The 57,671-nt window shown below is 31.1% G+C and carries 48 protein-coding genes and 1 pseudogene (1 of these 49 running past the window's edge); 41 read left to right on the forward strand and 8 right to left on the reverse strand.

What is annotated here, in order from left to right; translation table 11 throughout:
* From CIW83_RS22250 to CIW83_RS10685, 3 genes are all read left to right on the forward strand, one after another.
* The coding region (locus CIW83_RS22250; RefSeq protein WP_201259799.1) for a hypothetical protein at nucleotides 1-582 on the forward strand (582 nt) is incomplete at its 5' end.
* A 202-nt stretch (nucleotides 583-784) separates the two neighbouring features.
* Nucleotides 785-1,789 carry a stalk domain-containing protein gene (locus CIW83_RS10680; protein WP_094901019.1) on the forward strand — a complete coding sequence of 335 codons (1,005 nt, stop codon included), beginning with the start codon at nucleotides 785-787 and terminating at the stop codon, nucleotides 1,787-1,789.
* 103 nt (nucleotides 1,790-1,892) lie between these two features.
* Entirely contained in the window at nucleotides 1,893-4,301 is a 2,409-nt protein-coding gene (locus CIW83_RS10685) for an S-layer homology domain-containing protein (RefSeq protein WP_158220088.1), read from the forward strand.
* A gap of 12 nt (nucleotides 4,302-4,313) precedes the next feature.
* Here CIW83_RS10685 and CIW83_RS10690 read toward each other — a convergent pair whose 3' ends face one another.
* From CIW83_RS10690 to CIW83_RS10705, 4 genes are all read right to left on the reverse strand, one after another.
* Complete coding sequence (locus tag CIW83_RS10690; protein ID WP_094901023.1) at nucleotides 4,314-5,360, reverse strand: hypothetical protein; 1,047 nt, start codon at nucleotides 5,358-5,360, stop codon at nucleotides 4,314-4,316.
* Nucleotides 5,329-6,651, reverse strand: a complete 1,323-nt coding sequence (locus CIW83_RS10695) for an MBOAT family protein (protein WP_201259800.1) — start codon at nucleotides 6,649-6,651, stop codon at nucleotides 5,329-5,331. The genes CIW83_RS10690 and CIW83_RS10695 overlap by 32 nt, the downstream gene beginning before the upstream one ends.
* Nucleotides 6,652-7,353: 702 nt before the next feature.
* Nucleotides 7,354-8,151, reverse strand: a complete 798-nt coding sequence (locus CIW83_RS10700) for a DUF92 domain-containing protein (protein ID WP_094901025.1) — start codon at nucleotides 8,149-8,151, stop codon at nucleotides 7,354-7,356.
* Nucleotides 8,152-8,162: 11 nt separating this feature from the next.
* Entirely contained in the window at nucleotides 8,163-8,831 is a 669-nt protein-coding gene (locus CIW83_RS10705; RefSeq protein WP_094901027.1) for a diacylglycerol/polyprenol kinase family protein, read from the reverse strand.
* A gap of 403 nt (nucleotides 8,832-9,234) precedes the next feature.
* Between CIW83_RS10705 and CIW83_RS10710 the strand changes: the two genes are divergently transcribed.
* The 8 genes from CIW83_RS10710 (at nucleotide 9,235) to CIW83_RS10735 (ending at nucleotide 16,946) form a co-directional block, all read left to right on the forward strand.
* Nucleotides 9,235-10,872 carry a PucR family transcriptional regulator gene (locus CIW83_RS10710; protein WP_094901029.1) on the forward strand — a complete coding sequence of 546 codons (1,638 nt, stop codon included), beginning with the start codon at nucleotides 9,235-9,237 and terminating at the stop codon, nucleotides 10,870-10,872.
* Nucleotides 10,873-11,013: 141 nt separating this feature from the next.
* Nucleotides 11,014-11,427: a cytosine permease gene (locus CIW83_RS24335; RefSeq protein WP_201259801.1), complete on the forward strand. Its 414-nt coding sequence runs from the start codon at nucleotides 11,014-11,016 to the stop codon at nucleotides 11,425-11,427.
* An 11-nt stretch (nucleotides 11,428-11,438) separates the two neighbouring features.
* Nucleotides 11,439-12,311, forward strand: coding sequence for a cytosine permease (locus tag CIW83_RS10715; RefSeq protein WP_255374373.1), 873 nt, complete (start codon nucleotides 11,439-11,441; stop codon nucleotides 12,309-12,311).
* A gap of 43 nt (nucleotides 12,312-12,354) precedes the next feature.
* Entirely contained in the window at nucleotides 12,355-13,179 is an 825-nt protein-coding gene (locus CIW83_RS10720) for a hypothetical protein (protein ID WP_201259803.1), read from the forward strand.
* A 92-nt stretch (nucleotides 13,180-13,271) separates the two neighbouring features.
* A complete protein-coding gene (locus CIW83_RS24340) occupies nucleotides 13,272-13,400 on the forward strand; it encodes a hypothetical protein (protein WP_255374374.1) in 129 nt (42 codons plus the stop codon).
* A 62-nt stretch (nucleotides 13,401-13,462) separates the two neighbouring features.
* Nucleotides 13,463-14,032: an ABC transporter substrate-binding protein gene (locus CIW83_RS10725; RefSeq protein ID WP_094901031.1), complete on the forward strand. Its 570-nt coding sequence runs from the start codon at nucleotides 13,463-13,465 to the stop codon at nucleotides 14,030-14,032.
* Nucleotides 14,033-14,398: 366 nt separating this feature from the next.
* A complete protein-coding gene (locus CIW83_RS10730; RefSeq protein ID WP_094901033.1) occupies nucleotides 14,399-15,235 on the forward strand; it encodes a polysaccharide deacetylase family protein in 837 nt (278 codons plus the stop codon).
* Between the two features lie 271 nt (nucleotides 15,236-15,506).
* On the forward strand, nucleotides 15,507-16,946 hold the full coding sequence (locus CIW83_RS10735; RefSeq protein ID WP_094901035.1) for a Na+/H+ antiporter NhaC family protein: 1,440 nt from the start codon (nucleotides 15,507-15,509) through the stop codon (nucleotides 16,944-16,946).
* Nucleotides 16,947-17,046: 100 nt separating this feature from the next.
* Here the strand turns inward: CIW83_RS10735 and CIW83_RS10740 are convergent, their stop codons facing one another.
* From CIW83_RS10740 to CIW83_RS10750, 3 genes are all read right to left on the reverse strand, one after another.
* A complete protein-coding gene (locus CIW83_RS10740; protein WP_094901037.1) occupies nucleotides 17,047-18,411 on the reverse strand; it encodes a sigma-54 dependent transcriptional regulator in 1,365 nt (454 codons plus the stop codon).
* Nucleotides 18,395-19,084, reverse strand: a complete 690-nt coding sequence (locus tag CIW83_RS10745) for a sensor histidine kinase (protein WP_158220089.1) — start codon at nucleotides 19,082-19,084, stop codon at nucleotides 18,395-18,397. Before CIW83_RS10745 ends, CIW83_RS10740 begins: the two co-directional genes overlap by 17 nt.
* Nucleotides 19,085-19,253: 169 nt before the next feature.
* Complete coding sequence (locus CIW83_RS10750) at nucleotides 19,254-20,399, reverse strand: ABC transporter substrate-binding protein (protein WP_158220090.1); 1,146 nt, start codon at nucleotides 20,397-20,399, stop codon at nucleotides 19,254-19,256.
* 166 nt (nucleotides 20,400-20,565) lie between these two features.
* Here CIW83_RS10750 and CIW83_RS10755 point away from each other — a divergent pair, with 166 nt between their 5' ends.
* The 12 genes and pseudogenes from CIW83_RS10755 to CIW83_RS10810 all read left to right on the forward strand — a co-directional run bounded on the left by CIW83_RS10755 (nucleotide 20,566) and on the right by CIW83_RS10810 (nucleotide 38,101).
* Nucleotides 20,566-21,057: a metallophosphoesterase gene (locus CIW83_RS10755; RefSeq protein WP_094901043.1), complete on the forward strand. Its 492-nt coding sequence runs from the start codon at nucleotides 20,566-20,568 to the stop codon at nucleotides 21,055-21,057.
* A gap of 199 nt (nucleotides 21,058-21,256) precedes the next feature.
* Nucleotides 21,257-22,147, forward strand: a complete 891-nt coding sequence (locus CIW83_RS10760) for an HD-GYP domain-containing protein (protein WP_094901045.1) — start codon at nucleotides 21,257-21,259, stop codon at nucleotides 22,145-22,147.
* Nucleotides 22,148-22,364: 217 nt separating this feature from the next.
* Complete coding sequence (locus CIW83_RS10765) at nucleotides 22,365-25,643, forward strand: S-layer homology domain-containing protein (protein WP_094901047.1); 3,279 nt, start codon at nucleotides 22,365-22,367, stop codon at nucleotides 25,641-25,643.
* Between the two features lie 10 nt (nucleotides 25,644-25,653).
* Nucleotides 25,654-25,899: a hypothetical protein gene (locus tag CIW83_RS10770; RefSeq protein ID WP_143598551.1), complete on the forward strand. Its 246-nt coding sequence runs from the start codon at nucleotides 25,654-25,656 to the stop codon at nucleotides 25,897-25,899.
* Nucleotides 25,900-25,977: 78 nt separating this feature from the next.
* Nucleotides 25,978-28,542: a leucine-rich repeat domain-containing protein gene (locus CIW83_RS10775; protein WP_094901051.1), complete on the forward strand. Its 2,565-nt coding sequence runs from the start codon at nucleotides 25,978-25,980 to the stop codon at nucleotides 28,540-28,542.
* A gap of 26 nt (nucleotides 28,543-28,568) precedes the next feature.
* Nucleotides 28,569-30,731, forward strand: coding sequence for a S8 family serine peptidase (locus tag CIW83_RS10780; RefSeq protein ID WP_094901053.1), 2,163 nt, complete (start codon nucleotides 28,569-28,571; stop codon nucleotides 30,729-30,731).
* Entirely contained in the window at nucleotides 30,703-32,322 is a 1,620-nt protein-coding gene (locus CIW83_RS10785) for an Fn3-like domain-containing protein (protein WP_094901055.1), read from the forward strand. Before CIW83_RS10780 ends, CIW83_RS10785 begins: the two co-directional genes overlap by 29 nt.
* 258 nt (nucleotides 32,323-32,580) lie before the next feature.
* Nucleotides 32,581-33,545 (forward strand): annotated as a pseudogene (locus CIW83_RS10790) (ABC transporter permease).
* Nucleotides 33,546-33,559: 14 nt separating this feature from the next.
* Nucleotides 33,560-34,399 (forward strand): ABC transporter permease, encoded by an 840-nt coding sequence (locus CIW83_RS10795; protein ID WP_094901057.1) that lies wholly within the window; start codon nucleotides 33,560-33,562, stop codon nucleotides 34,397-34,399.
* Nucleotides 34,400-34,409: 10 nt separating this feature from the next.
* Nucleotides 34,410-35,381, forward strand: coding sequence for an ABC transporter ATP-binding protein (locus CIW83_RS10800; RefSeq protein ID WP_094901059.1), 972 nt, complete (start codon nucleotides 34,410-34,412; stop codon nucleotides 35,379-35,381).
* On the forward strand, nucleotides 35,374-36,333 hold the full coding sequence (locus tag CIW83_RS10805; protein ID WP_162288516.1) for an ABC transporter ATP-binding protein: 960 nt from the start codon (nucleotides 35,374-35,376) through the stop codon (nucleotides 36,331-36,333). Before CIW83_RS10800 ends, CIW83_RS10805 begins: the two co-directional genes overlap by 8 nt.
* A gap of 157 nt (nucleotides 36,334-36,490) precedes the next feature.
* Nucleotides 36,491-38,101, forward strand: a complete 1,611-nt coding sequence (locus CIW83_RS10810) for an ABC transporter substrate-binding protein (protein WP_094901063.1) — start codon at nucleotides 36,491-36,493, stop codon at nucleotides 38,099-38,101.
* A gap of 28 nt (nucleotides 38,102-38,129) precedes the next feature.
* Here CIW83_RS10810 and CIW83_RS10815 read toward each other — a convergent pair whose 3' ends face one another.
* Nucleotides 38,130-38,687, reverse strand: coding sequence for an RNA polymerase sigma factor (locus CIW83_RS10815; protein ID WP_094901065.1), 558 nt, complete (start codon nucleotides 38,685-38,687; stop codon nucleotides 38,130-38,132).
* 307 nt (nucleotides 38,688-38,994) lie between these two features.
* On the opposite strand from CIW83_RS10815, the gene CIW83_RS10820 reads away from it, so the two are divergent.
* The 18 genes from CIW83_RS10820 to CIW83_RS10890 form a co-directional block, all read left to right on the forward strand.
* Complete coding sequence (locus CIW83_RS10820; protein ID WP_158220091.1) at nucleotides 38,995-39,510, forward strand: competence protein ComK; 516 nt, start codon at nucleotides 38,995-38,997, stop codon at nucleotides 39,508-39,510.
* Between the two features lie 99 nt (nucleotides 39,511-39,609).
* On the forward strand, nucleotides 39,610-40,248 hold the full coding sequence (locus CIW83_RS10825; protein ID WP_094901069.1) for a YiiX/YebB-like N1pC/P60 family cysteine hydrolase: 639 nt from the start codon (nucleotides 39,610-39,612) through the stop codon (nucleotides 40,246-40,248).
* A gap of 76 nt (nucleotides 40,249-40,324) precedes the next feature.
* Nucleotides 40,325-41,389 carry a hypothetical protein gene (locus CIW83_RS10830; RefSeq protein WP_094901071.1) on the forward strand — a complete coding sequence of 355 codons (1,065 nt, stop codon included), beginning with the start codon at nucleotides 40,325-40,327 and terminating at the stop codon, nucleotides 41,387-41,389.
* A gap of 148 nt (nucleotides 41,390-41,537) precedes the next feature.
* Nucleotides 41,538-42,122, forward strand: a complete 585-nt coding sequence (locus CIW83_RS10835; protein WP_094901073.1) for a metal-dependent hydrolase — start codon at nucleotides 41,538-41,540, stop codon at nucleotides 42,120-42,122.
* A 207-nt stretch (nucleotides 42,123-42,329) separates the two neighbouring features.
* A complete protein-coding gene (locus tag CIW83_RS24345; protein ID WP_255374375.1) occupies nucleotides 42,330-42,989 on the forward strand; it encodes an iron-containing alcohol dehydrogenase in 660 nt (219 codons plus the stop codon).
* Nucleotides 42,980-43,435 carry an iron-containing alcohol dehydrogenase gene (locus CIW83_RS24350; protein ID WP_255374376.1) on the forward strand — a complete coding sequence of 152 codons (456 nt, stop codon included), beginning with the start codon at nucleotides 42,980-42,982 and terminating at the stop codon, nucleotides 43,433-43,435. Before CIW83_RS24345 ends, CIW83_RS24350 begins: the two co-directional genes overlap by 10 nt.
* Nucleotides 43,436-43,616: 181 nt before the next feature.
* A complete protein-coding gene (locus tag CIW83_RS10845; protein WP_158220092.1) occupies nucleotides 43,617-45,680 on the forward strand; it encodes a 5'-nucleotidase C-terminal domain-containing protein in 2,064 nt (687 codons plus the stop codon).
* Between the two features lie 132 nt (nucleotides 45,681-45,812).
* Nucleotides 45,813-46,070 (forward strand): hypothetical protein, encoded by a 258-nt coding sequence (locus tag CIW83_RS10850; protein WP_094901077.1) that lies wholly within the window; start codon nucleotides 45,813-45,815, stop codon nucleotides 46,068-46,070.
* Nucleotides 46,061-47,815, forward strand: a complete 1,755-nt coding sequence (locus CIW83_RS10855) for a molybdopterin-dependent oxidoreductase (RefSeq protein WP_158220093.1) — start codon at nucleotides 46,061-46,063, stop codon at nucleotides 47,813-47,815. Before CIW83_RS10850 ends, CIW83_RS10855 begins: the two co-directional genes overlap by 10 nt.
* A 236-nt stretch (nucleotides 47,816-48,051) precedes the next feature.
* Entirely contained in the window at nucleotides 48,052-49,914 is a 1,863-nt protein-coding gene (locus CIW83_RS10860) for a sigma-54-dependent Fis family transcriptional regulator (protein WP_094901081.1), read from the forward strand.
* Between the two features lie 349 nt (nucleotides 49,915-50,263).
* Nucleotides 50,264-50,425 (forward strand): hypothetical protein, encoded by a 162-nt coding sequence (locus CIW83_RS23700; RefSeq protein WP_235601298.1) that lies wholly within the window; start codon nucleotides 50,264-50,266, stop codon nucleotides 50,423-50,425.
* An 18-nt stretch (nucleotides 50,426-50,443) separates the two neighbouring features.
* The gene (locus tag CIW83_RS10870) at nucleotides 50,444-51,853 is read left to right on the forward strand and encodes an ABC transporter permease (protein ID WP_201259806.1); all 1,410 of its coding nucleotides are present in this window, start codon (nucleotides 50,444-50,446) and stop codon (nucleotides 51,851-51,853) included.
* Between the two features lie 15 nt (nucleotides 51,854-51,868).
* Nucleotides 51,869-52,144 (forward strand): hypothetical protein, encoded by a 276-nt coding sequence (locus tag CIW83_RS22915; RefSeq protein ID WP_201259807.1) that lies wholly within the window; start codon nucleotides 51,869-51,871, stop codon nucleotides 52,142-52,144.
* Between the two features lie 41 nt (nucleotides 52,145-52,185).
* The gene (locus CIW83_RS10875) at nucleotides 52,186-53,376 is read left to right on the forward strand and encodes an ABC transporter permease (RefSeq protein ID WP_201259808.1); all 1,191 of its coding nucleotides are present in this window, start codon (nucleotides 52,186-52,188) and stop codon (nucleotides 53,374-53,376) included.
* Nucleotides 53,377-53,392: 16 nt separating this feature from the next.
* Nucleotides 53,393-54,373, forward strand: coding sequence for an ABC transporter ATP-binding protein (locus tag CIW83_RS22255; RefSeq protein ID WP_201259809.1), 981 nt, complete (start codon nucleotides 53,393-53,395; stop codon nucleotides 54,371-54,373).
* A 1-nt stretch (nucleotide 54,374) separates the two neighbouring features.
* On the forward strand, nucleotides 54,375-55,358 hold the full coding sequence (locus CIW83_RS22260; RefSeq protein ID WP_201259810.1) for an ABC transporter ATP-binding protein: 984 nt from the start codon (nucleotides 54,375-54,377) through the stop codon (nucleotides 55,356-55,358).
* A 94-nt stretch (nucleotides 55,359-55,452) separates the two neighbouring features.
* Entirely contained in the window at nucleotides 55,453-57,285 is a 1,833-nt protein-coding gene (locus CIW83_RS10885) for an ABC transporter substrate-binding protein (protein WP_094901083.1), read from the forward strand.
* A gap of 88 nt (nucleotides 57,286-57,373) precedes the next feature.
* Nucleotides 57,374-57,671, forward strand: the 5' end (the start) of a protein-coding gene (locus CIW83_RS10890) for a serine dehydratase subunit alpha family protein (RefSeq protein ID WP_158220096.1). Its footprint extends 1,001 nt past the window's final position; only the first 298 of its 1,299 coding nucleotides appear in the window; it begins with the start codon at nucleotides 57,374-57,376; its stop codon lies off the right edge, out of view.

Consider the following 57,671-nt stretch of genomic DNA (forward strand, 5'->3'; position numbering starts at 1 on the left):
GCAGCTTACGATAAATTAACAACAGCTCAAAAAGCATTAGTAAAACCAGTTAATGTAACTGCATTAACAAATGCAGAAAATGCATTAGCAGGAACATTAGTACAAGAGTTAATAGATGCATTACCAGCAAAAGCTAATGTAAAATTAGCAGATAAAGCGCAAGTAGAAGCAGCAAGAGCAGCATACAATAAATTAACTCCAGCACAAGCAACAGGCTTAGTTTTAACTAAATTAACTGAAGCTGAAGCGATGATAACTGCTTGGGAAAATGTAGCAGAAGCTAAAGCTGATTTAAAATTAACTGTTACTAAAGTATCAGATACTAATTATACTATAGCTGAACCAAGCAATCATACAAATGGTGCTAAACATGTTCTAGCTGTAGGAACATTACCAACATTTGAAGATACGGGTGCAGTTACAGGAACTAGTCCAGTAGATATAACAAAAGATTCAAAAGCATTCACATTTGAACTTACTGTAACTATAACTGATGGAACAGAAGCTTCAGCTACAGAGAATGTAGTATTTGTAGTAACAGTTCCAAACACATTAGAAGCAGTAACAATTGCTGCAAAATAATCAACGAACTAAATTGAGATAATACATCTCAACTAAAGAAGAACCCCAGAGGAGTAAATCCAAAGGGGTTCTTCTTATTCAATATAAAGAATTGTAATATAAATGTAATACTATTGTAACCTTAGTGTCTTTGACAAAAGCACTATTTTATAATATCATTATAGTGTGAGATAAAGCAGGAGGAAAAAGGGAGGTTAATATTATGAAGAATATGAAGAAGAAAGCAGTAGCTGTTCTAGGTGCTGCTACAATACTTGGTACATCTGTATTTACGGGGGTTATGGCAGCTGGCACAGATGTTGTTGGAAAAATTGCAAACATGACTATTTTCAACAATGGTGCAGCAATGAGCTTACCAGCAGATCAAAAACCAATTATAGTAAATAATAGAACTTATTTACCAGTTAGAGCTTTAGGAGAAGCCCTTGACAAAAATATAGACTGGACTGCATCTAATCCAAATAGTGTTTATATTACTGATAAGTCAGGGCAAAATCAACAAGACATTAATTATCTTTTACAACAGATAACAAAGGCACAAGCCGATGTAAAAGAAAAAGATGCAAAGATAGTTACACTTGAAGACAAAGTTAAAGAATTAGAAGCTAAACTTAAGGAACAAGATGATAAAATAGGAAATCTTTCTGATTTAGAGAAAAAATTAAACAGAGACTATGGAGATTACAAAAAAGTAAGATTAGATATAGTTCTTAAAGGGGATAAAGATGAAGTAAAAGTAGATGTTGTAGTATCTAAATCCGATAGAGGTACATGGGATAATTTATATGATAAGGAAAGAAAAGATTTAGTAGAAGATATAGTATATACTATTCAGAAAGAGTATAAAAATGCTTCTGTAAAAGGATATGTAAACAGTGGACTTAACAGTACTTCTCTAGATTTCTATACTGATAAAAGAGGAGATGTCCAATACTATGGAACAGGTTCTAGTTCAGGAAGTTATTTAACAGCAACAGAAATGAAAACTTATCTAGAAAATAGATATAGAAATGATGTAGATAGAGTATCCGTATCTGTAAGTGGATATAATGTAGATGTTGAAGTAGATTTATACAAAGATTTATATGATTCTGAAATAAGAAATTTAGTAGATGAGATGAAATCTGATATAGTATATCAAATGAAAGACGTATATAAGCAAGATATACTTATAAAAGTATACTATAAGAATCAAAAAGTTTATTAATATTCAAATAAAAAAGAGTCTTAAGACTCTTTTTTTATTAAATCTGTTTTACATGATACATCATGGGAATATATAATATATAAATATGAAGGGGGAAAATGACATGAATAGAAAAATAATATCTACTTTTCTTGTATTTATAATTTTACTTAGTTTAGGTACAATCACTTTTGCTAAGACTGGAAATGAGAAAATAGATTGGTTAGTTGAGAAGAAGTTTGTTGAGGGAGATGGAAGTGGAGATTTAAATCTTAATGGAAATCTAACTCGTGAAGAGGCTGCAACTATTATAGTCAAGGCTTTAGGTAAGGAATCCTTAGTGGCTTCATATCAAAATGTTGAAAATATATTTAAAGATATGAATTCCAAAGTATGGTCAAATGGTATGGTCAATGTTGCAGCACAGGAGAAAATTGTAAGTGGTTTTCCAGATAAGACCTTTGGACCTAAGAAGAACATTACTTACCAAGAGATAACCACTATGTTAGTCCAAGTAAAAGGTGGACTTACAGCAGAAGAACAAAAAGCTGGAGTATGGCCAACACCATATATCCTTAAAGCTAATGAATTAGGTATATTAGATTCATCTATGAAATCCTTAGATTACAAAAAAGATGCCACTAGATTAGTAGCCTTTGAAATGTTATATAATACTGTAAAACCTAATGAAGATAAAGGTTTAAATGCCTACAAAGCTATAGTCCGTGAAGTAGAAAGAGTTTACTCCATAGATAAGGACGAATTAGGACTTACTATATTTAAAGATAGCAACAATGCTAGTAAGTATAAATCCAATGAATATACTAGGATAAAACATACTAATAAAGATTCTCTAGAAGACTTATTAGGAAAGGTAGTTAGAGTTAAATTAGATGATAATAATAACTTAAAGTCCTATGAAATAGATAATTCCTATGATTATCTAATGGGTAAGGCAGAATTTAGAAGAGATGAAGTAACTTTGAATGGCAAAACATATGATATCTTATTTAAAGATTCATCTGATAATGTAAACAACAAACTACAATTTGTATATCATAATGATGAAGAAATTGATTATAATGATTTCTACAACAAAGTAGAATCAGACTTTGCTAGAATTACTGTTGATGGAAACAAGGTACTAGCGATTGAATCCTTTAGTTTTTCCAAGGTAGAACCTATTCTTAAAGTCGATGGAAACAAAGTGACTTTTACTGATGAAAGGTCTATGGTTATAGATAGAGCTATTTTAATCAAAGACAATGTATTAAAAACTGTAGATTTAGCTGATATCCAAGATTTTAATATTGGGCATGTATATGGAGATAGACAAATCTTAGTTACCGAAGAAGTAGAATTAGATGGTATACTAGACAATGTCCTATACAAAGATAGAGAAGGTGTAGTCGTTAGAATAGATAACAAGGACTACAAGGTATCAGATAAATTCCATATGGTCTATTCTACTAATGGAGATAAATTCATAGTCTTAGACTCTGATAAGGCATATGATGATTTATATTTAATTAGAGGGCAAGAAGTTAAATTTGGACTAGATGCAGCAGGAAATATTAAATATGTAGTATCATCTAAAACAAGTGATGAAGACTTCTATGTGGTTAGTAGGATTACATCAAATCATATTAGATTAGTAGATAAAAATGGGAATAAAGTAGAATTTGAAATTAGTCTAAAAACTTCTATTAAAGATGTGAATAAAAAGGATATCAAACTTAATTCTCTAAAAGAAGGAGATTTAGTATATATCATTAAAGATGGAAAAGATATTAAGAATCTATATCTAGTAAAAGGTTTTGAAAGTATGAAAATAGCTTCAGTAGCTATAAACAAGAGTTCTGATGGAAAATTTGCTTTAGATAAAAAATATATTGTAGACAAAGATACAAATTCTTTCCTATTCCATGAAGATAGTAAGGGAATAACAGATATTGAATCTATGGAAGTGAATAAAGTATTTGAAAATACAAAATCGGATGCAAAACTAAAGGCATATATAATATCAGACTATGACTTTGATAGACTAAAAGTAGGGGATAAGGTCATTACATCAGGAGATAAAAATGAAATAAATACAATTTTATTTACAGGATTTAAGCAAAGTTTAAAGAATAGTAAAGAAGAGATAATTAGGCTAAAATATAAATTTAGAGTTGGCTATGATGATGAAATAGAAGGTTTTGTTGGTGACAAGTCTGTAGTATATAAAATTGAAAAGAATGCTAAACTAATAGATATAAACCCAGATGAGTATGTCAAACTATTTATAAATGAAAGTAATGAAGTGATTGGATCAGAATTAATCTTCAATAACTCTGATAAATATCTAGAAGTAACTAAACTAGAATCTTCTTCTGGAAAAGTAGTTGAAATCACAGTAAAAGAAAACAATAAGGAAAAGTCCTATTGGGTAACTAGTGACTATATAGAAATAGGATTTGTTAAAGAAGACTCTCTAGTTAAATTACATTTCAATCAAGATGGAGAAGTAGATATAATCTTAGTAAAATAATAATAAGCAAGGTCAATATTGACCTTGCTTATACCATTTTATAAAGTCTTCCATGAATATTTGAACACCGCTATAGTTAAGATGTGCATCATCTCTAAAGTTTTCGTTGACAAATAAATTCTTTTCTTTATTTACTATATTGTAATCTCTATATGGAACATTCAGCTCATCAGCAAAATCTGCAATCTTTTTATGAAGTATATCATAGTTTTTAATATATTCCATTGAAACATTGGCAATAGGTGCTGTCACAAATATAGGTGTAATTCCTTCATCTTCGCAGAGTTTAACTATTTTTTCAATATAGGATTTTTGTGTTTCATTAAAATCCCATGTAGCACCATCAAATCCAATAAATTGATTGGTTTCATGGAACTCTGATTCAGGTATAACTATATTTGAATATATAAACCCTCTCGATCTATGATAGCTCACTCCAGGAACATTTTTTTGCTCCTCCTCTATAGGCTTGAGTTGCTTTTCTATATCTTCTTTTAGTTCATCATTCCAATAGCTAAATACATCCTGCTGAAATCTAACGGGTTTAAAAATATATTTTACCAGTTCGTTTAAGGGAAAAGCATTTCTTAAAAATTCTCTTTCAAATTCCTTGTTATTTATTGCTGAAATAACTGTATCTGCCTGTTTTAACTCAAACTCATTACTAAGCATATCCCAATATAATTCAAATACCATTATTTTAGGCTTATGATATTTTAGGACTTCCTTTAAAACATAGTAAGTAGAATCAGCATGTTGTAGTGGAGAACCGAAGTTAAAACTGCTAGTTCCAAGTTCAGCATCAATGATTTCAGGATCAAAGGTACAGTATGCATGGGATGAGCCTATGAATATTAAATCTAAAGTATTAGGCTCTAAAGTATAGAACTCAGTCCATGCCTTTTTGTATGCAGATGTAATTTGATTTTCATTGCTTATATCCTCATAATAATTTCCGATATAATGTAATAAAATTGATAAGATGATTATAAATATAATCAATTTTATCCATATGAATCTTTTCCTATTAGAACTGGAAGTATATGAATTGGTTTGCATTGAAGTATACCCCCATCGTTAATATTATCAATAATAGTATGATATAAAAGGAACCCTCTATTATGAAGTTAGAGTTATTGAGAGTTAAATATAAAGGTTTTTTCCTAGCAATAAGCTCTCCAATAAATAACAATATAATAGAAGCAATCCCCAATAAAAGCTCAAAGAAACTAAGTCCCATATTATTCGCTACAGCATATAGATAATCTATATTTCTCCAATTATCCATATCTGAAAATAAGTTTTTAATAATATAGATTGCATCAGAAATGGAATTTGCTCTAAAGAATATCCAAGTAAAGCACACTAAAGTAAAAGTAAATATTACCTGAAATAATTTTAGAACAAAGCTATTATTAAGCCTTAAGGTTGACTTAACCTTAGAGCGAACTCTTTTAGTCATATGGGCTATAATTTGATATATACCATGTAGCCCTCCCCAAATTACAAAGGTCCAATTTGCACCATGCCAAAGACCACTGAGTAAAAAGGTAATTAATACATTAAGATAATATCTTGGCTTACTCACTCTATTTCCACCTAAGGGTATATATAGATAGTCTCTAAACCAAGTGGATAGAGAAATATGCCATCTTCTCCAAAACTCTTGTATACTTTTAGAAAGATATGGTCTATCAAAGTTTCTCATCAAATCAATATCCAATACCTTTGCAGCTCCTAAGGCTATTTCTGAGTATGCAGAGAAATCACAATATATCTGAAAAGCAAATAATATGGTAGCTATAATATAGTATATACCTGAGAAATCCTGTGGAGAGTTATATACTGCATTGACTGCTACAGCTAATCTATCAGCTATTACTATTTTCTTGAAAAATCCTATTAGCATGATCTTTATACCATCTAAGACCCTATAGATGTCAAAATAAGCCTTCTCACGTAATTGAGGTAATAATTTATCTGAACGTTCAATTGGTCCTGCCACAAGCTGAGGAAAGAAGGTTACATATAAGGACAGCATAAAGAAATTCTTCTCGGGTTTAATATCTCCTCTATATACATCTATAGTATAACTCAATGTTTGAAAAGTATAAAATGATATTCCCATGGGAAGAAGTATATCAAAATGTCCAATTGGATAATTAAAATTGAAATATGCAAATACATTCCCTAAAGAATCATTAATAAAGGAAAGATATTTATATATAAATAATACTCCAAAGCTAATACTTAAACTTAGAACTAACCAAAACTTTCTAATTCCTTGATCTTTATGTTTACTTATTATTAAAGCTGCAATATAGTTTATTATGGTACATAATAGTATCAATAGTATATAGCGGGTTTCCAAGCCATATAGAAATAATAGGAGCTAACTAAAAGTAGAACCCACCTAAATCTATGGGGAAGAATATAATAAACTAAGGTTACAACAATAAAAAATATAATAAACTGTACTGAATTAAATAACATATTAGCACCTCATAGATTAGTTTTACACTAGTATTATAAAGCATTTATCATATATTATCAAGTTGCAAAAAAGGGACAGAGGGACAGGATTAGTGTCCCATAGTAGAGGTGAAGTGAAAATCTTCAAGGGGTTAGTATCTCACGATTAATAATATAGATAAGGTTGAAAAAAGGATTAAGGGTTAAGATATGAAGAGCATTTAAAGAAGTATTTAGTCAAAAGAGAATAGTAAAGGACTTTATAGAAAATAATATGCCAAAAGAAGTATTAGATATAAATAGATATAGAAAATTTAGAGCTGCAAAATGATACATTTATAGATGAAGATGCAATTAAGGAGCAAATAAGAAAGTTAGAAGGGGAGGGGGCTGTTACTATGAGTATATTACAAAGAAGAGAAGAAATTGGAATATAAAAAGGAATCAGAGAAATAGCTAAGAATCTATTAAAAGAAGGAGTAGAGATAGCCTTAGTAGAAAAGGCTACAGGTCTTTCCAAAATTGAAGTAGAGAAATTGAAAAAAGAGATAGAGAATTAGTAGATATAATTATTCAAGGTCTAATATAACAAAAACACCATCAAAGTAGCCAGTAAATTACTAACAAAATTTACAACATCGTTATTTATAATGGAAAAACCTTTAACAAGCCTGTTAGACTTGTTTTTATATACCTTTTTTTCAGTAAATGACTTTATTTCTTCACAATAATACTGAGCCTGTATAGAAGCTCCTAGTATACTATCTATAATTGAGCCTATGAATCCCAGAATTAGACATACTAAAGAATAAGTAAGTCCTTGTCGTATATCATTATATATTACAATATAAGCAATTAAAAACATTGAAGATATAAAGGCTGAGCCTAGAAAAGCAAAGGTAGTTCCCAATGTACTTATACCGCCGGACATTCCTTTTTCTATAGGTTTAAGGGTTAATATAGATAAGGGCTTATCCTTGCTTAATACACCTACTTCAGAGGCCCAAGTATCTGAAGTTGCAACTCCAAAGGACACAGCATAAGCTAATAAGAAGATAGGATTATTATAAATGTAATATAAAAAGGCTAGAACAAGGCCTATTCCTCCATTAACAAAAACCTGAATATAGTCACGTCTTCCATCCTTTTCATTTAATCTATCAAGATTCTTCTTGTTTATACCCTTAAACTTAGTTAAAAGACTGGAGGACACAAAAAAGGCTATCATTATATTGAAAAACCATAAACCTCCAAAAAAATAAATTGCAGTACCTAATGCTACAGCAGCTAAAAATCCAGTTATATTTAAGGATGATTTTTTATAAGCTGCAAAGGAAATTAAAGAAGAATAAACTAATCCTATTGTAAAATTTAACATTTAACCACTTCCTAAATTTGTAATAATAGAATGATATAAAAAAACATTGCAGATCCTAATGGTACAGTGAGATTGTCTAATCCAAGGGGAGAAAATAACTCTAAGGCTGTGCTAAGTAATGCTAACATAAAGCTAAATAATAATATATTAACAGGGTTGAATATGTATAATATTATTATAGAGACTATAAAAGAGAAAACAAACATAGCCAAGCTGCCTTCTATACTTTTATCATTTCCCAATATTTTAAACTTGTGATTTCCAAAGTTTACTCCTACTATTGCAGCGAAGCCATCACCATACCCCATTATTAAAATGCCCAAAGCACCTATATAAGACAGCTCTTTATTCTTAAAAGTAATTAAAGATAAAATCAGTAAAGATAAGGCATAGTATACAGTTCCTAAATCCTTCTTTGAGCCATCCCTTTCCATAGCATTAAAAATTTGTTTTTTATATGATATATAATTGATGATAACAAAGAGTCCTGGTACAATTGCTGCACTTATATTATTATCAAAAAAAATCATTGCTATAATCCACCAATTAGAAACACCTATATGAATAAATTTTCTACTACCTTCATTAGATAACATATCTAATTTTTTCATTACAGAAGCTATTCCTATTATTAAAAACACAAAAATTATAGATATCAATATTCCAATTATATTATTCAAATCAAATTCTCCTATCTCTTTGGTTACAAAATACATATAATACATAATACCATTAATTTGCAGAAATTAAAAGAAAGTTACCGTATCGTCTACAAATCGCACATTTGAGAGTTAGCCTTTTGAGCTAGTTTTTTTGTTAGTAGATAAAATTTATGAATAAAACAGGAACATAAATAAGGGTTATAGATAAAAAAGGAAATATAAGGATGAAGCAATTTATCTATTAAACAAATAGCTATTTTCTTCTGAGATGAAGAATTTTCTTAAAATTGCAAATAATAATACATTCTGTTAGTATAAAATTAAAGGCAAATTTAGTTACATAGATTATAGTTATAAAGCTGGAAAATATTAAAATAGTTTAACTTTTATCTTCACTTAGCAAGAAAGAAGGGATGATTAAATGAATCTTACAGTAAGAGACATACTTAGTTTAGGTGGTTTAAGAGATGCTAGTATAGTAGCTGGTAATGGTGGAGTTAATAATATAGTAGATAGTATAAGTGTTTTGGAAGTGGCAGACTCTAATATTTCAAAATGGGTGCTAAAAAACGAATTATATATAACTTCATTTTATGCAATTCATACAAATATTGAAAAGCAAAAAGAAGTAATAAAAGTCTTACATAAGTCAGGAGGCTGTGGCCTTGTACTATGTCATATTGATATGTGGATAAAAGATATTGACAAAGAAATAATAGAACTATGTAATACTATAGACTTCCCTCTCATTGTTGCAAATTCTGAAGTTTCTTATGTAGAGATATTAAACCCTATAATAGAAAAACTTATGAAAATAAATATAGATAATTTTCAGCTACTTCTTTCAACACAAAATAAGCTAATAGAACAAGTTGCAAATAAAGAAGAATTGGAAGACATATTTAACAATATTTCAAGCATGTTTGAACAAGAAATATTGTTTCTTGACTTAGACAATAATTGTATATTTTCTAAGAATACAGATAAAAACACTATAAAAACAGTGGAGGATTATTTAAGACTCAACTTTAACACTATAAACTCAGAATGTGATAAGTTTAATTACTGTATCAAAAATATTGGACAAAAGAAGAAGGTATTATATCCTATTAAAACTATAGGTAAGTTCTATGGTTTTGTAGTAGTCGGATATGAAGAAGAAAGATTTGAACATACATTGAGAAAAATAGAAAATATTGCTAAGATATGCACATTGATTTATACAAAAAAAAGTAGAATCCAAGAATTAGAAGAAATTAATATTCAGGATTATATTGGTGATTTAATTACTTGGAATTTTAGGAGTGAAGAAGTTGCTTTAAAGGCAGGATTAGACATTAATTGGGATATCGTCAATAAAACTAGACTTATGATTATTAATATTAATAGTATTCAAGAAAACTTATCTAGTAAAGGTGTAAAGGATATTCAAAATTATGCCAAGAAGGTTCTATATCCTACTTTGTCTCAAGAGGTTAAATATTCTAACCCTAATAATTTAATTGGATTTAGATCTGATGTAGTTTTTATATTATTACATAGTAATAATGATAAAATCAAAGATAAAGATAAAGCCAGTTCTTTAGGTCAAAGGATATTAAAAATATGTAATAATGATTTCATAGGCTCTGTATCCATAGGAATAAGCAACCATATGGAAGAAGTTACTGAAATTCCTAAGGCATATAAGGAGGCCACAAGTGCCGCTATAATGGGACGAAATTTATTTGGAGAAAATAGGGTAGTTAAATATAATGAGCTAGGTTTTTTTCCATTATTAAAGGATTTGAAATTTAATGAGGATATTAGAGTCATAATTGATTATTTATTAGCACCATTAATAGATTATGATAAGGTCAATGGTACTGATTTAATAGAGACATTGAAAAATCTCTTAGATAATAATATGAATATTTCAACAGTTGCTAAGGATATGTATTTGCACAAAAATACTGTGCTTTATAGAAAAAACAAGATAATTGAAATATTAAATGATAATCCATTTGAAATGCCATATACGCTCAATTATTTATTGGCACTTATGATAAATAGTCTATAACAAAGAAATTTTAGGTGGTATGTGTTTGTGTTTTTGCACAAATGCATACCTTTATATTTGTCTTTTACTATAATGTAATATCAATTAAGAGATGTTAAAATTAAAATTAATCAACAAAATAAAAAATAGGAGGGAAAATGTATGACTACCAACATTCAAACGCATCACACAGCTCAACACGACAATGCAACTGAAAGAGTACCTGAAAACCAGAAAAAAGGTTTTTTTGATGTTGCCATTGTAGCAGCAGGTTTCTGTATTGCCATGTCAGGACTCTTTACTGGAGCGTCGATAGCAGTAGGTCTTGATCTAAAACAAGCAATTATAGCCTCTTTTATTGGTAACACTATTTTATCTATTTATGGTGGTGCAGTAGGTGCTGCAGGGGCTAAAGAAGGTGTAGCTACTCCAATGTTAGCTAGACCAGGATTTGGAAGACAAGGTTCAAAGATTGTAAGTTTAGTACTTGCTCTTAGCATGTTAGGTTGGTTTTCTGTTCAAGTAGGATTCTTTGGAGACACAATTAATGCTATGTTCCTAACGGTGGATTTTTAACTACAAAATATGTGGCAGCATTTTGGGGCGGGATACTAATGCTTTTAACTGCCTACTATGGCTACAAAGGAATTAGCTTATTAAGCAAGATAGCGGTTCCGCTGATAGTCATTACTGCAACTATAGGTATGATTGTGGCAGTAAAGCAAGTAGGAGGCTGGAATGTGGTTGCAAGTATGAAACCAGAGCAATCTATGGGCTTAGGAGCTGGAATAGTAATGGTAGTAGGATCATTTGCAGGAGGGGCTTCTGCCCAAGCAGATATTACAAGATATGCAAAATCTACAAAAGTAGCTTGGTTAGGTACAATTTTCGGATATATGGTTGCAAATGTTTTCATTATAATGGCTGGATTTGTAACTACAGTAGCTACTGGTATAGGTGATCTTCCATCAGCTATGCTACAACTAGGTCTTGGTATCCCTGCATTATTAGTACTTATAGGTGCGCAGTGGACTACTAATGATAATAATTTATATACCTCATCCCTGGGACTTGCAAATATTATCAATGTAGATAGATCAAAGATAGTTCTTGTATCAGGTGTTATAGCTACTCTTGTAGGTGTTGCAGGTCTATCAAACTACTTCGCTGATTGGTTGGTTTTATTAGGTATAGGAGTTCCACCAATGGCAGGAATAATATTGGCAGACTACTTTTTTATTAGCAACCAAAAATATGAGTATGGCAAAGGTAGTGAATATTGTCAGTGGAATATAAATGCATTTATAAGCTGGGGAGTAGCTTGTTTGGTAGGTTACTTTGTTAATTGGGGAATAGCTTCACTAAATTCGCTAATCGTAGGAATGGTAGTATATATAATTCTTATGAAGGTGAATGAGGATAAGAAGATTGGATTAATTGGCACATATATTGAACCATAATAGTTCAATTTATAATAAAAATAATATCAAGGAGGAATTTAATATGCCAAAATATATGGATATGGAATTAGCGCAAGCAGCATATAAGTTGATGCATGATATGGTTAAAGTAAAAAAAGGTGAGAGCGTATTAATTACAATTGATTCAGTTTCTGATTTTAGAGTTGCAGAGGAAATAGCAAAAATGTCAGAAGCTTTAGGGGCAAAGGTAATGGTAGCATGGCACTCAACACCAAAGGGATATGGGGCGTTAACTATGCCATATTTACCAGAACCTCTGATTGCCTGTGCAGATAAAACAGATGTATGGATAGAATTAAATGACCAATGGCTTCTTTATTCACCACTGTGGGACAAGGCTGTAACTAATGGAAGGACTAGACAGGTAATGCTTGGTGGTCTAGGAATTGAAAGAATTGTAAGGAATATTGGAAAAGTTGATATGGACATTCAAAAACAATTCCAAGATGAACTAACAAGAATGACTAAGGAAGCATCTGAAGTAAGGATAACAAATAAAGCTGGTACAGATGTATCCTTTAAAAATGACCCTAATAGACCAATTAACAGTGAAATAGATTATAGTGTTCCAGGAGCACATTTCTTAATAGGACAAATTGGATGGGCTCCTATAGAAGAAAGTATTAATGGTAGAATTGCTATTGATGGAGCATTAAGTGGTGGTGGAGATGCAGAACTAGGAGTATTAGATGAGGTCATAACTTATGTTGTTGAAAAGGGAAGAATAGTTGATTTTGAAGGTGGTAGCAAGGCAGAATTAGTTAAAAATTATTTCAAATCTCTGAATGATCCAAATATGTATATTGCAGCACATGTTTGCTATGGCTGTAGCCTAATGCAAAACTAGAAGGATGTACAACTGAAGATGAAAGAGTTTGGGGCAGTACAGAGTGGGGCTTCGGTCACCAGGGATCTAATTATTCTGGTGGTGAATCAAGGGTGGCTAAGAGTCATATTGACGGTATTTGCTTAAATTGCTCAGTTTGGTTAGATGGTCGCCAAATATTAAAAGATGGTGTTTTCATAGATCCAAAACTAGAAGAACTTGCTAAAAAACTAGGTAAATAAACTTTGGCTGTCAGTAATCTGGCAGCCAAATTACAGTACTTCTAATAAAGGATGGTGCTAAAATGAAAAAAATAATAAATATAGGAGCAGATCCGTTTCCACCATATCAATATTATGATAAAGATGGAAATTTAAAAGGCTCTGACTATGAAAATATAAAAAACAAATTTGAAAATATGGGGTATGAAGTAAATATAGTTTTAGATGAGTGGAAAATCATTGAAGATAATATTGTTAACAAGAAATTAGATGCAGCATTTCAAGTACAATATACTAGGGAGAGAGAAAGCAAATACTTTTTTTCAAATTTATTTAGAAATGCAATTACAGAAGTAGTTACAGGTAATCCAGAAATAAAGATTAATTCCTATAAAGAAATAGAAGAAAATAAGTTGACTTTAGGGGTTATAGCTAATTATACCTATGGTGATGATATTGATAATATTGATTCTTCTTTGAAGGTTAGCTACAAAGACCAAACAGAGCTTCTCAAGGCTATTAATGATAAGGTAGTTGATTTGGGGATATTTGACAAAGGCGTAAAAGAATATATATTAGAAAAAAAAAGAATTCTCAAATATATATTCAATAAAAGCTTTAGAATTTATAAGACCACTCTATGTAGTATTTAGTAATGAAAGCTTGAGAAATGAGTGGAATGAGAAGTAAATAAAGGCATAGAAAACATAGGAAAAGAATTAGTTCATCTAATAAAAATGAAACTAGTAAATTTTATTTTTCTAGTTTCTTTTTTAACTTCAATATTTCTATAGTAGCTCCTATACCATACTTTAAAACTTTATCAAGTATATTTTAGGTAATAGGTTAATTTTTTTATAATTCTTTCATCCAATATTCTTTTCTTAATTTTTCTCTCTATCCTTATTATTTTTTAGATTTAAAATTATCATTGCAAAAGTTATAATGTTGGATGCTGAAAAGATCAAGAATTTATTTATATAACAAATAATCTTTCCAACGAATATAAAATTAATATATTGAAGACTCTATGTAATCATGATAAAATAAATCGAAGGACAAGAACAAAAGGGGATGATTACATAAGAAAAATATTAGTTATAGTTATTTTTTTATTTGCCTGTACAGCTACAGTTTCCTATGCCAGTTTAGATAAAATCCCTGTACTTTTATATCACCACATATTACCTGAACAGGATATTATGAACTTCGGTTGGGAAAACAATAATAGTGTACTAAGTCTTGAAAAATTTACTGAACAAATGAAATATTTAAAGGAAAATGGTTATTATACAGCCACAATGAATGAGCTTGAATCCTTTATGGATGGGAAAATAAAACTTCCTAAAAAAACAGTGGTTATAACCTTTGATGATGGATATCTAAGCAATGGTATATATGCCTATCCTATAATGAAAGAATATGGCATGAAAGGAACTATTTTTTCAGTAGGAGAGCTGGCAACTAGAGAAAAAGTGGAATTTAATCCTGAGGGTTTACAGTATATTCCAGTAGAGGATATGGGAAAATATAATGATATATTCTTATTTGCCTGTCATACCTATAATCTACATCGTCATAATGAAGAAGGGATTCCATTTTTAAAATCTCTTTCTGAGGAAGAAATAAAGAAGGATTTATTTAAAAGTAAAGAATTATTGAATTCACAATACATAGCTTATCCCTTTGGAGAATATGATAAACACACTATTAAATATGTAAAAGAAGCAGGATATAATCTGGGGTTCACAGTAAGCCCAGGATATGTATCTAGATATACTAAAAAATATGAAATTCCTAGAATGGTTATTAATCAAAATATAGATTCAGATAAATTTATATCTTTTCTAAAATAAATAAGATGTTTTCAAAATAAACTCCTTATAGGTAGAAGTATCTATAGGGGGTTTTGTATAATAAAAGGTTTTGAGTAAAGTCTACCTAGTATAATTCACCCTATGATATATTGCATAGGGTGAACTATTTTACATAGCAATTTTTTTCAATTATATTGTTCTACTAAGGGATTTTGGGCATATTACCTATATAAGGACATGGCATCCTTCTTGCAATTATATATTAATCGATATATATACTTTAATAAAATATATTAAGAGGGGGAGTAAAATGAGTAATGAAACGAAAAAATTAGAGTTTTATGGTGGTGAATGGGTTTCTTTCTTACCTTTTGTTGTATTCTTAGTTATGATTATACTTACAACATTCCACTTTGGCTCTATATCAGATGGGGCTCTTTGGGTACCTGCATTCACTGCTTTAGTTGTCGCTTTTTTCTTTGCAAAGGACAAAGCCCAATATTCTAATGCCCTAATTAGTGGTATGGCTAGTAAAGAAGCTATAATCCCTGTAGTATGCTGGATTTTTGCAGGAGTCTTTTCTAGAATTCTTCGTACTTCAGGTTTAGCTGATGGGATTGCTGGTGTAGCTGCTTCTATGGGTATCCAAGGGACTTTCTTTATCGTCATATCTTTTTTAGCATCAGCAGTCTTTGCTACGGCTTCTGGTACAGGATTTGGTACAATTGCTGCTGGAATGGGTGTTTTATATCCAGCTGGTATTGCTTTAGGTGCACATCCTGCTCTTTTAGCTGGGGCTATAATTTCTGGCGGTGCCTTTGGAGATAATCTTGCACCAGTTTCTGATACAACTATTTGTTCTGCCACTTCACAAGGTGTTGATGTTCCCGGTGTAGTTAAATCTCGTCTGAAATATGCCATTGCTTCAGGTATTATAGTTATTATTGGAATTATCATTATTGGAAGTGGATATAAAGGTGATATTTCAGCTATGGAATCTATTTCATATAACCCTAAGACATTATTTATGCTGATTCCAGTTGCATTAACTATTTGGATTGCCGTTAAATCTGGAGATATTATTATTGCAACTACAGTAGGGTCTGTATTAGCAGGTGGAACAGCAGTATTATTTGGATTAATGGACTTTATACAAATAGATCCCGCTGCTGATGTAGTTAAGGAGGCTTTGATTAGAGTTTCAGGTGCTGGACTTGATAGAACAGTAGATGGTGTTATTTATACAGGTATCAATAGTATGATGCAGGTTGTAGTCCTAGCACTTTTATTATTTGGTTCGATTGAAATCATGAGAGCAGGACATGGAGATGTTAAATTATTAAATGCTTTAGGGAAAGTAGCAAAGAGCCCAAGGAGTGCAGAGTTTGTTATAAGCTTTATGATTATAATACTTTCAGCTTTAATGGGACTTAATGCTCCTGCAATATTAGCAGTTGGTGCTTCCTTTGCTAGACCACTAGGTGAGAAACATGGAATTAGTCCATATCGTATTGCAAATCTTTTAGACGCCCAATCTAATACATTTGTTTATGCCCTACCTTGGACACCTGCTATAATCTATACCATAAGTTTTGCTAAAGACAGTGCAGCTCCATTAACAGCAGTTGAAGTAACGCCATATGTATTATATTCCTATGCTATGCTAGCAGTAATGTTTATTTCAATAATATTTGGAATCGGTAGATACGATAATATGAAACAAGCTAAGAAAATTAGCGGAAAGGCATAAAAAATACCTCCAAGTAGATAGTCTATTTTAATTAGACTATCTACTTTGGAAGTATCATATCATCAAGGAATTATTTTTTATAACGAATAGTAAAGTTCTACTATGACATAAATTCTCTTAAATTGTACTCGTTTATTTTATTGAAAAGTTGTCTTCTACTTAAACCGATTACCTCAGCGGTTTTGGTTATATTGTTATCGTTTAATTTTAGAGCGTTGATTAAATATTCTTTTTCAAAGTTTGCCCTTGCAAGGTTAAAGTCTAAAGTATCAAAGTGTTTATGAGAATCAAAGTTTCTTGCTGTACTTGATTCTATTTCCTCCATTTTCAATATTCCATCCTTACATAAGACAAACATTCTCTCGATTATATTTTTTAATTCTCTGATATTACCAGGATAGCTATAATTAAGTAGATATTTTAATGTTTCATTTTCTATCTTAGTAATATCCTTTTTAAATTCCATCTTATAATTATCTATAAAGAAATTAATCATATCCAAGATATCTTCTTTTCTCTCTCTGAGAGGAGGTATTTCAAGTATAATAGTATTTATTCTATAAAAGAGATCTTCTCTAAAATTTCCACTTTGAATCTCATGTAGTAGATTCTTGTTAGTTGCACAGATTAATCTAAAATCAACTTCTATTTGTTTATTTGAACCCATTCTTTCAATTTTTCTATTTTCTAATACCCTTAGAAATTTAACTTGAATTTCTTGAGATATCTCTCCTATTTCATCTAGAAAGATAGTACCTCCATTAGCTTCTTCAAATCTACCAATCCTCTTTTCATTAGCACCAGTAAAAGAACCTTTTTCATGTCCAAATAATTCAGATTCTAATAGATTTGTAGAATAATATTGACAATTAATAGCGATAAAAGGCATGTTAGATCTCTTGCTTATATCGTGAAGTCTTTGAGCTATGATCTCTTTTCCTACACCGGATTCCCCTAAAAGAAGTACATTTGCACTTGATTGTCCAATATCCTCTAGAGTGTTTAATAATTCCTTCATTTTAGGATTCTTGCTTTGATAAAGATATCTTTCCTTATTCTTCTTTGTTGAAATCATATTGTTCTTCTTTTGTAAATTTAGCAGTTTTTTAGCCTTTTCTATTTCAATTAAAAGTTCCTCTGGATTATGGCTTTTGATAAAATATCCGAATGCTCCTATTTTCATGGCTTCTACAGCTGTTTCTACTCCTCCGTAGCCTGTAACCATGATTACCTCTACGGACTCGTAGTCTGATTTTATCTTTTTCAATACCTCTATACCACTTAAACCAGGCATGATTACATCACATAGAACTATTGGATAGTATTCACTTTCCATAATATTTAAGGCTTCATCTCCACTTTTTGCCTCCCCAATAATAAAGCCTCTGCTTTCTAAAAGCATCCTATAGGTTTCTCTATGTTCTTTTTCATCATCAACTATTAATATTTTAAATACTTCCTTCATTGCTATTCCCTCCAGCTGGTAAATACACTTTGAATTTTGTACCAAATCCTAACTTGCTTTCTATAGAAATGTCACCTTTTAGTTTTTTAACTTCATTATAGGTTATATAAAGTCCCAGTCCTGTACCTTTACCCGGTTCCTTAGAAGTATAAAAAGGATTGAAGATTTTCTCTATATTCTCTGCATTAATTCCAATTCCGTTATCTATAAATTCTATTAGGATACCTTCATCATATTCATAGGCTTTTACTATGATTTCTCCATTTTCTTCAATAGCATCCATAGCATTAGACAATAAATTTATCAATATATGCTTTAAAGACTCTTGATTAATTAAAAATTTATAGTTATTTATACATTCAACTTTGTAACTTATCCCCTGTTTCTGTAAATTTTTTACTTGTAGCTCTAAAATATTGTGGATAAATTCACCTATATTCACAAATTCTTCAGTATCACCAGAAATTCTAGAGAAATTGAGAATATTGTCTATAATCCTACTGGCTCTTCGTACTGCATTATCAATATAATCAAGGGATTTATTGATATTTGTATTGGAATATGACCTTAGAATAAAACTATGATTTCTAATTATTCCTAAAGGATTTCTAATTTCGTGGGCTATACCAGCGGCCAATTCTCCAATTGCCATCATTTTATTAGCTTGGAGCAATTTATTCTTACTTATTTTATCGCTAGTAACGTTATACATTAAAACTAATGTATTGTTAATATTATTATTGGTGTCTTTTAAGGGATAAGTATTGACTTCATAGACTTCATTTTTTAAATATATTTCATTTTTACAATTAATACTATCCTCAAAAGTACTTTTTATAATATTAATCAAAATCAGAAGTAGAAAACATATCTAAAATTTCACCATAATACTTTCCTAAGACTTGATATTTGCTCTTTCCTATGAAATTTAAGAAGGACTTATTAGTATTAACAACTATATTATCTCTATTTAAAACTAACATAAACTCAGTCATTCCATCAAAAACGATTTGCAGGTCATTTCTACTATCTTCTAACTCTTTAGTTCTAAGTTTAATTTGTTTTTTAAGAGAACTATTCCATAGACTCATCAAGATAATAATAGTAGCTATTATAAGTATAAGGGAAAATATATATTTTTTAGCTGCCTCAATATCAAATTGTCTAACAATAGGTGCTGAAATGCCAAACCATTTTTGCTGCACTTTTTCAACAGCATTTTTCTTCTTCAATGCATCTATACCCTTGTTTAAAATAGGAATTAATTCAGGTTTAGACTTAGGAACAGCGAAAACCACCTGATTTTCATAAACAGGTTTTTCAATTATTTTTACTTTATTTTCTAGATGATTATTATTTAAGTGATAAAATATGACAGGTTCGTCTCCTAAAACTCCATCTACTTTCCCTTCTCCAAGAAGTAGCAATGCTTCCTCTAAGTCACCAACATAATGCTGCTCGATACTAGGGAAATTAATACTTAGATATTCGCTGGCATAGTCTTTCTTTTGCATAGCCATAACCTTACCTTCAAGGTCTTGTAGACTATGTATGTCAGTGTTGCTAGCCTGAATCACCAATACAGATCTTAAATTATATATAGGTTTAGTGAATAGGAAATGTTTACTCCTTTCAGCACTAGCAAACATATCACATATATCAGTTTGACCCTGTGAAAGGCTGTCTATAGCATCTTCCCAGAGCATAGGATGAAGCTCAATATTAGTTCCTATTTCTATAGATAAGGAATTTACATAATCAATGAGAATTCCCTTATATTGTCCATCTGCTTCATCATGAAATCTGAGAGGAGGAGCATTTCTATCAGCAGCATATATTAAGCTTCCTTGTTGATGTAACCATTCTCTCTCTTTTTTAGTTAAATTATTAGATAAATTAATTCTATTATTTAGAATTATAAAGAGGGGAAATAATATGATAAGTATTATAAAAATAATTGCAATTTGTTTATAAGCCTTATGACCCAAGGTTATACCTCCCACTAAGATGATAATTTTATTATATCATATCTTTTAAGAGATGACTAAATACTGGGAATAATTAGAATGGATTCTCAATACTATGAGGTTAAGGGCTTTATTGGAAAAAAGAAATATCTAAAATATATAATTATGAATATAGGAGGAAAGTTAAGTGAAAATAGGTATTATTTCTGATACTCATATTACAAAAAATATCCCTAGCTTTATTGACTTTCTAGATACTTATTTTAAGGAAGTGGACATCATTGTTCATTCAGGTGATTATATAAGTATAGAAGTCATAGAAGCATTACAAAAGTACAAGAATTTTATTGGAGTGTGGGGAAATGTAGATGAACCTGAAGTAAAAAATCTGATAAAGGAAAAAGAAGTAGTCACTATAGAGGGTTATAGAATAGGGATTTTTCATGGACATGGTACTATTAGCAATACTTTAGATCGAGCCTATGAAAAATTCAGAGAAGATGATGTAGATATAATTATATTTGGTCATAGTCATCAACCATTAGTTAAAACTAAGAAGGGAATATTGATGTTGAATCCTGGATCATTGACCAATAAACGTCAAGAAAGATGGTATTCTTATATTATATTAGAATTAAATACAGAAAGTATTGATTTGCAATTTAAATTTTTTTCTTAGAATATTAAAGAAAGAGGGTTAGGATTTTAGTGGAGGTTAAGCTAAAGCTAACTTTTTTGTCGTATTGTGTATAACCTTGTTGGAAATTGTAGAAATATTTGGTATAATTATTTTAATTATAATAAGTTAATATCTAACTGTAATAGCAATGATTATTCATAAGTTTATGTTCTAATGAAAACTCACACGGAGGTACAACATGGATGGTTTTAAAATCTATAAAAACGGTGAAGCCATAAAAGAAGATATAAACAAAGCAGGAAGATTTAAACTTATGATTCAAGACAGTGATTTTGAAATCTTTGAATCTTACATACATGCAGGGCATTCGGTGATTTGTCAGCCATATGAATGTGAGAATTCGATGAATGCAGTCTTTGTATTAAGTGGTAAACTTTATCATACTAATACGAAGTCTTATATTTTAGGGGGAGAACATTATACCTTTAAGAATTTAAAAGAAACCCATCACCTTAGTGTAGAGGAAGATACAGAACTCTTGATGATTAGAAAAAAGAGTTTTTTCATGGAGCAAGTATCCAAGATGAATAAGACCATGGAGCTTATGGATATGATTCAGAAAAAAGATCATTATACAGAGAAACATTGTAATAGTACAGGGAATTTAGCTGTTAAAATAGCAACTTATTTAAAGCTTTCAGATGAGGTTATTCAAAATGTCTTATTTATAGGTAAAATTCATGATATAGGGAAGATCGATGTCCCTATTGAAATTTTAAATAAACCTGGAAAATTGACTGCAGAAGAGTTTGATTTCATAAAAAAACATCCTCAGAGGGGACATGATATAGTCATGGAGACAATTGGAGATAAAGGAGTTGCTAAAATTATTTTGCAGCATCATGAAAAAATTGATGGCAGCGGTTATCCTTTTGGTCTAAAAGGCAAAGAAATATCTATGGAGGCTAAAATTATTTTAGTTGCAGATAGCTTTGATGCTATGACATCTAATAGACCATATCGAAAGCCTATGAGTGTTAATGATGCCATCCAAGAACTTAGAACTTATTCAGGTATATGGTATGAAAAAGAAATAGTTGAGGCATTAGTTGAGGTAGTTAGAGAATAAATCATTATTTATTAATAGAAAAGAGAATCAATTAAAAGGGATTGATTCTCTTTTCTTTATTTATCTAAGAATATATTTACAATTCAGCCATAACAAAAATCTATGATGGTACCAGATATTATCAAATGTGCTAATATTTAGGGACTATTTTTAATTTGGAGATATAATGAAATAGGGCAAAAGCTTGACAAAAAAACTACAAGTAGGGGGTAAAGGTATGAAAAAGTTATTATCATTATTTGTTGCTTTAGTGCTCATTCTTTCTAATGGAACCATATCATTAGGACAAGCAAATGACTATGAAAATAGTTGGGCAAAGAATGAGATCGATTATATGAGAGCAAAAGGAATCCTTTCAGGTTATCCAGATGGAACATTTAAACCTACTAATAAAATGAGTAAGTCAGAATTTTATAGGGTCATAAATGGTTTGATGGGTTATACTGAAAAATCCGAAAATCAATTTACAGATGTAAGTCCAACAGATTGGTATTATGAAGAAGTTCAAAAGGGGTTAAGGGCTGAATATATATTATCCGAAGCAGTATTAAATGCCAAGGAAAATATTACTAGGGGAGAAGTTGCCAGAATAATTAGTGTGGTCTTTGGTATTGAAGAAGACTCCTCAGCTGCAGAGGTATTTATTGATAATCTAAGATTTTCTGAAGAACTTAAGGGAGTGATTGGTGGATTAAAGAAAAATGGATTTGTCAATGGCTTTCCAGATGGAACTTTTAGACCACAAGATGAGATTACTAGAGCTGAAGTTATTAAGATGATTCACAATATTTCAGGAGAAATAGTTAATACCTCAGATACTGTATCTAAAGATATAAAAACAAATCTTTTAATAAATACATCGGGTGTGATATTAAAGGATATGACTATAGAAGGTAATTTATATCTTACTGAGGGAATAGGAGTAGGAGATATAACCCTTGATAATGTCATAGTAAAAGGTGAATTAATTATAAAAGGCGGAGGATCTAACTCTGTAACTATTAGAAACTCTAAGATTAAAGTGGTATCAGTAAATAGGCAAAAAGGCTTAGTAGGAATAAAGTTTGAAAATACATTAGTAGAAGAACTTAAGGCTGTGAATGAGGTAAAATTAGAACTGATAAATAGAACTAAAATCAATAAAATGCAGTTAGATGGTAAGGGGGAAATCCTAGTTGAAGAAGGGGGAGCCATAGCAATCCTTCGTATATCTAACAAGAATGTAATAGTTAGATCAAAGGGAGATATCCAATCTATACTAGGAAAACAAGAAATAGAGATAAATGGAAAGAAAGTAAAAGCCAATGTTGAATTTAAAGTAGTGGAAGGAAAAGTATTGGATGTAAAAGAAGATACGAATATAAAACCACCTTCATCTGGAGGTTCTGGTGGGAGGACAAGTAATGACCATGAAAAGCCAACACAAAAACCAGAAGAGCCAGCAATATTAACAGGGATTAAAATTTCTAAGGCAGCAGATAAATTAGTTTATGAAATAGGGGAAAAATTAGATATAACTGGATTAGAAGTAACTGGAATATATAGTGATGGCAGTAAAAAGATAAAAGAGGTAAAAATTGGGGATATATCAGGATTCGATAGTTCAAAGGAAGTAATTAGCCAAACATTGGTGATTACAATAGATGGTAAGACTGCTACATATACAATAAAGATAAAAGCAAAAGAAGTAGAAAAGCCAGAAGAACCAATAAATTATGAATTTGTTGCTGAATTGGATAAAAAAGATTATACCGTAGATGAAGATATAACTTTATCAGGAAGAACATTGAAAAATAATATAGGTATAAATAGTGTTGATATAACATTGAAGTTAGTGGATGATGAAGAAAATCTTATAACCTTAGATCAAATTCATACAAGAACAGATGGTAAGCTTATTTATACATTTCAGGTTCCGGCAGAAACAGCAGCAGGAGTATATAAATTAACTGTAAAAGCTGGTGATCCACTGAGTAAGGCATTGAAATTCGACTTAGTCATAAAGGAAAAAGAAAAACCAGCGGTTACCAAAGATAATTTAGATAAAAAACTGAAAGAGGCAGAAGCACTAGACCCTAAAGAATATACGGAAAAATCCTGGGAAAACTTAGAAGCAGTAATATCTAATGCTATATCAATATATTGTAAAAATAATGCCACACAAGAAGAAGTAAACAAGGCGGTTGAAGATTTAATTAATGCAATAGGTCTATTAGAGAAGAAATCTGTAGAAGAGATTAAAATTACTTTAGATTACTATGATGGTAAGGCTGCTTATCAAACTAGTTATCCTTCTACATGCTTTAAAATAGCAAAAGTTGTTAATGCACCAAAAAATTCAAATTATTATAAAGTTATTATAGCAGATAAAATATCTACAACGGGCAAAATTACAGGATATGATCCTATTTTAGATATTGCTGTAGATGAATTTGAAACATTATTAGGAACAACCAATGGTGTAACAGTACAATTATTTGAAGATGCAAAAGCAACAATTAGAGTGGGAGAAGTTCAAGTAAGTTTAGTACCTAATGAGAAAGAGCCAAATGAAGTAACTGTTACATTTAATATTGAAGAAATTACTGCTGAAGTAGGAGAGTATTTCCCTTATGAAGGAGATATATGGGTAGTAACAACTGGACTTGAAGATGATGATATAGATTCTATAGTTATTAGATCAAGCGATGAAAAGATTATTTCTGTAACACAAAGTCCTGCTCATGAGATTCAAGATCCCAAGGGAAAAAGATGTTATGGAAAGGCAATATCCCCAGGAGAAGCTAAAATTATAGCTACTGTAACTACAGTAGATGGAAAGGTATATACGGGAGAATGTAAAGTTACAGTAACACCACCAGTAGTAAAGGTGATAGGTATAACATTAAATAAAACTGAAATACCACTAGAAATTGGAGCAACTGAAACATTAGTAGCAACAATAGATCCAACAAATGCAACAAATAAAAATATAACTTGGAAATCAAATAATGTAGATATTGCAACTGTTGATGCTAATGGTAAAGTTACAGCAGTAGCACTAGGTGAAGCTGTGATCATAGCAACTACAATAGATGGAAATAAATCTGCTGCATGTGTAGTTACGGTAACAGAAAAGTCTCAAGAAGCGGCTGTTACTTTAAATTATAGTGAAATAAAGATAGGTATTGGGGAAGATTATCCTAAAGGTAAGGGAGCTTATTTAACGGCTAAAATTGTGGGACTGGAAGAAAGTGAAATTAAAGATATAAAATTTACTATATCCGATGAGACCGTAGCAACCCTTGTACAGAGAAATATAAAAACTACATCCTATGGAAAGGGCTTAAAAAACGGTACTGCAATAGTGACTGTAACGGTAACAGATATAAATGATAACAAATATATTGCAGAATGTAAAATAATTGTAGGTACAGGAGTAGAAGATAAACCCCTTGAGCCGGAAAAACCAGATGAAAATATAGAAATAATTCTAACTTATTATGATGGCGGTTGATTATAGTGGAATGCCCGTTGGATTTTCAATAGAAGCTATTAGACTACCAAATGATGCAACTAATTATAGAGTTGTTTTTAAAGATAAAATTTCTGAAATAGTCAATATAGAAGATATAGATACAACTATGGATATTTCCATAGATGAATTCGAAGAACTACTAGAAACAGAAAAAAATGTAACTATACAATTCTTTAAAGATGATAAAACCACTATAGTAGGAGAAGTTCAAATAATTCCTATACCTTATGAATAAGAGAATTAGAACTGATATATAAGGCTAAATGATAAGAATAAACATAAAATCTTAAGGATTAAAAAAGGAGCGATAAGGTTGAAAAAGAAATTGTCTATATTTATGGCAATAATGATTATCTGCATAACTGTAGTTCCTGTTTATGGCGAAATCATAGATAATCAGATACTTGTTAAAACACAAAAAAAAGAAATAACTACAAAAAATATTGAAAAAATAGTTATTGAAGGTAAAAATCAGATAAAAGAAGGTAGAAATTTTAATTTGGTATTAGCCTTAATGGACTATAAAGGCAAGATACTTAACTATGTTACCTCAGAAGAATTTTTTGAAGGAGAAGAAATTAACAAAATAAATGGTTATACAAAAATATTATCTGATAGCCATAAAGTTAGAGTCTTTGCTTGGGATAATTTAGACGATAGAAATTTAATTTCAAATATGGTTGAGATACCTATAAAAAATGATAATTCTGCTGAAGAAATTGTAAAAATAGATGAGTTAAATATGCAAATAGTACAGGGCATAGAATATGAATTACCTAAAGAAGTACCAGCAATAATGAATAATGGCGAAACAAAAAGTGTACCTGTAAAGTGGAGTGTTGATAGTGTTGATACTACTAAAGTCGGTAGGATTGTTATTAAAGGAAATGTTATAGGATATAGAGGAGAAAAGGTTATATTAAATTTAAATATAAAGAAATTTGACAAAATCATTTCTATAGATAATTTAGATATAACCATAGATATAGGAGATGAATTTAAATTTCCTAATTCAGTATTGGCCACAATGAGCTCAGGAGACAAAAGTTATGTATCAGTAGAATGGAATGTAGATACAGTAGATACAAGCATGGAAGGAATATATACCTTTGAAGGAAAAGTTCAAGGGTATGAAAGCAATGTAATACTTAACTTAACTATACAAAAACTTGATTTAGATAAAGTTGTTGAATTTGCAAATAGTGAATTAGAGGAAGTTATAAGAGAGGAATTAGGAATAGATGATGGTGATATACTGCAAAGTGATTTAATGGGAATAACTGAACTTAATATTGATTGGACACTATATGAAGACTTAAATATAGAAGATATTAAATACCTAAAAGGACTAGAGACTTTAAGTCTAAGTTCTTATCAATATAATTTTGACTTAACACCTTTAGCTAATTTAACAAAATTAAATTCATTAAACTTATTTGGAAATGCCATAAATGATATCAGACCTTTGGAAAGACTGACTAATTTAACAAAATTAAATTTAGGATCCAACAATATTACTGATATATCAGCCCTTAAAGATTTAACTAACTTAGTTGAACTTCAACTTAATGGAAACAAAATAACTGATATAAGATTACTTTCAGATATGGCAGATTTAAAAAAACTAATGATTGGCGGAAATCAAATAAAGGATTATAGTCCTACAGCAAGATATTATGAGAACTTAACAAGTAAGGACTTTGAAGTTACTATTTTAGAAGCTAATGATAAGAATGTTATAGAAATTAATTTAGATATAGGGGAAACCCTTATCCTACCATATGCTATTAAACTATCTAATGGAGATATAGTATTTGTAAATTGGGAATATGAAAAGATAACCGGAGAAGAGAATGGTGTTGAAACTATAATAGGACAAGAGATAAACTCTCAGAATGAAATTTATATAGAATGTACTATAGGTTCTGGAGAAGAAGACAATGCTGTATATTTTGCTGACTCAAATTTGGAAACTGCTGTAAGGATGGCTATTGATAAGAATAAGGGGGATATATATTATAGTGATGTCAAAAATCTAAAGAAATTAGATGCAATGGGTAGGGGAATCACTGACTTATCAGGCATTGAGAACTTAAAAGGATTAGAAGAACTTTGGCTTTGGGGAAATAGTTTAACGGCAAATCAATTGAAATATTTAAAGGGTCTAAACAATTTAATTAGATTAGATTTATCTTTAAATAAGATTAATTATGTAGGAAATAATGCTTTTGAAGAGATGGACAAGCTAGAAGAATTATATTTAAGCGAAAATGAAATGGTTGAAATAAGTGAAAGTGCTTTTAATGGATTAGACAATTTAATTCATTTAGAGATAGAAGAAAATAGGTTAACTAATATTAATGCCGTAAAGAATTTACCAAGTTTAAAGGAATTATATATGAGATATAACGGAATTAGTGACATAAGTTCTGTTAAAGACTTAGATAATATAACTCTCTTATGGGCATCTAATAACCGTATTTCAGATATTTCATATTTAGCTAATTTAGAAGAACTTCAATGGCTAAGGCTTGAAAATAATAATATAGAGGATATTTCTTCATTAAGTGGACTTACAAAATTAACTAGGCTTGCTCTTGAATCCAATAGAGTTTCAAACTTAGATCCAGTATCAGGTATGTTGGATCTTGAATGGTTGGAAATAGGAAGTAATCAGATATCAAGTATTGACGGAGTAAGTGAGTTAATAGGTTTATCTATTTTAAATTTAAAAAATAATAAAATAACTAATATTGAAGCTTTAAAGAAATTAGAAAATTTAACTCAATTATATTTGGCTGGAAACCTTATTACTGATTTTAGCCCAGTAGTAGATTTTTATCATATGATAAAGGCTAAGGATTTTAGTTTAAATTAGAAAATATAATCATTGGAGGGATTTAATTGATAAATAATAAGAATAGAAAGATATATAAGGTTTTTCTATCTTTTTTCATAGCATTAAGCATCGTCTTTTCTAGTTCTCTTTCTACTCTTTCCTATGGAATAGGGCAAGACAGTATAAGAGATATGTTCATACAAACTTTGGAAGAAGGCAGGAAAGAAGAGGGGACATTAGTAGAAGAAAATCTGCCTGCCTATGAGGACATAGTTACATTTATCGTTGAATTAGATGAAAAAGCAGGGAAGGATTTTGCATCTGGGAAGTCATTGGAGAGTGTTGCTAAGAATAAGGACATATCACAAAGAATTATAGATTCTCAAGATTATTACAAGATAGAAATAAAGAAAATAAATGAAGATGCTGTATTTGATAATCAATATACACTTTTACTAAATGGCTTTAGCGTTCAGACAAGATATGAAGATAAAGAAGAAATAGAAGCTATAGAGGGTGTAAAAAAAGTTACTTTGGCTAAAACATATTATAAAGATATGAAGAATTCAGTTAAATTAACGAATGTATCGAAGGTATGGGAAGAATATGGTTATGATGGAAGAGGTAAGGTTGTAGCTGTTCTAGACTCGGGAGTTGATTATAATCACAAGGATATGGTTATATCTCCGGAAATCGATGTAAAAATGACTGAAGAAAAGGTAAATGAAATTAAAAATAAGCAAATGGAAAAGAGGGGAAAATATTTCACCGAAAAAATCCCATTTGGCTATAACTATGCAGATAAGAATGAAGATATTATAGATAGGGTAGTAGAAAATATAGACTATGGTCATGGTATGCACGTAACAGGTATAATAGGAGCTAACTGTCAAGTTGAAGAGGAAATTAGCAAGAATAATGGGTTAAAAGGAATAGCACCAGAAGTACAAATTCTAGCCATGAAAATATTTTCCAATGATCCTAGAAAACAAGGGGCATCAGAAGCTGATATTATTGCTGCCATCGAAGATGCAGTAGCCTATGGTGCTGATGTAATAAATATGAGTTTTTGTTCAACTGCTGGATTTCAAGATTCAGAAGATGGGCAGCAGATAGCTATTAAAGAGGCTATAAACCAAGGTATAATAGTTGTGGGAGCTGCTGGAAATGTAGCTTATTCAACTTATCCCAAGAAATATGCTAGTGTGGTTGATACTGGAACAGTGGGGGCACCGGGGATTGTTGAAGAAGGTATTCAAGTAGCGTCATTTGAAAACAGTACTAGAACTGCCTATGGCTTAAATGCTACTATAGGTGGAGAAACAGAGATAATCCCTTATGTACTGTCAGACTTTGACCCAATTGCATTAAAAAATGAATATGAAATTGTAGATTGCGGTCTAGGACAAGTGGAAGACCTAAAAAATATAGACTTAACGAATAAAATAGCTTTAATTAGAAGAGGTATAATAGAATTTAAAGATAAGAAACTTAATGCACAAGAAAATGGAGCTATAGCAGTTATATTATATAATAGTGATGGGGAAGACGGATATTTAGATTTTATATCAACTAGTGAAAATGTAAAAATACCTACTATTTTTATTAGCAACTCAGATGGAATTAAACTAAGTAAAATGATTTCACAAGGACTTAAGGTATCATTTCAAGGAAAAAAACTTGAGATACCCAATATTGATAATGGAACTATGTCTTATTTTACATCTTGGGGACCTACACCAAATTTGAATCTAAAGCCTGATATAACATCTGTAGGGGGTACTATATGGTCTACTGTAAATGACAATGGATATAAGAATATGTCAGGGACTTCCATGGCAACTCCTCATACATCTGGTATAATGATACTTCTCTTAGAGCATTTAGAAAAAATGGGTATTGATTTTAATTCACCGGAAGAAAAGGTTTTATATGCTAAGAATATGATAATGAATACTGCACAGGTAAAAATCGATGAAAAATCTGGACTGCCATATTCTCCGAGAAGACAAGGGGCAGGCCTTATAAATGCCAAAAATGCATTGGTAAACAAAGTCCTTCTTACACATAAAGGGCAAGCTTCCATACCCTTAAAGGAAATTAGAAATAATACAATTATACCTTTAACACTGGAAAATACCAGTGATAAGGATATAACCTATAAGATAGGTCTAGTAGGCGGAGTTTTGACAGAGCAAAATGAATACTATAGATACTATGTCTTATGATGTATTATTGAAAGATGCAGAATTAAAATTTGACACTAATGAAATAACAGTAAAGGCAGGAGAAACTCTAAATATTAATGGACAGTTAGTAATAGGAGATAGTGTAGAGCAGGATATATTTGTTGAAGGATTTATAAGATTTGAATCTTTAGCAGATGGTGTTCCTTCTATAGGGTTGCCTTTTATGGGATTCTATGGAATATGGGATGAGTTAAAAATAGTTGATGAACCCACTTATAAGGAAGGGTCTGTATTTAAAGAAACTTCGCTATTTACAGCAAAACCTGGAACCTATGGTATGAAAACTTACCCATTAGGCGGTAAAAATATGAATCCAGAATATTTTTCTATTAATCCAGAAGATAAAAACGCTAACTATAACGTATTGCCACAATTTTCTTTATTGAGAAATGCTAAGAATATAAAAATTGATGTATCCAATGAAAGTGGAGAGATTTTAAAGATAATAGAAGATAGGGAAAATATGAGAAAAGAAGTAGTTCTAGAACAGCAAATACCTGCTAAAGTTAATTTTGATTGGCTTTGGGAAGGTACAGTATATGATAAAGCATTGGGAGAACAAAAAATATTAGAAGAAGGTCAATATTTTATAAATATAAGGACTAGTATAGACTTTGAAAATGCAAAAGAACAAGTAAATACTTTTCCAATAAAAATTGATAAAACTTCCCCTATAGTGAAGTCATCAATGTTTATTACTGATTCCAATGAATGTATAATAGAAATGGAAGTGACAGATAAAGGAGTAGTAGATTCTGGTATAGAAAATTTCCTATTTTTAATAGATGGGAAAAGATATGAGGATGAAAATGGTAATTTCATCTTTAATCTAAATAAAGATGAAAATGGTAAGTATAAGATGAAAATCAGTCTTTCGGAGACTAATAGAAAACCATTTAATATAATCGATATTGGAGTTACAGATTATGCTGATAATATGGGCTTGGGAAAGGCAATTATAGTTTACGCTCCAAGTTCCAATATTAAAATCAGTACGGATAAGACCCAATATAATAAAGGGGAAAATATAGTAGTTAAATATAATTTTAGTAATGGATCAGACGAAGCTAAAATTGACCACTATAATGTATATATTGAGTCATTAGATAAAACTATAGATAATGGAAAGAATCTCTCTTATACTATAAAAGAATTCCTTAAAGAAGGTATAAACAAAATCTTTATTGAAGCAGTGGATATTACTGGGAAGGTTATTGATGCTAACGGTATTGAGGTAATGGTTTTGAAAGGTATGGACCTAGAGGGTGAATTAGTTATTGAGAACTTGACAAATATTACATCTCTAAAAAATGGAGAAAATGTATTAGCTGAAGTGAAGGCTGCAAATAAATATAAAGAATCTAAGGACATAACTTTAATGATCGGCCTATATGATGAAGCTAATAGACTTGTAAACTTTGCTGCCGTAGAGAAAAGTATTGAATCAGGAAAAGAATCGCTTTTAGGTACTTCAATTAAGATTCCTGAAAAAGGAGAATATAAGCTAAAAATATTTATATGGGATAATTTTAATAATATGGAATCTTTAGTTGAAATATTTGAGATATAATATAAGACTTATTTTCTAATGGCAAGAGAATCAATCTATGAAGATTGGTTCTTTTTTATATAAAAACAGATGAAAATTACGTTAATTATAATTTAATTATTATCCAAATTTATCAGGAAGTTTTATAGATAGATAAATCCTATTTAACATATTTGGAATTAAGTGGTATACTACTCAATGGAAAAGGGAATTGTTAGAAATTTATCAGACGATTCTAAAGAGTCAGTATAGGTAGTAACATGATTAGGAGGAAATATGATGAGAGGTTACATTAGAAAGCGTATCACTACTGGAATTTTGACAATATTATTTTCTTTTTGTTTAACCTTTTTTTTAATTAGATATGCTCCGGGAAATCCTATAAAGGTTCTTGCAGGTACGGAAAATCCTAATCCAGAGCTTATAGAGCATTTAACGGCTAAATATGGACTAGATAAATCTGTACCAATTCAATTCGCTAATTATATGAAAAATATATTAAATGGGGATTTTGGATATTCCTATATGAGTAATGAGCCTGTGTCAAAGCTAATTGGTGAAAAGTTATTTGCCACAATTTTACTTACTTTAACTGCATCTGTATTGTCAGTTGTAGCAGGAACTTTATTAGGAGTATATGCTGCGAGGAAAGCAGGGTCTATATTTGACAGGCTTATGTGTAGTGCTTGCTACCTTTTTGATGCTATTCCCGGATTTTGGCTTGGATTGATTTTAATACTTATATTTGCATCTAAATTTAAAATTTTACCTACTTCAGGAATGTATGATTTAAGAGCAGATTATCAGGGTTTTGCTCGTGTTTTAGATATTGTAAAGCATATGATTTTACCTGTCGCTACCTTATTTATAATTCAGACACCAATGTATTTCAGAATCTCAAGATCCTCAGTTTTACAGACTATGTCAGAGGATTTTATTTTGACTTTAAGGGCAGCAGGAATGAAAGAGAATAAAATATTTAATAAATATGTATTGAGAAATGCTATAATCCTACTATTACAAAGTTTAGCTTATCCCTAGCTTTTATGATTAGTGGGGTAGCACTGATAGAAATAGTTTTTGCATGGCCCGGTATGGGCAGACTTATTATGGATGCAATAATGAAAAGAGATTATCCCCTATTGACAGGTGTATATCTCATGATTTCCATATCTATTTGTATAGTTATGATTATTACTGATATTATCTATGCCTTAATAGACCCAAGAATCAGATTTGAATAAGGATGTGTTATATTATGAAGAATGTGCAACATATATTGAAGAAAATATGCTCTGTTAAGGAACTATTGATTGGTATTACAATTCTTATAATATTGATTTTAGTAGCAATATTGTCCCCCTTTATTGCTACTAATGACCCTTATTTCTTAAACGATGATTTAACTGCAAGACCTTCAGCTAAATATATTTTTGGTACTGATGGTTTAGGCAGGGATGTATTTAGCATGGTAATTTGGGGTGCTAGAACATCATTAAAGGTAGGAATTATAGTTGCCTTTATATCATCAGTTATAGGAACTTTAATAGGAGGTATTGCAGGCTATTTAGGGGGAAAAACCGATAAAATAATTTCTGAGATAATAAATATTTTTTTAATGCTGCCTACTTTTTTTCTGATATTGATTATCATTGCAATCTATGGCAGCAGTTTAACCAATATAATAGTTGTCATGGCGTTAACAAGCTGGACAGGCACTGCAAGATTGATGCGTTCTCAGGCGATATCTCTAAGAGAAAGGACATTTATAAAAAGTGCCCAAACTATTGGTGAAGGTAATATTAGGATATTATTTAAACATATTATACCTAATGGAATTTTCCCCATCATAGCAGACTCCACCATGGCTATATCATCTGCGATATTATCTGAGGCAGGTTTATCCTTCTTGGGACTTGGAGATCCCAATGTTATAAGCTGGGGTCAGATAATTGCAAATGGCAAGGTATATCTCCCGCGTAGTTGGTGGATATGCACCTTTCCAGGTCTGGCAATTGTATGTACAGTGCTTTCCTTTTATCTAATCGGAGAGGGAATGAATCGTGTGTTAAATCCTAAGTTGAGTGGGAGAGATTGAGGAGGATAAAATGTCATTACTTAATATAAATAATCTAAATATCATATATAATACCAAAGGGAAAAGAATTAAAGCAGTAAGGGATTTATCTCTGAATATAGAATCGCAGGATTCAATTGGAATAGTAGGAGAATCGGGATCAGGAAAGTCAACCCTTGCTATGGCGATCCTTAGACTGCTTCCTAGGGAAATATCAGAGATAACAGGAGGTATTATATTTGATGGTACTGATTTGTTAAGAATAGATGAAGAAGAATTGAGACAAATAAAATGGAAAGAAATTGCATATGTTTTCCAAAAATCAATGAATTCACTAAGCCCCGTACATAAAATCGGGCTTCAAATGAGTGATATATATAAAGTCCATGAATCAAATGCTGCAGATAAGGAGATTAAAGAAAGGATATTTGAGTTATTTAATCTTGTGAATCTCTCAAAGGGAGTATACAATCTCTATCCTCATGAATTATCAGGGGGAATGATGCAAAGAGTCAGTATAGCTCTTAGTTTACTCCATTATCCAAGGCTATTGATATTAGATGAAGCAACAACTGCTCTTGATGTTGTAACACAGGGACAGATACTTGAGGAAATTATAAAGCTTGAGGAAAAACTAAAATTAACGAGGATAATGATAACCCATGATGTATCTGTAGTATCTTTAACTTGCAAGAAGGTTGCGGTAATGTATGCAGGCTATCTACTTGAATCTGGTTATGTGACAGATGTTCTTAGTTCACCTAAGCATCCCTATACTAGGGAACTTTTGAATTCCTATCCCTCTCTTACAGGAGATAGGAATAGTTTGAAGGGGATTCCGGGCTCTCTTCCGGATCTTAGTGCTGTACATCAGGGATGTATCTTTGCTGATAGATGTAAAGAGTCTATGGATATATGTTTTATCAGTGAGCCAAAGAGTATAGAGTTTTCAAATGACTGGAAGGTAGCCTGTCATTTAGTCGGAGGTGTATATGGTGACTAGCTTGATAATGGTAAAGGATTTAAGGAAATGGTATGTTCAAAAAAAGAAACAGACTATTAAGGCTGTAGATGGAGTTAGCTTTTCAATCGAAAGGGGAAGTATATTGGGAATAATAGGTGAATCTGGCTGTGGTAAATCTACCTTGGGAAGGCTATTAGTTGCTTTAGAGAATCCTACAGATGGAATTATTGAATTTGAAGGCAAGCCTATTGAATACATATTAAGAAATAAGGATTTAAAGTTTAGGAGAGATTGTCAAATGATTTTTCAAAATCCATTTGATACCTTTGATCCTAGAGATAATGTTAAAAGGATATTGACTACTGCGTTAAAAATACATGGCATAGGAAGTTCTGAGGAAGAAAGAATAAATATTTGTATAGAAGCTATGGAGAGAGCAGGTATAAGACCGGCAGCAGACTATATTTCTAGATATCCCCACGAGCTTTCTGGCGGACAGCTTCAAAGGATATCCATAATCAGGGCTATGCTGTTAAATCCTAGACTTATTATTGCTGATGAACCTGTGTCCATGCTTGATGTGTCAGTTCGTGCAGATATAATAAATCTACTGTTGCAGCTTACTAGTGAGCAAGGGGCAGGGATGATATTTATAAGTCATGATATTGCAACAACACGTTATATATCCCATAAGATTGCAGTGATGTATCTAGGAAAAATAGTGGAAATTGGACAAGTAGATGATGTAATACACAATCCAAGGCATCCCTATACAAAGGCATTGATTTCAAACTGTGGATCCATAAATCCATTTGATAATAAAGATTTGATTAGAATAAAGGGAGAACCGCCTACTCCTATTGATATAGGCCCGGGATGTTATTTTGCTCCGAGATGCTATAAAGCAAGTGAAGAGTGTAAAAAATCATATCCTAATATGGAAAAGATAGGAGATGATCATTATGCAAGCTGTTTTTATTTATTTAATTGAAGAATTTAATATTCCTCAATTAAATAAATAAAAAATGAAAGCAGAGGTGAAAAAGGGGAATCCAATGATAAAGTAATTCATTGGATTAGCTTGAAATTAAATAATTAATCAAGCTGCATAAATAAAAATACTACATATAAAAATGGAGGGAAAATAAATGAAAAAAATATCTTTACTTCTTGTTATAGTTCTATGCCTTGGACTATTTACAGGATGTGCTAAGAAAAATGAAGTACCAGAAGCTGACAAGGTAGAAGATGTGGTAAAGGTTGATTCTGAACCTGAGGTTTCATCTGGACCTAAAGAAGGCGGAACATTTATTGCAAGTGTTTCGAGGGAACCTCAAACCTATAATCCTGATGCCCATTCTGATGATGGTGCATATCCAGTAATTCAAAATATTTTCAATAAGCTTGTAAAAATCAATGGATATGATCAAGTAGTTCCAGATCTTGCTAAGGAATGGGAATTCTCAGAAGATGCTAAGACTGTAACATTCCATCTTCAAGAAAATGTTAAATGGCATGATGGTGAAGATTTTAGTTCAGAAGATGTAAAGTGGACTTTTGATCAAATAATAAAAGAAAAGGGATTTGCATCGGCATCACTTTCAGATATTGAAGAAATCATATGTCCTGATAAAGATACAGTAGTATTTAAGCTTAAGGGACCTAATTCAGGACTGCTTGGATATATAGCATGGTTTGGAACATATATAATGCCAAAGCATATATATGAAGGAACTGATTGGTTAGAGAATCCAGCAAATCAAAATCCTATAGGTACAGGTCCATTTAAATTTGTTGAACATAAAAAAGGTCAAAGCGTTACTATTGAAAAAAATAATGAATATTGGGGAGATAAACCATATTTAGATAAGGTTATTTTCTCTATAATTCCAGAGCAAAGCACTGCTTATCAAGCATGGCTAAACGGAGAAACTGATGAAAATAAACATGGTGTTCCTGCTAATGAGCTTAGTACATTTGAAAATAATTCAGATTATGTAATATACGACAAACTTTGGCCTAATAAGGGATATATACATTTTAATGTAAACAAAGGTAAATTTGCTGATTTAAAAATTAGACAAGCAGTAGCCTATGGTATAGATAGAGATGAAATTTTTACTAAAGCATTAAAAGGAATAGGTGAAAAAGCAGAATATTTCATATCACCTCTTTATGATTGGGCAATAAACGAAGATGCAAAACTTCCTGAGAGGGATATTGAGAAAGCAAAAGCTTTACTTGAAGAAGCGGGATATAAGGCAGATGATAATGGAATATATTTCACCACAACAGTAGATACTTATCCAGGATTTGAAGATATAGTAGAAGTCCTTAAATCAAATTTTAAAGAATTTGGTATAGACCTACAAGTTAATGCAATGGATGATGCAGCTTATGATGAGAAGGTTTGGTTTGGACGTGATTTTGAAGTTACAATGCTTGGTGGATATCAAGGACCAGATATATCAGCTATTGGAAATCGTATTGGTGTAAGTGGTTCAATGAACCTAGGAGAATATAATAATCCTAGAGTAGAAGAATTATTAAAACAAGGAGTAATCCTATCTTCAGAAGAAGATAGAGCACCTGTATATAAAGAAATACAAAAAATATTATCAGAAGACCTTCCAAATATATTCTTATATGAAAAAGGAGCAAAGATAGTTGTTAAGTCTTATGTAAAAGGTCATCCAGCAGGAGAAGCTGTGGAAAAAGCGTCAGAATCAGAATATACTTATATATGGTTAGATAAGTAATTAAAAATGGACGTAGGATAAAGGGACACTACCTCTGCCCCTCTATCCTACGTCTTAAATTTTCTAAGGCTCTAGTCTTTGTATTTACCACAGTTCTGTAGCCTATACCAAGCTTACTTCCTATATCACCAATGCTCATATTTTTTACATAATAAAGAATTACTATTTCTCGCTGTCTTTCAGTAAGCTTTTCTAGAGCTTTGTTAAGCTGGATATTTCTTTCATCTTCTAATACTATATCCAGTGCAGCTTTGTCATCTGATACCAGAAGATCTATGATTTCCAGTTCTCCATCTGCTACTGAGTCGTTTAGGGATAGATGTATTTTTCTTTTATGTTTATTTAGATATAGATATTTGAGATTCAATTTTATATATCCTAAGAAATGTACGGCCCTAGTAGAATCATAGCTTTTTAAACTTTCCAAAATCATTAAATTACCTTCTTGTATTAAATCCTCATACTCTTTTCCATTATTATAATATTTTCTAATTGAGCTTATAACCAGTGGCTGCAATCTATTGATAATTTCTCCTGCTGCCTCCCTATTTCCTTTTCTAGCTTCTTCAATTAATTTATCCCACATATTATTCACTCCCTCTTTGACAATGCACAATTCACTAGGTGAAAATACTAAGCGATGAACACAAAATTGAAAACCACAATTTTGGTTCCCTGCTTAAATTCACAGTGCACAATTATTTAGGATTAATATATCTGGTTATTGTTTAAATTAGAAAAGCAGATTTATAACAAGTCATGGGAAGAATAATAAGGATTTTTGGTGACTAATTAAAAGTCCTTATTTTTTTCAAAGGACTTGCAATAAAACATATGTTCTGTTATTATAAGTCTAAGAGTTAAATAACTGTTAAAAAAGAGGAGGGAATATGATGGAAAGAGTACTTAATGAAGAACTGATGGCAATTTTGCCGCAGTACGTAGATAACAGGGGGAACTGTACTAAGATTTATGCTGTGGGTTTAGAACCATTAATACTAGATAAAAGTATTAAAACGATTCTACGTCTTATTGGTAAACATTATATGATTGATTTAAAGGAATTGAAGAAAAGATATGGAGCTTTAGTATCATCACCAAATCTAGTACCTATTCCATTAAGTAAGAGAGATGTTTTCATACCTTTCAAAACTAGAGTGCCCATGTATAAGAATGATGGAGCCTTTGGATATATTAATATGAGACATATAGAAAAAATTAGAGAAGAAAAAGAAACCACTGTAGTATATTTATCTAATGGTGTCTACATTCCATGCTTATGTAGTTTATCTACAATAGATAAGCATATGAGAAACGGTAATATAGTAAGTAGGTGTTATGAGGATAGGTCAATGAAAATAAAGGAGGAGGAAGTAGTTTATAATGCGAGAGTAATCATCACTAGATAGGCAATAAAAAAGAAAGTAATTTCATTTCAATGAATATTAAAAGATAATCATGCATAAGTTTTTATACGGAAAAAATAAATTGTTGGAGGTTGATTTGAAATGAAAAGGCAAAGGATAAGTTTGTTAAGTTGTGTTCTTTTAGTGATGATTTTGGTGTTGACAAATGTCTCCCCAGTGTTTGCCAATGGTAGTGATAATTACACCATTGATATGAAGCAAGTCCAAGAAGATTGGGAAAAGGCAGCAAAAGTACCTTTAGTGCAAGATAAGATTTCAGAAAATTCCAAAGGTATTGAACTTTCTGCTTATGGCACATATCCAACAAGAAAAGGAGTTATTTTAGTTACACCTGACAAATTTAAGGGCATTATCCCTACGGGTCATGCAGCTATTATCTATACTAGCACAACAGTTGTTGAATCCTTATCTGGCGGAGTAACTACAGGACCTAATGATTGGAATAAAACTAGATCAAAATGTTATGGAGTAACTGTAAGTGGAACAACTACGACCCAAGATAGCAATGCTGCTGATTGGTGTTATAGACAAAGAGGAAAAAGCTATAACTGGAATTACTTAAATGTTTCAACAAGGAGTTCCTTCTATTGTTCTCAGTTAGTTTGGGCAGCCTTTTTAGATTTATATGGAATAGATTTAGATACTGGTTCCTATGGAGTTGCAGTTCATCCTATGGAGTTAGTAAATACTAGCAGAACATCAAAAATATACGAAAACTAACTTTACGAATAATAATTTTAGATAATAGTGGATATACATTTAGTATGTCCACTATTATTACCTAGGAGGGAAACAAATGTATAGAAGAAATAATTTTCTTATAGCTACAATTCTTATCTTATTCCTATTATCAGGATGTAACAATATGAGCTTTAAGGGAAAAGATTTTAATTATAAGTATGGAGTGATTGAAACTACAGGTCAAGAGAATAACTCATATATATCATTTTATGATGATAACTTGGAAAAGATAGGTGAGGAAAAAATTAAATATGGTTCTATGGGAGATGGATTTTCTTTGCCTCAAGTTTTTAAAAATAGTATGTTTATTGTTCCTAAAGGACTTTATAGTAAAAAAGAACTTACCTTTATTATGGAATATGATTTGGATAAGATGAAAATAAAAAAATATAATACTGGGTTACAGAACATGAATAGTATTGCTGTAGATGATAGCTATATTTATGGTGTTAATACCATGAACTTTGTATCAAATATTGTAAGATGTAATAGGGAAACAAAGAAACTATCTAAAGTAGAAATACCTAACACCTATATCAGCTATATTGAAATTTATGAGAATGAATTATTTGCCTTTGGTGAAAGCAATGAAAATGGAAAAATGAATTCATCTCTTTATAGACTAGATGCTGATACTTTAAATATCTTAGAAAAAATAGATATTACAGATATTGGATTTGGACAATATGATACAGTAATGAAAGACAATAAATTATACTTTTCAGCATCTCATTCAATAGAAGGTACAGAAAGTCAACCGATAAATAAATTATGTGAATACAATAGAGAAAGTGGAGAAGTTAGAATATATGATTTAAAAGAAAATTTTCCTTTCCAAATAATGGAATATAATGACAAATTACTTATCACCCATTTTGATCCTGTAGGAGTTATAGGAAATAAAATTAGTATATTTAATGTCGATGATAAAAGTAGTGACATAGTTGAGTTTACACATAATATAGAACAGTTAGAGTTAGATGGTGAAGATATTATCATACTGGGAGATGGATATTTATATAGATATGATAAGAATTTCTCCTTAAAGGATTCTACTCTAGTGGTCAATGAGAGAGAGACTGATTATCATTATTATACCACAGGTTTATTTAAGCCATAAGGAACTAGAAGGTATAAATCTGTATTGATTATAGCTAGATATAATAGAAAAATATAAATTTATATTAAATGGAATACTTGTTCTTTTCTCTATAATAAAGTATACTAATTAGGCAGGTATATGAAAATGACATCTATGGAGGAGTTTTATGACGGGAAAGACACATGTAGTAATAGGAATCACCGCAGCATTAACAGTATCCTTTGGTCAGCCAGTAGAAAATCAGTTAATAATAGTATTAGCTTCAGCAATAAGTTCCTTAATTCCTGATTTAGATCATCCTAAGGGTAAATTAAATCAAAAAATACTATTGGTTAATAATAATTTTTATAGGATATTATTTTATCTATCTTTAGGCAGTTTATTTATGTATTTGTATTATTCAAATCAAATAAGTATCTTTCTTTATTTAGGACTAATATCCTTTCTCATAGGGATATCTAGTCATAGGGGTTTTACCCATAGTATAGTAGGTTTTCTAGCATCTACATCTATAGTTACACTGGGAACAGTGAATTATGGATTAACCTCTGTATATTCTGGTTTTGCTATAGGATATGTACTACATATAATAGCAGATTTATTTACTACTAGAGGAGTAAAGTTATTTTACCCTTTGAAAAATAATATATCATTTCCTATTAAAATTAAGACAAATGGTAAGGGTGAAAAGATAATATTAAGATTGTTAAGTATTTATTGTGTTTGCTTATTATTTAGATATTTAATATAGAGCCATTAATCTAACAGACCTTAAGGCTATTAGTGATCATAAGCCTTAGGGTATTTTTATATCACCATAATGATTATATAATCGGTTTACTACTCCATACTATCATTTATCTATATTATTATAATTCCATATAAAACATATCTATAGCTTGATTATTAATTGTCAATCAAGGGTATATTAATTAAAAACAATTAGGGAGTGGTACTTATGACAAAAATTATAATTTCTCCGGGAAAATATATACAAGGTGCTGGCGAATTAAAGAGAATTAAAGATCATGTAGGACATTTGGGAAAATCTTTCTTTATTATAATTAGTGAATCAGGTCATAAAAGATTTGGAGAAACTGTGAAGGAAAGTTTTGGAGACTCTGTTAATATTCATTTTGCAAAATTTAATGGTGAATGTTCAAAAGGAGAGATAAAAAGACTTGAAGAAGAAGTAAAATCAATAGGTGCAGATGTTATTATCGGTATAGGCGGAGGGAAAATCCATGACACTGCAAAAGCTGTTGCCTATTATCAGGGATTACCAGTGGTCATAGTTCCAACTATTGCAAGTACTGATGCACCTTGTAGTGCCTTATCTGTATTATATACAGAGGAAGGAGCATTTGATGAATATTTACTTTTACCAAAGAATCCAGATGTTGTATTGATTGATTTAGAGGCAGTTGCATCTGCGCCAGCAAGGTTACTTGTTGCAGGTATGGGTGATGCTTTGGCTACAAAATTTGAAGCTAGGGCCAGTTCTCAATCAGGTTCAACTACTATGGCTGGTGGACTTCCGACAGATGCTGCAATTGCTTTAGCAAATTTATGCTATGATACATTGATAAATGAAGGCTTGAAGCAAAATTGGCCATAGAGAAGAAAGTTGTAACTAAGGCTGTGGAAAAAATAGTAGAAGCAAATACGCTTCTAAGTGGTCTTGGATTTGAAAGTGGCGGACTTGGTGCAGCTCATGCTGTTCACAATGGATTAACTGTTATAGAAGAAGCACATGATCTATATCATGGTGAAAAAGTTGCTTTTGGTGTATTGGTTCAATTAGTATTAGAAAATGCATCTATAGAAGAATTAAATGAAGTGCTATATTTCTGTAATGAAGTAGGTCTTCCAACTACATTAGCAGATTTAAATATGGCTAATGTATCAAATGAAAAATTAATGGAAGCAGCAGAATTAAGCTGTGCAGAAGGTGAAACTATTCACTATATGCCATTTAAGGTAACAGCAGAAGATGTATATGCAGCAATATTGGCTGCAGATGCCATAGGAGAAAACTTTAAGAAACAATATATTTTAAAATAGAGTATATCTTGTTCACTTATATTGAGCTATTTGAATAGTTGAATTAATAAAACCTGTCTCCGTGAAATATAAGGACAGGTTTTATATTTTAAATTTACCAATATTTAACGTGAAAGTCTTGTTCCCTTAACCTATATATACTATAATTTAATAGACCATAATAATTTAAGGGGGCATGACAATGAGTAAAAGATTTATTAGTATTTTTATGGCAATCATTCTAGTATTAGGACTTGGTATGCCAACATTAGCAGCAGAGGAGATTGTTTTCAATGATATTGGAGAATCACCTTATAATCAGGCTATAAGGGAGTTACACACCAAGGGTGTTATTAGCTCCAACCCTAATAATAAGTTTTATCCTGAAAGAATATTAACAAAGGCAGAGGCTGCTGCATTATTAGTGAGAGGTTTCAAGCTATCTGAAATTGAACCACTTATGGTGGAAAATACAGAGCTAGAAAAGAAATTTAGCTATAGTAATCCATTAGAAGTAATAACAGATGCATTTTCTATTCCTTCTTCAAAGGATATAGTTAATCATTGGGGAATGAATTATATTGAAGGATTATTGAAAGTAAGAGCAGATAAAGTTGTTGGTAATGAATATAAACCAAATGATACTCTTACAAAAACAGAATTTATTGAGATGATAGCTAAAGTAGTTTTTGGAGTAGATAAAGAAATTGATTTCATTCAAGAAATAGTTGATTTAGATCTTGTTTCTAAGGAGTTTGCTACTTCTGATGAGTTGATAAATAGAGAAGAAGCTGCATATGTTCTTCACAATATCTTATCTAATCCTAGTTTTAAAGTAATAACTGTATTTGCAACATCTGATATTCATGGTCATTTGGAACCATATAAAGCAACAGGAATGGAAAGAGAAATAGGTGGACTTTCTAAAATGAGTAAGATTATAAAAGATTTTAGAAAAAAACAGCCTAACACTTTATTAATAGACGGTGGCGATGCACCTTATAATACCAACATTGCTAATTTATTTGAAGGAGCATCAACTATAGAGGTAATGAATGAAATGGGTTATGATGCTATGGCATTAGGAAATCATGACTTTGATTTTCCTTTCGAAGTTATGAAGAGAAATGCTGGTAATGCTAAATTCCCATTCTTATCAGCAAATACTTATTTTGAAGAAAAATATCCAGAGTTTTTAAAACCATCTATTATAAAGGAAGTAGATGGAATTAAAGTAGGGATTATTGGCATAACAGATGATATGAGTCATGTATATACTCATCCTAATAATGTTAAAGGAATTACTTTTAAAGAGCAATTTGAAGCTACACAAAATGCTATAGATGCTATTAAGGATGAAACAGATATAATAATAACTCTTGCACATATTCATGGAAACAATCCGATACTTCCTACAAAGGTAAAGGGTATTGATATAGAAATCGGTGGTGGACAAGACGTAGTTGGATTTCCACAAGATATTGAAGGAACTTGGTTAATTTCTCCTGGAAAACATGCAGAAGTATTAAATCAGATAAATATTAATGTATTAGATAATAAAATGATAGGTCTTAATTTTGCACATATTTTCTTAACTGAAAATCTTGAAAATGATCCAGTAGCAGAAAGCATAATAGGGAAATATAAGACTCAATTAGATGAAAAGATGAAAGAAGTAGTAGGAGAATCTACTGTAGTCTTAGATGGTGAAAGAGGAACAGCAAGAATGAAAGAATCTAATTTAGCAAATTTAATTGCAGATAGCTTATTAGATATAACTGGTGCTGATATTGCTCTTCAAAATGGTGGTGGAGTAAGGGCAAGTATTGCCCAAGGGCCTATTACTATGAATGATGTGTATGCAGTTTTACCATTTGATAATACAGTAGTTGTAGTAGAAGCTACTGGTGAAACTATATGGAAGACTTTAGAGCATGGAGTATCTTGGTATCCAGGAGCTGCAGGTGGCTTCTTACAAGTAGCAGGACTTAAATATACATTTGATGCATCTAAGGAAGTAGGTTCAAGGGTAACAGAAGTATTAGTAGATGATAAACCTATAGAAATGGATAAAGTTTATAAGGTTGTATCAAATGATTTCTTAACAGGTGGAGGAGATAATTTCACTATGCTTAAGGATGAAACAACAGAAACATTGAAAACTAAGCTTTATTTAAGAGATGTTTTTGTAGAATATCTAATGAAAGTTAAAACAGTATCTCCAGAATTAGAAGGAAGAATAACTGTTATTAATCCAGCAGAATAATATAGAAATCCCAAGGCTTTGAATGTAGTCTTGGGGTTTTTAAATTTGGAAGAAATCTATAAAAATTAGATAATATAATTAACTAGAGAAAAAAACTCTTCAGTTTGATATAATTATTTTGAGGTGTTGATAATGGATTATAACGAAATCAAAATAAGTACTTCTTGTACATTGGATTGTTGGGATTCATGTTCTATTTTGGCTACTGTATCTGATAACAAGATTATATCTCTTAAGGGAGATAATAGAAACCATATTACAGGTAATGTTTTATGTGCCAAAGGTATGAGGTATATGGATATGATAAACCATCCAGATAGAATTAGAGAGCCGCTGATAAAAGAGAAAAATGGATGGAAAAGGGCTAGTTGGAGGAAGCTTTGGATCTAGTAGCAAGTAAGCTTCATGAGTTGAGGGAAACATATCCTACTACTGCCTTGTTACATTGTAATCATGCAGGCAACGTAGGACTACTTAAAAAAGTGGAAAATAGATTTTTTAGTGCATATGGTGGAGTTACTGCTGCAATAGGCAGTTTATGCGTAGGAGCAGGAAGTGAAGGTCAAAGATATGATTTTGGAAAATCTCTAAGCCATGAAATTTCCGACGTTGTAAATTCAAAGACTATCATTATATGGGGAAGAAATCCTATGGATACTGGACTTCATCTTGTTCCGTTTTTAAAGGAAGCAAAGAGAAGGGGAGCATATATCATAGTTATAGACCCTTTAGAGACAAATACAGTAAAACTAGCAGATATGCATATATCCCCATTGCCAGGGACCGACGGAGCATTGGCTCTTACAATGGCAAATATCCTTATTGAAAGGGGATTAATTGACAAGGAATTTATAGATAAATATGTAGTGGGTTTTGACGAGTTTAGGAGTTATGTAAAGGATTTTACCCTAGAGAAAGGAGCGAAAACATCTGGTGTTCCTATAGAAGATATTGAAACACTTGTAGATAAATATGGTAATTCTAAGCCTTCTTCTATTATAATTGGATTTGGAATACAAAGATATACCAATGGAGGATATACTATTAGAACCATTGATGCCTTAGGTGCAATAACTGGAAATATTGGAATAGGCGGGGGAGGAGTAAATTATAACAATAGCAGGATGAATGATTATATTGATCATGAACTTCTGTCGGGAGAGACACTAAGAAAACACCATAGAGTATTTTCTAGACCTAAAATGGCTGAATTTATTGAAACAGCAGAAGACCCAAAGGTAGAGATTATATTTACTACTAGAGCTAATCCATTAACTCAATTTATGGATAGTAACAGAATGACTAGAGCATTCGAAAAAGTAGGATTTAAAGTTACTATAGATATGTTTATGACAGATACAGCAAGTTTATCTGACGTTGTTTTACCTTGTCGTCATTTTTTAGAGGAAGATAATATAATTTGTCCTCCATCTAATCACAATTATATAAATTATTGTAATAAGGTAATAGAACCAAATCCTTGGATACCATCTGAGTTGTTGATTTGGAATGAATTAGCTAAGAGATTGAAACTAGAAAACTTTCCTATAGAGAATAGTGAGTGGTGGATAGAAAAGGCACTAAAGCCAATGACTGACTTAACGGGTATAACTATAGATGATATAAAGTCAGGTCCAATAATAGTACCTGGAGCTACTCCTGTGGCTTGGTATGATAAGAACTTCCAAACACCTAGCGGAAAATATGAACTTTATTCTAACCTAGCTAAGAGTCAGGGTTTTGAACCTCTCCCTGTATATAAAAGTATAGATATGGAACCAAATGAAGAATATCCTTTTTATCTGCTTACTCCACATACTAAGGATTCACTTAATTCCCAGCATTTTGTTCTAGTGGATGAAAAACAGTTACCTATCGTATATATACATAGTGAAACTGGATCTAAGATGGATATAAGGAATGGCTCAGTAGCTGAAGTATTCACAGATACTGGTAGTTTAGATTGTGTAGTTGAGTATAATGACAGCATAAGAAGAGATATACTAATGATATATCAGGGATGGTGGATACAAAGATTGGGAGGAGTTAATAGACTTATCTCTGAGAGATATTCCGATATGGGTAATAATGCAGCTTATTATGAATGTATATGTAATATAAGATATAAGGCTTGATTAATTAAGAGTGTTTTGGATTCTTTAAATATATTAGGAATAATATCTTAGATGCATTTATTATATCTAGAAGTATTGTAAATATAGGAGACATGAGGATTCTTTTGGATAAGAATCCTCATTTTAATTTAAGCATTATAAAATTTACCATATGAGCTCTATTGCAGTTATTCATATTAATTATATATAATATACTTATTATAAGATTTTCAAATAAGTGTTTTTAGGAGGACGCCATGATTAACGAATTAGAATTACAAGAGTATTATGACTTAGCACAAAAGATTGCTGAAGCTATTGAGGCGGTTCTTAATTTAGATGTTACGATGATGAATGAAAATATGGATCGGATAGCTGGGACTGGAATATATAAGAAAGAACTTAATAATAAAATTGCGAAGAACTCTGCATTTGAAAGTTGTCTTTTATCTGACGAATCTTTTGTTATTATCAATCATTGTAAAAATGAATCTATATATAATAGATGTACCAATCGTATTCATTGTCAGGAATTAGCTAAGATCTGTGTACCAATTAAGTGTAAGGAGAAGAAAATTGGTGTTTTAGGTGTTATAGCATTTAATGATGAACAAAAACATCGAATACAAAGTAATAGAGATATTTATTTAAACTACCTTGAAAAGATGGCATCTTTATTAGGAGGTAAATATGATCAGTATCAAATGGATCTATCTAAGAAAAGATATGCACAAAGAATGAACGGTATCTTAAATACTATAAACTCAGGTGTAATCCTATATACAGACAGTGGAGAGGTATTATATACAAACAATGCACTAGAGGGTATATTTGCTGAGGTTGGTATTGAAAATATAGATGATTTTGTAAGTGAGATAAGGAAACATAAGAAGCTTCAAGAATTATTGGAATCAGGACAGTGTATACGACCCTGTGAAATTGCCATAGATATTCTTGGAATAAAATATACGCTCCTTGTGACCATAACTTATTTAAATATGGATAATAATTCTAAAGAAATAATGCTAACTATTCAAAATATAGATTATTTTAAGAAACAAGTTATGCAATCCATTGAAAAAAATCATATCAGGCTAAAGTTTGATAATATCTTAGGAATCTCCAAAGAATTCTTGGAAGTAAAGCGATTAGCTGAAAAGGCAGCTTTATCTGAATCTAATATATTGATTCAGGGGGAAAGTGGGACAGGCAAAGAATTATTTGCGAGAGCTATACATAATTCCAGTGACAGGAGGGATTTCGCATTTGTCCCTATTAACTGCGGAGCTATTCCCTATGACTTATTTGAAAGTGAATTCTTTGGTTATGAGAAGGGGGCTTTCACTGGGGCATATGCTAACAAAATTGGTAAGTTTGAAGTAGCGGATAAAGGGACAGTTTTCTTGGATGAAATTGGAGACATTCCCTATGATCTTCAAGTAAAACTATTGAGGATTTTACAGGAAAAAGAAGTTTGCAGGATAGGCAGCAATGTCGTAAAAAAAGTTGATGTAAAGATTATTGCTGCATCAAATAAAGATTTGCTAAAGAGAGTTAAAGAAGGGCTTTTTAGGGAAGACCTATATTATAGATTAAATGTAATACCTATAATGGTACCTCCATTGGTCAAACGACATGAAGATATCTTATATATTGCAAACCATTTTATCAAGTATTATTCTAAACTGCTTAACAAAGATATCCGTGGTCTAACACAAGAGGCTATTAATCTAATGATGGAATATCATTGGCCTGGTAATGTTAGAGAGATGCAAAACCTTATAGAATATGCATGTAATTTTGAAACTGGAAGTCTAATAAGTAGTCAAGTGATAGAAAAGCGTCTTGAACCTAAGAATGAAGGATTTACTAAACGATTTGATGGTGAATCTTTATCCAGCTCTTTAGGTATAGTAGAAAAGGAAATTATTATAAGATGTATAAATAAATATTCTTATTCTAACACAAAAGACCAAATGATCAGTTGTGTTTGTAAAGAATTAGACATCAGTAGAGCAACATTATATAGAAAAATAAAGGAGTATAATATCTGTCTCAATCATGAGAATTATCTCAATCATGAGACGATAGATAAAAAGGACACTAAACGACAAAAATAGACATAATTTTTTAAAAGTTGTCTCATTATTGAGATGACTTTTTTTATAACCAATAGGAAGGTTTTGCTTTAATATTTCAATATCGATAATTTAATATCAAGAAAAGCTACCTTTAACGCGTCCATAGGCGCTTTTTTTATTTACTTAGAAAAAGTGATAAAAAGTATGGCATGGTTCTTGCTATATATAGAAGATAATTAAATATACAATAATATTAAAAATTACAGGAGGATATTAAATGAAAAAAGTTATTATTTTTGGAAGTAAGCATTGACCCGGATGTACACCTGCGAAAGAGTTTCTTTCTACAAATGAAATAAAGTTTTTGTATCTGGATATTACAGAAAATTTGTTTAATTTAAAGCTATTTTTGAAACACAGAGACCATGCTCCAGAGTTTAAAGATATTAGGGAAAGCGGACGAGTTGGCTTACCTTGTATTGTAATAAATGATGGAGAACAAATTGTCTTTGATTATATGACTTTAGATATTGAGGACATAAAAAAATAAAATAAGGAGGTTAAAAAGGTGATAAAAACTTTGGGAGTTTCTTTTGAAAAGATGTATAAACGCCCTCTTTATAAGATATTCTTGTTTGTATTTGGAATATTATCTCTTCCTTTTGTTTTATTTAAATATTTAAATAATAGAAGAGAAAATCAATATGAAAAATTGAAAGAAGATATTGCCAATAGGCTAATAAAAGAGGGTGTAAAGGATAAGATTATTAAGGATACTGAAGAACAATTGAAGAATAAGCAAAATTTCTTTAAAAAAGAATTAAGTAAAGAGGATTTTAAGAATAGAGTAAATAAAAATGCAGAGAAGAAGTTTAACGAAATATTGATGGATGAGCTAGTCTTTGAAGCTAAAAAAAGAGGAATTAAGAATATTACTTTATGCAATACTTTTGTAGAATTGTTTAACAATAAGGTATTTCTTGCAATATCTATAATATTATCTCTTCCCATGTATGTATTGATATTGATCTATAGTAATCCTTATACAAAATATATATTTGAAAGACTTTTAATGATGATATTTGTTATATTCGGTGTTACTTGGCTAGTATTTACTATACTATATTTGTCTCCAATGGACCCAGCTATAAATGTTCTAGGGCAAACAGCTACACCAGATCAGGTTGCAGAGTTCAACAGGATTAATGGGTTGGACAAGCCATACTATATACAACTATTCAATACATTTAAAAGTTTAATTACTTTTAATCTAGGAAAGTCATATGTAGGAAATGAAGATGTTTTAGCTGCAATTATGAGAAAGTTTCCTATTACATTGCAATTAACATTTGCTTCCCTCATCATAGCTGTTGCTATAGCAATACCTGCAGGGATTATATCTGCAATAAAGCAATACTCATCTTTTGATTATATCTTCATGCTAGTAGCTCTCCTAGGATTGTCTATACCTACATTTTGGATGGGATTGATTTTAATATTAAATTTTTCTATAAAGATGCATTTGCTTCCCGCTACGTTTATTCTAGGAGATTGGAAAACACTTATTATGCCTAGTGTAGTTTTGGGAACATCATTAGCTGCAACTGTAGCCCGTATGACAAGGTCTTCTATGCTTGAGGTAAAAAATATGGATTATATTGTTACAGCCCGTGCTAAGGGTTTAAGTGAAGGAAAGGTTATAACTAAGCATATACTTGGAAATGCAATGATTCCTATAGTTACTGTTATAGGATTACAATTTGGAGGTATGCTTGGAGGTTCTGCCGTAACGGAAAAGGTATTCAATATTAACGGTATTGGCAGCTTCATAGTGGATAAACAATTCATTCCAGATATACCTATAGTTTTGGCAGGAGTAGTATATGTTGCAGTGATTATAAGTTTGGCTAATCTTGTAGTTGATATTATGTATTCATTTTTAGATCCAAGAATTAAGTCCAAGATGAAGTCATATTAGGAGGAGGTGGAGACTTTGGAAAACAAACAATACTTAAAAAGAATAGAAAAAAGAAAACTAGATAGTTTTCAGGAATATAGAAACTCAGCTTTTGCTTGGGGAATATCCCTAATCCTTGCACTTCTTATTTTAGGATTTGGTTTTGATATCTCAACTAAAAAGATAAATTCCATAGCAATTATAGTAGGAGGTATTTATCTTGTATCGGCTATATTCCAATATTTGATAACAATGAAGATAAAAAAGAAATATTACAGCTTAATGATATTAAAAAATCTACAAGGATATTAGGATATCTTTTAATACCCTTTGCAATAACAGGCAATTTCTTTATGGCAATAGCTGGCTTTACTTTAATTAAAAAAGAAAAAAACATAGAATATACTTTATGTATTTATGCTATTTTAACGTCATTTACAATTATGCTTATATCAGCACTAAATTTATTTAAGGCATATGTATCCAATACCTTTATGCTAGGTATGGGAATATTACTAGCTATAACGATATTTTATATATTTACCATGGTAATGGTTTCAAAGTTTGTAAAGGGAAAAGTAGTTGATAAAAAACTTTTGCCCTTTGCATTCCCCCTAATCCTTAGTGTTCTAACAGGGAATGTATTTGCATTCTTATTGGGATTGATAATTATAAGTAAATTAAGACAAAAAGATGAAGAAATCTCTATAGAATGGATTGACGTACTTAGAAGATTGTTTAGAAATTATATGGCAGTTTTAGGAATGTTTATAGTAATTCTACTTATTTCTTTATCAATTTGTAGTAATTTAACCTTTGATTATTCTATTGCCATTGATAATAACTATGAAACTATTTTGAAATCTCCTTCATTGGAATTTCCTTTTGGTACAGATAATTATGGTAGATGTGTTTTTACTAGAATAGTCTTTGGAGCTAGGATATCCTTAGTAGTTGGTACTATTGCAACTGTAGTCCCAGTAATCATAGGCGGGATTTTAGGTGCAATATCTGGCTATTATGGCAAAAAATTAGATAATGTGATTATGAGATTATTAGACATTTTATATGCAGTACCAGGTATATTGCTAGCTATCGCAATTGTGGCTGCCTTTGGTGCAAATACAATTAATTTAATTTTGGCTCTAAGTATAGGTTCAGTTCCTGCCTATGCCAGAACTGTAAGAGCTACTGTAATGAGTATATCTAATAATGAGTTTGTGGAAGCGGCTAAGGCCTGCGGAGCAAAGGATTTTACTATAATATTAAAACATATAATTCCTAATTCTTTAGCACCTATAATTATAAGAGCTACCTTAGGAATAGGTGGAGCAGTGCTTTCTACTAGTTCCCTAAGCTATCTTGGATTAGGAGTAGAACCACATATTCCAGAGTGGGGTAATATCCTCAAGATTGGAAGCAATTACCTTGAGACCAATCCTTATTTAGCCATATTTCCAGGGTTAGCGATTATATTGATAGTATTATCTTTTAATTACTTTGGCGACGGTTTAAGAGATGCACTAGATCCTAAATTGAAGTAAGAAAGGAGAGGGAATTTTGGAAAAAGATAAGATATTAGAGATAAAAGATCTTCACGTACATTATATTACAGAAGATGAAACAGTAAAAGCAGTAAATGGTGTGAACTTATCCTTGAAACAGGGTGAAAGTTTAGGTCTAGTTGGAGAAACTGGTGCTGGTAAATCTACTACTGCTTTAGCAATAATGCAATTAGTTCCATATCCTCCAGGTATTATTACTCAAGGGGAAATAATATTTCAGGGAAAAAACTTAATTTACAATACTGAAAAAGAAAATCAGCAAATGAGAGGCAATGGTATATCCATGATATTCCAAGACCCTATGACTTCTCTTAACCCTATTATGACCATAGGAGAGCAACTTTTAGAAGTTGTAATGACTCATAAGAAGTTAAATAAAGAGGAGGGAAAGAAATTAGTTTTAGATTTATTGAAAGTTGTAGGAGTAAAAGAGGATAGGTACAATGACTATCCACATCAATTTTCTGGTGGGATGAAGCAAAGAGTAGTTATAACCATGGCGTTATTATGCAATCCTCAACTTTTAATAGCAGATGAGCCTACTACTGCATTAGATGTTACTATACAGGCACAGGTACTAAAGATTATTAGTGATTTACAATCAAAATATAATATGGCTATGATACTCATTACTCATGATTTAGGTGTTGTAGCAGAAACTTGTGACCATGTAGCTATAATGTACGCAGGAGAGATAATGGAAAAAGGTACTGTTAAAGAAGTATATACAAATGCTAAACATCCATATACTAGGGGACTTTTTGAGTCTATACCAAAACTAGACGAAGATAGTGAAAAACTCATTCCGATTCCTGGCTCTGCTCCTAACTCTGCTGATTTACCAACGGGATGTCCATTTCATCCGAGATGTAAGTACAAACAAGATATATGTGCAGAATTAGCTCCAACGGTTAAAGGCAAGGAGCATCAATATAAATGCCATTTTTCATTATTTGAAAATGGGGAGGGCAACTAAGATGAAACATATACTGGAAGTAAATAATTTAAAAAAATATTTTAGTGTACCTAATGGAAATCTTCATGCAGTTGATAATGTAAGTTTCACCATAGATAAAGGCGAAACCTTAGGTATAGTTGGAGAATCAGGATGTGGAAAAAGTACTTTGGGGAGAGTGATACTTAGACTTCACGAACCCACTGCTGGAAGCGTCCTCTATGATGGCATGGATATTACAACCTTTGATAATGAAGAGATGCGTCAAATGAGAAAATATATGCAGATTATCTTTCAAGATCCATATGCTTCATTAAATCCTAGGTTTACTATATCACAGATTATTGAAGAGCCACTTAAGCTTCATAACATATATAAGAATGAGAAGGAAAGAAGAGAAAAGGTAGAATACCTCATGGAACAAGTAGGATTATCCAAAAGGGCATATAATCTTTATCCTCATGAATTTGATGGAGGCAGACGTCAAAGAGTAGTTATAGCAAGGGCCTTATCTGTAGATCCATCATTTATAGTATGTGATGAGCCAGTATCTGCATTAGATGTTTCTGTACAAGCTCAAATTTTAAACTTATTAATGGAACTTCAACAGAAGTTAGGATTAACCTATATATTTATTTCCCATGATTTATCAGTAGTAAAACATATATCTGATAATATTGGTGTTATGTATTTAGGACAACTTATTGAAAAAGCTCCGAAGAAAGAAATATTTAGGCAGCCATTACACCCATATACTGTAGCTTTATTATCGGCAATACCATCTATAAATATAGAGGCTAAAAAGAAAAAGATTATTCTTGCTGGAGAAATAGTTTCACCTATTAATCCACAGCCTGGATGTAGATTTGCCGCTAGGTGTCCTTTTGCAATAGAACAATGCAGAAATGAGAATCCATCCTTAAATGAAGTTGAAAAGGATCATCATGTAGCTTGTTTTAGATATAAAGAAATTCAAGATGGTACTCTATGCTTTGAGACAAAATAATGAGTTCTGTTTTGTTTTAACTAAAGGAGGGGGTATCGGAAATAATAGATGTTAATAGGAAATGATATTAATTATATAAAAGGAGAGATGAATAATGAAAAGATTTATATCTATACTGTTAATTTTAGTGATGGTATTAGGTGTTGCAGGATGTAATGTAAAGACTAAGGATGATGTAAAAAACAACACTCAGGATACAGCAGCTTCTGGAGATTCATCAGTTAAACCAGTAGATATTCAGATATTGTCCATGAGTTCCAACGAAAAAGATGTAAATATAGTAAGAGATCAACTTGCAAAGGCAGGTTTCAATGTTAAATTAAACATTCAGCCTGATTATGGTAGCTTTACAGGACAAAAAGAGGCAGGAAACTATGATATAGCAGTCTCAGGATGGACAACTGTTACAGGAAACCCTGACTATGCAGTAAGATCCATATTTACAACAGGTGGAGATTATAATGATTATGGCTTATCAGATACTGAGCTTGATAAATTAGTTGAGCAAGCTGCTTCTGAAACACCAGAACAATATAGAGAAACTTATAAAGAGTTTGAAAAGGTTCTTGTAGATGATAATGCATATATAATTCCTCTTTATTCAAGCCTTAAAAGCCAAGGAATAAATAAAGATGTATTAAAAGCTGATAGCGTTAGATTAAGTAAATCTCGTTCATTGCCTTGGGAAGAAATTGATTTTGTAGATCAAAGCAAAAGAACTTCTTCACCATTTATAATGAGCCAGACACTATCATCATTAACATCCATGGACCCTATCAAGGGAAATGACGGTTCAATCAATATAATAAATACAAATATGCATGTAAGATTAGTTAATTTAACAGACGATGATGAAGTAACCTCTAAGGGTTCTCTATCTTATAATTATGTTATTGAAGAAGGAAATCAAGAGTATTACTTTATACTAAGAGATAATGTAAAGTTTGCTAAAGTTGTTGATAAAAAGGCTGTAGATACTGGAGAATTAGTAGCTGCAGAAGATGTTGTATTTTCTATGAATAGAGCAAAGGACAAGAATTCAGTTCCAGACCATAGAACTTATAGTTTGCACTCAAGTATGGATAAAATCGAAATTATTACAGACTTAGCATCATTAGAAGGCTTCAAGGAGTCGGGAAAAGAAACATCAGTAAGGTCTGCACTAGAAGCAGGTCTACCAAGTGAAATTAAAGAACTTGTTGCAGATAAAAAAGATGTAAATAATGCAGCTGGAAAATACCAGGTAGTTAAAGTTACAACGACTCATCCTTTCCCACAGGTATTAAATTATTTAGCACATCAATCAGCAGGTATTGTTTCAAAGAAACAAGTAGAAGCAATTAATACTTATGATGTTGCAAAATATGATAAGAATAAAGATATAGCTTATGGAGATCAATCAACTGTAACTGAGGGTGCAACATATAATAACACTCTTGCAGTTAGTGGACCATATATTATGCTTTACAAAAATGACTATGAAGTAGTATTTGAAAAGAATCCTGGATATATGGCAGGAACAGAACACGAGCCAAGAATAAATAGAGTAGAAGTTAAATTTATAAAAGACCTAGACAGCTCACTTTCAGCACTTAGAAGTGGTGAGATTCATTTATTATATAGTGTACCAGAAGATAAATATCCATTAGTAGAAGGAGATTCTAAGCTTACTCTACAAAAAAGACCAAGTAATGCAGTATCCTATGCATTCTTTAATCTACTAGGAAATAGTGAGTTTTCAGATGAAAACTTAAGAAAAGCAGTATTAAATGCAATAGATCAAGATCAAATCTTAGCAGTATACAATAATTTAAAGATCAAGGCTTATTCAACAATTAGTACATTAGTAGATACTGGAAATGTTCATAAGGCTGATCCAGCAAAAGCAAAAGAGTATATACAAAAATATTGGGATTCAAAGAAATAATAGTATAACAAGATGGAATTCATCCTTTACACCTTATAAGTAAGGGATGAATTTTATCTTTGCTAAGGCAGATAAGGAGGGGACATATATGGATATTAAAAGACATATTATCGAAATATTAAATAGAGAAATTAAACCTGCTATCGGATGTACTGAACCTGTAGCTGTTGCATTAAATACAGCCTATGGAGTATCAATATTACCTAATGATTCCAAAGAAATTTCAAAAATCACAGTAGAAGTAAGTAAAGGAATATATAAAAATGGTATGGATGTAGGAATACCAAATACCAATAAGATAGGCTTACATATTGCTGCATCATTAGGGGCATCAATAGGAGATCCAAAATGTGGATTAGAGATATTGGGGAAGATTACGAATGAAG

The organism is Tissierella sp. P1 (genome assembly GCF_002266425.1).
GTDB classification, from domain to species: domain Bacteria; phylum Bacillota; class Clostridia; order Tissierellales; family Tissierellaceae; genus Tissierella; species Tissierella carlieri.

Excerpts from the sequence above, each read along its gene's own strand:
- CIW83_RS10680 (WP_094901019.1), top strand. The coding sequence starts at position 785 with ATGAAGAATATGAAGAAGAAAGCAGTAGCTGTTCTAGGTGCTGCTACA.
- CIW83_RS10685 (WP_158220088.1), top strand. The coding sequence starts at position 1,893 with ATGAATAGAAAAATAATATCTACTTTTCTTGTATTTATAATTTTACTT.
- CIW83_RS10690 (WP_094901023.1), bottom strand. The coding sequence starts at position 5,360 with ATGCAAACCAATTCATATACTTCCAGTTCTAATAGGAAAAGATTCATA.
- CIW83_RS10700 (WP_094901025.1), bottom strand. The coding sequence starts at position 8,151 with ATGTTAAATTTTACAATAGGATTAGTTTATTCTTCTTTAATTTCCTTT.
- CIW83_RS10710 (WP_094901029.1), top strand. The coding sequence starts at position 9,235 with ATGAATCTTACAGTAAGAGACATACTTAGTTTAGGTGGTTTAAGAGAT.
- CIW83_RS24335 (WP_201259801.1), top strand. The coding sequence starts at position 11,014 with ATGACTACCAACATTCAAACGCATCACACAGCTCAACACGACAATGCA.
- CIW83_RS10720 (WP_201259803.1), top strand. The coding sequence starts at position 12,355 with ATGCCAAAATATATGGATATGGAATTAGCGCAAGCAGCATATAAGTTG.
- CIW83_RS10725 (WP_094901031.1), top strand. The coding sequence starts at position 13,463 with ATGAAAAAAATAATAAATATAGGAGCAGATCCGTTTCCACCATATCAA.
- CIW83_RS10735 (WP_094901035.1), top strand. The coding sequence starts at position 15,507 with ATGAGTAATGAAACGAAAAAATTAGAGTTTTATGGTGGTGAATGGGTT.
- CIW83_RS10740 (WP_094901037.1), bottom strand. The coding sequence starts at position 18,411 with ATGAAGGAAGTATTTAAAATATTAATAGTTGATGATGAAAAAGAACAT.
- CIW83_RS10760 (WP_094901045.1), top strand. The coding sequence starts at position 21,257 with ATGGATGGTTTTAAAATCTATAAAAACGGTGAAGCCATAAAAGAAGAT.
- CIW83_RS10765 (WP_094901047.1), top strand. The coding sequence starts at position 22,365 with ATGAAAAAGTTATTATCATTATTTGTTGCTTTAGTGCTCATTCTTTCT.
- CIW83_RS10770 (WP_143598551.1), top strand. The coding sequence starts at position 25,654 with ATGCCCGTTGGATTTTCAATAGAAGCTATTAGACTACCAAATGATGCA.
- CIW83_RS10785 (WP_094901055.1), top strand. The coding sequence starts at position 30,703 with ATGAATACTATAGATACTATGTCTTATGATGTATTATTGAAAGATGCA.
- CIW83_RS10795 (WP_094901057.1), top strand. The coding sequence starts at position 33,560 with ATGAAGAATGTGCAACATATATTGAAGAAAATATGCTCTGTTAAGGAA.
- CIW83_RS10800 (WP_094901059.1), top strand. The coding sequence starts at position 34,410 with ATGTCATTACTTAATATAAATAATCTAAATATCATATATAATACCAAA.
- CIW83_RS10810 (WP_094901063.1), top strand. The coding sequence starts at position 36,491 with ATGAAAAAAATATCTTTACTTCTTGTTATAGTTCTATGCCTTGGACTA.
- CIW83_RS10815 (WP_094901065.1), bottom strand. The coding sequence starts at position 38,687 with ATGTGGGATAAATTAATTGAAGAAGCTAGAAAAGGAAATAGGGAGGCA.
- CIW83_RS10820 (WP_158220091.1), top strand. The coding sequence starts at position 38,995 with ATGGAAAGAGTACTTAATGAAGAACTGATGGCAATTTTGCCGCAGTAC.
- CIW83_RS10825 (WP_094901069.1), top strand. The coding sequence starts at position 39,610 with ATGAAAAGGCAAAGGATAAGTTTGTTAAGTTGTGTTCTTTTAGTGATG.
- CIW83_RS10830 (WP_094901071.1), top strand. The coding sequence starts at position 40,325 with ATGTATAGAAGAAATAATTTTCTTATAGCTACAATTCTTATCTTATTC.
- CIW83_RS10835 (WP_094901073.1), top strand. The coding sequence starts at position 41,538 with ATGACGGGAAAGACACATGTAGTAATAGGAATCACCGCAGCATTAACA.
- CIW83_RS24345 (WP_255374375.1), top strand. The coding sequence starts at position 42,330 with ATGACAAAAATTATAATTTCTCCGGGAAAATATATACAAGGTGCTGGC.
- CIW83_RS10845 (WP_158220092.1), top strand. The coding sequence starts at position 43,617 with ATGAGTAAAAGATTTATTAGTATTTTTATGGCAATCATTCTAGTATTA.
- CIW83_RS10850 (WP_094901077.1), top strand. The coding sequence starts at position 45,813 with ATGGATTATAACGAAATCAAAATAAGTACTTCTTGTACATTGGATTGT.
- CIW83_RS10860 (WP_094901081.1), top strand. The coding sequence starts at position 48,052 with ATGATTAACGAATTAGAATTACAAGAGTATTATGACTTAGCACAAAAG.
- CIW83_RS10875 (WP_201259808.1), top strand. The coding sequence starts at position 52,186 with ATGGCAATAGCTGGCTTTACTTTAATTAAAAAAGAAAAAAACATAGAA.
- CIW83_RS22260 (WP_201259810.1), top strand. The coding sequence starts at position 54,375 with ATGAAACATATACTGGAAGTAAATAATTTAAAAAAATATTTTAGTGTA.
- CIW83_RS10885 (WP_094901083.1), top strand. The coding sequence starts at position 55,453 with ATGAAAAGATTTATATCTATACTGTTAATTTTAGTGATGGTATTAGGT.